Source organism: Klebsiella sp. HC6, from assembly GCF_022605325.1.
GTDB lineage: Bacteria > Pseudomonadota > Gammaproteobacteria > Enterobacterales > Enterobacteriaceae > Klebsiella > Klebsiella terrigena.
Window position 1 is genome coordinate 169098 of sequence record NZ_CP093276.1, and the last position, 57671, is coordinate 226768.

The window sequence follows — 57671 nt, forward strand, 5'->3', positions numbered from 1 at the left end:
AATACCCGCCATGCTGGTCAGAATGAGTGAAGCGCAGAGCGTGAGGCAAAGGTTCTTTATCTTCATAATAATAATACCTTTTTGTAAAGTGCAGGATAAAACGAGCGGTAAAAGCAGACGGTCTGATACGCTGAAGATTCTTAACGGGGAAAAGGGTGCTGGCAATTACCTGTGCTTATTTTGGCGTTATGAAATTTAGTTTATTTGCTGATTTATGACCGCGATCTTATTTTAATCTTTAGGGCCTCAGGGATTGTGCCGATCTTTCATTGGGATAGGACATAAATAGCGAATAAGTCGGTTATTTTTGCGATCTGGCGCACGTTTGCGGATTCTCTCAACGGCGGTGTGAAATAACGTAATTGAGGAAAGTAAAACAGCAATTCTATATTGGCTTATGAATTATTACCCGCCGCATCCCTGAATATGGAGTTCATTATGCAGACCTATTTCGATCAACTCGATCGCGTTCGTTATGAAGGCCCTAAATCCACTAACCCGCTGGCTTTCCGTCACTATAATCCGGATGAGCTGGTGCTGGGTAAACGCATGGAAGAACACCTGCGGTTTGCGGCCTGCTACTGGCACACGTTCTGCTGGAACGGGGCCGATATGTTTGGCGTCGGTTCCTTCAACCGTCCGTGGCAGCAGCCGGGCGACGCCCTCGAAATGGCAAAACGTAAAGCCGACGTCGCCTTTGAGTTTTTCCACAAGCTGAACGTCCCGTACTACTGCTTCCACGACGTTGACGTCTCCCCGGAAGGCGCGTCGTTGAAGGAGTACCTGAACAATTTCGCGCAAATGGTCGATGTGCTGGCGGCAAAACAGGAGCATAGCGGCGTGAAGCTGCTGTGGGGCACCGTGAACTGCTTCACTAATCCGCGCTACGGCGCAGGTGCGGCAACCAACCCGGACCCGGAAGTGTTCAGCTGGGCGGCGACTCAGGTCGTGACCGCGATGGATGCCACCCACAAGCTGGGCGGGGAAAACTACGTCCTGTGGGGCGGCCGAGAAGGGTATGAAACGCTGCTCAATACCGACCTGCGCCAGGAGCGTGAGCAGATTGGCCGGTTTATGCAGCTGGTGGTTGAGCACAAACATAAAATTGGCTTCCAGGGGACGCTGCTGATTGAGCCGAAGCCGCAGGAGCCGACCAAGCACCAGTACGACTACGACGCCTCCACCGTTTATGGCTTCCTCAAGCAGTTCGGTCTGGAAAAAGAGATCAAGCTGAATATCGAAGCGAACCACGCGACCCTGGCAGGCCACAGCTTCCACCACGAGATTGCCACCGCCATCGCGCTGGGCCTGTTTGGCTCCGTCGATGCCAACCGCGGCGACCCGCAGCTGGGCTGGGATACCGATCAGTTCCCGAATAGCGTGGAAGAAAACGCCCTGGTGATGTATGAAATTCTCAAGGCCGGCGGTTTCACTACCGGCGGGCTGAATTTTGATGCCAAAGTTCGTCGTCAAAGCACCGATAAGTACGATCTGTTCTATGGTCATATTGGGGCGATGGATACGATGGCTCTGTCACTGAAGGTGGCGGCGCGCATGATTGAAGATGGCGAGCTGGATAAGCGCGTAGCAAAACGCTATGCCGGGTGGAACGGCGATCTGGGCCAGCAAATCCTCAAGGGGCAGATGACGCTGACGGAAATTGCTCAGCATGCCGCGCAGCATAATCTGGCGCCGCAGCATCAGAGCGGCCACCAGGAGCAGCTGGAAAATCTGGTGAATCATTATCTTTTCGATAAGTGATGATAGTGCCCGGCGCGTCCGGGCATAGGCTATTTAGCACGCTTTTCGCGCCACGCTCAGCCGTGGCGCGCTGTTCAGGAGAGTCTGTATGTACATCGGGATTGATTTAGGTACCTCGGGCGTGAAGGCCATTTTGCTCAATGAGCAGGGTGAGGTACTGGCTTCGCACACGGAAAAGCTCAGCGTCTCGCGCCCGCACCCCTTATGGTCCGAACAAGATCCCGAGCACTGGTGGCAGGCAACGGATAGCGCGATCAAAGCGCTGGGAGAGCAGCACTCCCTGCGCGACGTGAAGGCTATCGGTATCGCCGGGCAGATGCATGGCGCCACGCTGCTGGACAAGCAGCAGCGGGTGCTGCGCCCGGCCATTTTATGGAACGACGGGCGCTGCGGCGAAGAGTGCGTCCTGCTGGAAGAGCGGGTGGAGCGGTCGCGGCAGATCACCGGCAACCTGATGATGCCCGGCTTTACGGCGCCGAAGCTGCTGTGGGTTAAGCGACACGAGCCGGACGTCTTCAGCCAGGTTGATAAGGTCCTGCTGCCGAAAGACTATTTACGCCTGCGCATGACCGGCGAGTTCGCCAGCGATATGTCTGATGCTGCCGGGACGATGTGGATGGACGTGGCAAAGCGCGACTGGAGCGACGAGATGCTCGCCGCCTGCGGCCTGAGCCGCGATAACATGCCCGCGCTATTTGAAGGCAGCGAGGTGACGGGAGCGCTGCGCCCGGCTCTCGCCGCGGCGTGGAATATGCCGCAGGCGCTGGTAGTGGCAGGCGGCGGGGATAACGCCGCCGGTGCTGTTGGCGTCGGCATGGCGGACGCGGGGCAGGCGATGCTATCGCTGGGCACCTCCGGCGTTTACTTTGCCGTCAGCGAGGGGTTTCTCAGCAAACCCGAAAGCGCGGTGCACAGCTTCTGCCACGCGCTTCCCGGGCGCTGGCATTTGATGTCGGTCATGCTCAGCGCGGCATCCTGCCTCGACTGGGCGGCTAAGCTGACCGGCCTGGGTACGGTTCCGGCGCTGATCGGCGCGGCCGAGTCCGCCGATGAGCGCGCGGGCCCGGTGTGGTTTCTACCCTATCTTTCCGGCGAACGTACGCCGCATAACAACCCGCAGGCGAAGGGCGTCTTTTTCGGCCTGACGCATCAGCATGGCCCGGCGGAGCTGGCGCGTGCGGTGCTGGAAGGGGTGGGATATGCGCTGGCGGACGGTATGGATGCGGTCCACGCCTGCGGCATCAGGCCCGAGAGCATCACCTTGATTGGCGGAGGCGCGCGCAGCCCCTGGTGGCGGCAGATGCTGGCTGACATCAGCGGACAGCAGCTGGATTACCGCACCGGCGGCGACGTTGGACCGGCGCTGGGCGCCGCGAGACTCGCGCAGCTGGCGCTGCATCAAGGGGAATCCTGGGCGGACCTTCTGCCCCAGCTGCCGCTTGAGCAGGCTCATCGTCCGAATAGCGAACGCGTCGCGCTCTATGCTCCGCGTCGCGAAACCTTCCGCCAGATTTATCAGCAGCTTCTCCCGCTGATGTCGTAGCGGCGATCCGCTCCCGCGCGGGAGCGGGTTTGACCGTGGCGCTAGCTCACCAGCCGGCGCGTGTCGATGCGCTGCACCAGCGCCGACAGCAGCAGGCTGCCCAGCAGGGCGGCGCTAAAGATCCACAGAATATCCAGCAGCGGCCAGCGGGTGAGCTCCAGGCCGCTGGCCCGCAGCGCGTGGATAATCAGCGCATGAAAGCCGTAGATCCCCAGAGAGTGGCGGGCGATGAGCGCCAGAACGGGGATCTGACGCGCGTTGAGGGTGTTTTTCGCCAGCGTCAGCAGGGCTACCGCGCACACAAACACCGCCGGACCGCAGTATAAATACCAGGTATCGCCGAAGTCGCCGCGCCACTTAAGCTCATGCAGCGTTCCGCGCGATATCACCCACACGGCGCTGGCAAACAGCGCGGCACACAGCAGAGTCAGCCATTTTTTATCCGTCTCCATCATGCCAATCGCCCGGCCAAGCACGCCGTACAGCACGTAGTAAAAGGCATCGCCGCTGATATAGAGATTGAGCGGCAGCCATTCGATACCGCCCGCTTTTACGCTGACCATGTTGGGGTTGGCGAGAATGCCGATGACCAGCATCAGCGCCAGCAGCATCTTGCCGCTGACCTGCTTAACCTGAATAAGCGGCGAGAGCAGGTAGATGACGATAATCGCGAAGAAAAACCACAGGTGATAGAACACCGGCTTTTGCAGCAGGTTTCTTAGCGAGAGCTCGACGTTGATATGGGTAAACAGGGAGATGTAGAGCAGCGACACGGCGCTGTAAAACAGCACGCACAGCACAATGCGCAGAAAGTGCCGCGGCTGGGCGCTGCGTTCGCCGAAAAACAGATATCCAGACATCATGAAGAAGAGCGGGACGCTGACGCGAGAGGCGGAGTTGAGCAGGTTGGCCATATCCCATTCCACCAGGCTGATGGAATGGGGATGGGTGATGTACCAGGTAGTGCTGTGGATCATCACCACCATCATGCATGCGATACCGCGCAAACTCGTAATCCAGTTTATTTTTTCCTGCATCAGTACCTCAGTGGTTCCTTCTTAAACAGGGTCTGACTTCCCTGATACCGCGGTGTCGCAATGGAATATTCTGAGTTTGCCGCCGCGTGCTTGTAGAGATGTGGAGAGATTCGCACAATGTCCGGGTGATTTCACGTAATCTGAACGATAACAATTTGCTAACAAGGCGGTCGAGGAAAATGGTGATGAAATGTTTTTTTTCTGGACTGCTGCTGCTTGTGCTCGCCGGCTGCAGCCAGACGCCCTCCCAGCCGCCACAAAAAGCGCAAAGAGCGCGGATTACGCCGCAAATTACCCTGAATATGGAACAGCTGTGTAAGGATCAGGCGGCAAGACGCTACAGCACCGGGGCCAGGCTGGTTGACGTCAGCCACTTTGAACAGTTCCAGGGAAGCTATGAGCTGTCGGGCCATACCGAGCAGAATGAGCGCTTTATCTGTTCTTTCGATCCAGACGGGCAGTTTTTACATCTTTCTATGCGCTAAATGCCCCGCGGCTGCCGCATGATGGCGTTAATTTCCCCAATTTTGCTTAAACAACGCCGTTTCGTACTGTATATCTCGCAGCCAGCGGGTATACTGATCCCTTCCTTTAAATCCACACGTATCCAGCACGAAATAATATGCAAAAGTTTGATACCAGGACCTTCCAGGGCCTGATCCTGACCTTACAGGATTACTGGGCTCGTCAGGGCTGCACCATTGTTCAACCACTGGACATGGAAGTTGGCGCCGGCACCTCCCACCCAATGACCTGCCTGCGCGCGCTGGGGCCAGAGCCGATGGCGACTGCCTACGTGCAGCCTTCGCGTCGTCCAACCGACGGCCGCTATGGCGAAAACCCGAACCGCTTGCAGCACTACTATCAGTTCCAGGTGGTCATTAAGCCATCGCCGGACAACATCCAGGAGCTGTACCTCGGGTCTCTGAAAGAGCTGGGTATGGATCCGACTATTCATGATATCCGCTTCGTGGAAGACAACTGGGAAAACCCAACGCTGGGTGCCTGGGGTCTGGGCTGGGAAGTGTGGCTGAACGGTATGGAAGTGACGCAGTTCACCTACTTCCAGCAGGTGGGTGGTATGGAATGTAAGCCGGTCACCGGCGAGATCACCTACGGTCTGGAGCGCCTGGCAATGTACATTCAGGGCGTAGACAGCGTTTACGACCTGGTCTGGAGCGACGGCCCGCTGGGTAAAACGACCTACGGCGACGTGTTCCATCAGAACGAAGTCGAGCAATCAACCTATAACTTTGAATACGCCGACGTGGACTTCCTGTTCTCCTGCTTTGAGCAGTATGAGAAAGAAGCGCAGCAGCTGCTGGCGCTGGAAAATCCGCTGCCGCTGCCCGCCTACGAGCGCATTCTGAAGGCCGCCCATAGCTTCAACCTGCTGGATGCGCGTAAAGCCATCTCCGTCACCGAGCGTCAGCGCTATATTCTGCGCATCCGCACCCTGACGAAAGCGGTGGCAGAAGCTTACTACGCTTCCCGTGAGGCCCTTGGCTTCCCGATGTGCAACAAAAACAAATAAGAGGCGGCCATGTCTGAGAAAACTTTCCTGGTGGAGATCGGCACCGAAGAGCTGCCACCAAAAGCCCTGCGCAGCCTGGCTGAGTCTTTTGCTGCGAACTTTACCGCGGAGCTGGACAGCGCTGGCCTTGCCCACGGCACCGTTGAGTGGTTTGCCGCCCCGCGTCGTCTGGCGCTGAAGGTGGCTAATCTGGCCGCTTCCCAGCCGGATCGCGAAATTGAAAAACGCGGCCCGGCGATTTCTGCGGCGTTTGACGCAGAAGGTAAACCGAGCAAAGCGGCCGAAGGCTGGGCGCGCGGCTGCGGTATCACCGTCGAGCAGGCCGAGCGTCTGGCGACCGATAAAGGCGAATGGCTGCTGTATCGCGCCCATGTGAAAGGCGAAAGCGCGGAAGCGCTGCTGCCGAACATGGTCTCGACCTCCCTCGGCAAGCTGCCTATCCCTAAACTGATGCGCTGGGGCGCGTCGGACGTGCAGTTCGTGCGTCCGGTTCACACCGTGACCCTGCTGCTCGGCGACAAAGTCGTGCCGGCGACCATTCTCGGCATCGACTCCGATCGCGTGATCCGCGGGCATCGCTTTATGGGCGAGCCGGAGTTCACCATCGATAGCGCCGAACAGTATCCGCAGATCCTGCTGGAGCGCGGTAAAGTCATTGCTGACTACGAAACGCGTAAAGCCACCATTAAAGCCGACGCCGAAGCCGCAGCGCGCAAAATCGGCGGCAACGCTGACCTGAGCGAAAGCCTGCTGGAAGAGGTGACCTCGCTGGTGGAGTGGCCGGTGGTGCTGACGGCGAAATTCGAAGAAAAATTCCTCGCGGTACCTTCTGAAGCGCTGGTGTACACCATGAAAGGCGATCAGAAGTACTTCCCGGTCTACGCGGAAGACGGCAAACTGCTGCCGAACTTCATCTTCGTCGCCAACATCGAATCCAAAGATCCCATCCAGATTATCTCCGGTAACGAGAAAGTGGTTCGCCCACGCCTGGCGGATGCGGAGTTCTTCTTCAACACCGACCGTAAAAAGCGCCTGGAAGACCACCTGCCGCGTCTGCAGACCGTCCTGTTCCAGCAGCAGCTGGGCACCCTGCGCGATAAAACCGACCGTATTCAGGCCCTTGCCGGCTGGATTGCCGGTCAGATTGGCGCGGACGTCAACCACGCGACCCGCGCGGGCCTGCTGTCGAAGTGCGACCTGATGACCAATATGGTCTTCGAGTTCACCGATACTCAGGGCGTCATGGGCATGCACTACGCGCGCCATGATGGCGAAGCGGAAGACGTTGCCGTGGCGCTGAACGAGCAGTATCAGCCGCGTTTTGCCGGTGACGATCTGCCGTCTAACCCGGTTGCCTGTGCGGTGGCGATTGCCGATAAGATGGATACGCTTGCCGGTATCTTCGGCATTGGTCAGCACCCGAAAGGGGACAAAGATCCGTTCGCACTGCGCCGCGCCGCGCTGGGCGTACTGCGCATCATCGTTGAGAAGAACCTGAATCTGGATCTGCAGACTCTCACCGAAGAAGCGGTGCATCTGTATGGCGACAAGCTGACCAACGCCAGGGTTGTTGATGACGTCATCGACTTTATGCTCGGTCGCTTCCGTGCCTGGTACCAGGACGAAGGCTACGGCGTTGATACCATCCAGGCGGTACTGGCTCGTCGCCCGACTCGTCCGGCTGATTTCGATGCGCGCATGAAGGCGGTTTCGCACTTCCGTACGCTGGAAGAGTCCTCGGCGCTGGCGGCCGCCAACAAGCGCGTCTCCAACATCCTCGCAAAATCTGAAGAGACGCTGAACGATGCCGTTCACGCCTCCGTGCTGAAAGAAGCCGCAGAGATCAAGCTGGCGACCCATCTGGTCGTGCTGCGCGATAAGCTGCAGCCGTTCTTCGCCGAAGGCCGCTACCAGGAAGCGCTGATCGAGCTGGCCTCCCTGCGTGAACCGGTGGATGAGTTCTTTGAGAACGTGATGGTCAACGCCGAAGATCGGGACGTGCGTATCAACCGACTGACGCTGCTGTCCAAACTGCGCGAGCTTTTCCTGCAGGTCGCGGACATTTCTCTGCTGCAGTAAGCGCCTTTTGGCAACAAAAAAACCTGCCTTCTGGCAGGTTTTTTTATGGCGCGAAGATGCTCATGGCGCCATCTGTTCGTCTACAGGCTGGCCCTTAACTACTCCAGGTTGCCTGCCGTCAGGCTCTCTTTATCGAAAGCGTGGCTGACGTTAATGCGGTTTTGATGCATCGACGTATCGATGCTGGAGCCCGCTTCTGGCGCTACGGCATGACGTTCTGCTGCCATGACGCCGGTTGATAGTGAGGCTGCCAGAAACAGGGCGGTCATCACGCTGATATTTTTCATTTTAGATTCCTTTTCATCGTGCTGTCGTTGTCGCCTGTATGCTTGATTCCGGCGGCCGGCACTCTCTAAAAGCGCCATCAATGCGATTTATTTGGTCAGTTCTGCGGTCATATGAACGCGGTTGTTGAACTGGGCGCTGGTAATTTTGTAGGACGCACCCTGCTCAGCAGCCTGGGCGGCAATTTTAGCTTCTGCACGGTCCAGGGTGGAGGCGGTGGTGCTGATGCTCTGAGCAAATGCGCCGAAGGACATCAGAGAAAGTGCGGTAACTGCAACGAAAGTTTTGATAGATTTCATGGTCGTATTCCTGAGGTTGTTTGTCTGTAATAGGGCGTTGTGCCCTGATGTGATAAATAATAGACCGATCGTCTGGTGATTAAAATCGGAACAATTTGCGCATCTTGTTCAAAAAAATAGAACAAAATTTGATCGATAAATTCCGGGGGCTCATCGTTATGACCGGCGATAAATACGTCCGTCAGTTGGCCCATCGGCGCGGCTACTTTTGCCCCGTACCGGCGCGGGCGCTGAAATAATAATCTTGAAATGTGGGGGGCGGTGTGGCTATTCTGTGTCCCGACGAATCCCTCGTCTTACTGAGAGCACACTGAAAATGGATAACCACGCCTGCTGAATTCACTCCTTGCCAACACTATGTGCGGCAGGGGAAGTATCGATTTCATTCAGGAGTGCTTATGGCCCATTGTGCCCAATCCCCCGCTTTTATTTTGCATCAGATCACCTGTCAGTTTGCGACGGGAGACATGCTGTTTGGCCCGCTAAATTTATCGTTAGAGACGTCGTTCTGCGGCCTGGTCGGCCGTAATGGCGTCGGCAAAACTCGCCTGCTTCGGCTGCTGGCGGGCGTTGACTCTCCTTCCGGCGGACATATCGAACGCTGTACCTCGCTGGCCTATGTTGCCCAACATCCGGCACTTGCTTCCAGCACGACCCTGGCCGACCTGCTGGGCTATGAGCCCATTTTCTCTGCTCTGCTGCGGCTTGAGCGCGGGGAAGGATTCGCTGACGACGTCGAGAGCCTGGAGGGTTTCTGGGATCTGCGCGAGCGTCTGAGCGCGGCGTTCGCCGATGCCGGCCTGCCGGCGTTTTCTCCCGAACGACTCGCGTCGTCGCTGAGCGGCGGCGAGCGGGTGAAAGCGCTGCTGTGCGGGGCCTTTCTCTCAGGCGCGGACTATTTGCTGCTGGACGAGCCGACAAATCACCTCGACGGGCAGGGCCGCGAATGGTTGTATCGGCAGCTGGAGCGCTGGCGTGGCGGGGGAATCATCGCCAGCCACGATCGTGAACTGCTGGCGCGAATGCCGCGTATCCTTGAGCTCACGCCGACGGCGCTGCGAAGCTATGGCGGGAACTACGCCGACTATCGGCAGCAGCGTGATGCCGAACAGCAGGCCGCACGTGCCGCGCTGGAGCATGCCGCGACCGAACGCCGCCGCACCCGGGCGCGAATGCAAAAAGAGCATGATGCCAGCCAGCGGCGATCTGCGCAGACGCTGCGGGTTGTCGATACGCTGAATATTGCCTCGTTTGAACGCGTGAAGTATAAAGGCGCGGCGAAGGAGCGCCCCGGAACGCTCCAGCGGCAGCATCGGGAGCAAAATAGCGCGCTCAATACCGCGGTCGCCCAGGCGCACGAGCGGGTAGAAGATGAGGCATCGGTGATGTTCACTCTACCGGGAAGTCAGATCGCCGCCGGTAAACAGGTCCTGGTGCTGGAGGATCTACGGCTGGCCCACTCGGCGGCAGCGCCGCTGAGCTGGCGTCTTGATGGGCCGATGCGCGTAGCGCTGCGCGGGCCTAACGGCTGTGGAAAAACCACGTTACTGAAAACGCTGGTCGGTCTCGAGCAGCCGCTTTCTGGAGAGTGCCGACTGTCGGTTCATGCGGCGTGGCTGGATCAGCACCTGACGCAGCTGGACCTGTCGCTATCGGTTTTAACGCACCTTAATCTTGACGATACGCCGCTGGAGGAGGGCGTGCTGCGCAGCCGGCTTGCCCAGCTGCAGCTGGGGGCGGATAAAATCAATCTGCCGCTGGCGGCCCTGAGCGGCGGGGAACGGCTGAAGGCGGCGCTGGCCTGCGTACTGTGGCGGCGGGATGCCACTCAGCTTCTGCTGCTCGATGAGCCGACTAACCACCTGGATTTAGCCTCTGCCCAGGCCATTGAAGCGGCGCTGGCGGGATTCCCCGGCGCGATGCTGGTGGTGTCGCATGACGAGGCGTTCCTGCAGGGGCTGAAGCTTACCCACGCTTTAGCGTGGCGAGACGGCGGCTGGCAGCTTGAGCCGTATTAAAACGAAAAAAACCGCCATGCGAGGTGGCGGTTTTCTGATATTCAGATAAAAAAAATCCCCGCCGCGAGGCAGGGATCTTGAATTCTGAGCTTATTTAAGCTTACAGGCTGGTAACGTTGCCAGCTGCCGGGCCTTTAGCGCCGCTTTCGATGGTGAAGGAAACTTTCTGACCTTCATCCAGAGATTTGTAGCCATCGTTCATGATAGCGGAGAAGTGTACGAATACATCTTTAGAACCGTCATCAGGAGTAATGAAGCCGAAACCTTTATCAGCGTTGAACCATTTTACGATACCAGTCATTTTACCGGACATAGCGAAATACCTTTAAATAATAAATGAACCTTTCGGCGATACGGTCTGGACTACAGATTTGAAGCTATAAAGGGAAAGTTCACTACCGGGGTATCTAGGATAACCGCTCAAGGACTACTCTATACTAATGCTCTGTGGTCTGTACATCAAACCTGCGAGCATTAACTCATTTTTGAGGTGCGATAGCAAACGTTTTTTTCATAGAAATTAAAACGGTCCCTAATCAGGACCGTAATCAGTGTCCAATAACATTATAGAACTTCACTCGTGAATTTGCCTTGAAAGCTTTGAGTTAGCCTGGATCAGGCGCATCAACTTGAGCTCAGTCGAAGAGGGCTTGACGCGTCTCGACTCCCACTCCTGCACCATCGCCACGCTGACGCCCATCGCATCGGCGAAATCGTCAATTTTCAGCCCGGTCCCTTTACGGAGCCGGTCGAATTCGCTGAAGGCGGTTGGCTTGCGGGTTGGGGCGGTCGCTCGGGGAATGTCTTTAAAAACAATTTGTTCCAGGCTGCTAAGCAATTCGAATATTGGATCTTTATATTCCATAGAGAGCTCCTTCCTGCTGCACAGTAAAGGGTAGGTTTGGTGGATGCTTATTAAGAATAGTCAGGAAAAAGCGTCAAGAACGGTAACGGGGGTGATTATATGCCAGCAGGCTTTCGTTTACCGCCGGATAGCCCAGCTGGAGCGGGGAGTAAGCCGATGATTAATCATCATACGCACGGCTTTGGAAAATATTTGTAAACGCCAGAGAAAAAACGAGGCCAGCGGCTTCCCGCTGGCCTTACGGTCAGGCTTTCTGCAGATTTTCAGCATCGGCCTGAGGCGGGGCAGGCTGACGCAGGCTCATTTTGTATTTAACCAGCAGGGCGAGGGCGGATAAAAACGCCGGGATCGCCAGCAGGCTGAAAATAGTCGTGAAAGAGAGCTGCGCCTGCATCAGGAATACGCCGCTGAAGGCGCCGAGAATGCCGCCAAAGCGCCCGATCCCCAGCATCCATGCGACGCCGGTGGCGCGGCCCTGAGTGGGATAAAACCCGGCCGCCAGCGCCGGCATAGAAGACTGCGCGCCGTTCATAATGCTACCGGCAATAAATACCATCACCCCCATCAGCACCAGGCTGCCGGTGGAGAAGCCCACGAGACAGACGAAAATACCGGTCAGCAGCCAGCCGACGGCGACGACCTTATTGGGGTTGATCTTATCCATCAGCGCGCCGAGGATCAGCACGCCAATACCGCCGCCCAGCGGGAACAGCGCGGTGATAATCGACGCCTGGCTCATGGTTGCGCCGGTTTCACGAATCAGCAGCGGCAGCCAGCTGGTCAGTAAATAGAAGATCAGCAGGCCCATAAAGTAGGTCAGGCACAGCATCAGGGTACCGACGATATAGCGTGGAGAGAAAATAACCGCCAGAGCCGATTTCTCTTTGACCTGGCCAGCCTCACGCAGCTCAAACTCCACCCCTTCCGGCAGCGGCGCAATGCGCCGGAGGATTGCCGCAATGCGCTGTGCGGGCTGACGCTTAACAACCATGTAGCGCGCCGATTCAGGCAGCAGGAAGATCAGCGCCACGGCGAGCAGCAGAGGCATCACGCCGCCCAGTACCAGCACGCTTTGCCAGCCGTATTGCGGGATCATCCAGGCCGAAAGAAAACCGCCCAGCGACGATCCCATCGGGAACCCAACGAACATCAGATTGACCATTAAGGCCCGGCGGCGCTCCGGCGCGTATTCGCTCATCAGCGTCGCGGCGTTCGGCATCGCGGCCCCCAGCCCCAGCCCGGTGAGAAAACGCAGCAGCGTCAGCTGATTCAGGCTGGTAGCAAAAGCGGTAAGCAGGCTAAAGCTGCCAAACACCGCGATCGACATCAACAGGACCTTCTTGCGGCCAATGCGGTCGGCCAGCGGCCCCGCGGTCAAGGCGCCCACCGCCAGGCCGACCAGCGCTGCGCTCATTACCGGGCCCAATGCCGATTTTTCTACGCCCCACTCCTGCACAAGGTCTGAGGCGATGAAACCGATTATCGCGGTATCGAAACCGTCCATAGCAACGGTGATAAAACATAAGGCCAGAATCATCCACTGGTACTTCGTGAACGGATGTTCATTGATAAAAGCCTGAATATCGATGGTTGTCTTATTCATACGGCATTCCTGGCAGGCAGAGCGGGGGACGAAAACGGCTGTTCACGTCTCCCTCGCTGTCGTTAATCGTATTTGTGCGATAATCGAACGTAATGCCGTTAATCGCTCATTAATCAAAACACTGAACCCGACAGCAGGCAACGCGCTCCGGCCAGGAAGCGTGCGATTATCGTTCTTTTCGGGGGTTTAAACGCCATGGTTGAAAATTAAGTTTATTTAAATCAATGTGTTGTGTCTTATTTTTGGGTTTGTCGTTATGGCGGTAATTGTGATGTGCTTAACAGACGGTAGCGGTTGTCGATAAAACGCCGCCAGCGGGCTATTTCCTGCGGAAGATTGTCAGGAAAGTGTATCCTGCGAGGCTGACCTGGACTATCCTTGTCAGCGTCTGGCACGTGTGTGTCTGTTTGCGCTTTTTTTGGCTGAAAGGAGTAAAAAAATGGCGACAGGAAAGTCCTGCTCTCGCTGGTTTGCGGCTGTTGCGGCCTTATTAATGGTGGTTAGCCTGAGTGGGTGTTTTGATAAAGAAGGCGATCAGCGCAAAGCGTTCATCGACTTCCTGCAAAATACGGCTATGCGGAGCGGCGAACGTCTGCCGACGCTGACCGCCGATCAGAAAAAACAGTTCGGACCTTTTGTGTCCGATTACGCGGTGATTTACGGCTATTCGCAGCAGGTAAGTCAGGCGATGGATGCGGGTCTGCGCCCGGTGGTAGACAGCGTGAACGCGATTCGCGTCCCGCAGGACTATATCACCCAGCGTGAACCGCTGCGTCAGGCAAACGGCGCGCTCGGCGTACTGAGCCAGCAGCTGGAAAATGCGAAAATGCAGGCCGATGGTGCGCATAGCGCGCTGAAGCAGGGTGACGATCTCAAGCCGGTCTTTGACCAGGTTTACAACAAAGTGGTTACCGGCCCGGCAAATGCCCTGCAGCCGCTGATCCCTGCGGCGCAGGTCTTTACTCAGCAGCTGGTGCAGGTGGGTGATTTTGTTGCCCAGCAAAATACCCAGGTGAGCTTCGTGGCAAACGGGATCCAGTTCCCGACCTCGCAGCAGGCCAGCCAGTACAACGCATTGATTGGCCCGCTGGCGGCTCAGCACCAGGCGTTCAATCAGGCGTGGACGGCAGCCGTTAACGCAACGCGCTAGCCGCTGACCGAGCCCGGGGAAGGCGCTGATCGCGCCATCATCCGGGTTTCTTCCCGGCTGACGCGACGCTCAGCCGGGCGAGAATGTCCCTTTCCTGCCTATTTTACCTGCGGGTTCACGCAGTTCTTATCGACGTTGCCCTGCAGCGCATCAATCAGATTATCCACCGCACAGGCCGCCATGTTGTAGCGCGTTTCATGGGTGGCGGACCCAATATGCGGCAGCGCGACGACGTTCGGCATGCTGAGCAGCGGGGAGTCCTGCGCCAGCGGCTCCTGCTCAAACACGTCGAGACCGGCGGCATGGATTTCGCCATTCTGCAACGCGGCAACCAGCGCTTTCTCATCGACGACCGGACCGCGTCCGGCGTTAATAAAGATGGCGGATGGCTTCATTTTGGCGAACTTCTCCGCATTGAAAAGATGATGAGTCTCAGCGGTTAGCGGCAGGATCAGGCAGACAAAATCGGCTTCCTCAAGCAGCGTATCCAGATCGCAGTAGCGGGCGTTGAAGCGCTCTTCCGCCTGCGGGTGCTGGCTGCGTGCGTTATAGAGGATCGGCATGCCGAAGCCGGCATGCGCGCGCTGGGCCAGCGCCATGCCGATGCGCCCCATCCCAACGATACCCAGCGTTTTGTGGTGCACATCGCTGCCGAACCAGTCCGGCCCTATGCTTTTGGTCCATTCACCCGCCTTCACGCGATTGGCCACTTCCACCACCCGGCGCGAGGTGCTGAGTACCAGCGCCATCACCGTATCGGCAACGGTTTCGGTCAGCACGGTGGGCGTATGCATCAGCAGGACCCTGCGCGCGTTTAGCGCTCCAACGTCGAAGTTGTCGTAGCCCACGGAGACCGTTGAGGCCGCACGAAGATTGGGCATTTTCTCCAGTAACGCGGCATCAACTTTTTCGCTGGAGCCCAGCAGGCCTTCGGCCTGGGCAAACGCCTCGGCGTGCTGCGCGATGGTTTCGGCGCTCAGGTTTTTCACCCGGGTGACGGCAAAGTGTTTTTCCAGACGTTGCTGCAGGTCGTCGGGAAGCGTTTTATAGAGAATAACGGACGGCTTCATGCGGATCTCCGTAGTATTAGGATGTCAGGCGTGACGAGCGCCAAGCGGAAGTTTTTGATTATTAGCAGGCTTAACAATTAAAGTAAGCCATACCGCGACGAAAAGCGCCACTCCCATGAAAATGTACGAGGCGGACGGGCTGCCGGTCGAACCATTCAGGTAGCCGACAAACCACGAGCCAAAGAAGGAGCCCAGCGCGCCCATGCTGTTAATCAGCGCCATCGCGCCGCCCGCTACGTTACGCGGCAGCATCTCCGGGATGATGGCGAAGAAGGGGCCATAGGGGGCGTACATCGCCGCGCCGGCAATCACCAGCAGGATATATGACGCCCAGAAGTGGTTTGCGCCGACCGCCCAGGAGCCGATAAAGGCCAGCCCGCCAATCAGCAGCAGCGGCCAGACGAACAGCTTACGGTTCTGCATTTTGTCCGAGGCCCAGGAGACGACGATCATCGCAATCGTTGCCGCCAGGTAAGGTACCGAGGAGAGCCAGCCAACCTCAACCATGCCCATGTTTTCACCGCCGCTGCGGATAATTGACGGCAGCCACAGCACGAAGCCGTACACCCCGATACTCCAGGCAAAATACTGCATGCACAGCAGCACGACGTTACGTGAGCGGAAGGCCTCGCCGTAGTTACGCACGGCTTTGATGCCCTGCTGCTCGCGTTCCAGCTGCTCCTGCAGCGCGGCTTTTTCGCTCTCGGAGAGCCAGTTCACCTGCGACGGCTTATCTTTTACCAGCACCCACCAGCAGAAGGCCCAGAGCACCGCCGGCACGCCTTCAATAATGAACATCTCGCGCCAGCCAAAGGACTGAATCAGGTAGCCGGACACCACCGACATCCACAGCACCGTGACCGGATTACCGAGAATTAAAAAGGTATTGGCGCGCGAGCGTTCGGATTTAGTAAACCAGTTGCTGATGTAAATCAGCATCGCGGGCATCACCGCGGCTTCGACGACGCCGAGAATAAAGCGGATAGCGGCCAGCGCCGGAATATTGTGCACCATGCCGGTCAGCGAAGCACAGGCGCCCCACAGGATCAGACAGATAAAGATAAGTTTTCGCACGCTGCGGCGTTCAGCATAGATTGCCCCAGGGATCTGGAAGAAGAAGTAGCCGAGGAAGAAGAGGGCGCCCAGCAGCGATGAGACCCCTTTAGTGATCCCCAAATCTTCGGTAATGCCCGCCGCGGAGGCGAAGCTGAAGTTGGCACGGTCGAGATACGCCAGGCTATACGTGATAAACACGATAGGCATGATGTACCACCAGCGTTTTGTTGCATTGGTTAAGCTGTTCATAGGCTTGCCTCTGTATGTGAGGTAACACTCACCGATAGAAGGTGTCTTATGCCGCGCTGTATGTAGGGTACAGAGTGGCGACCATCGTTGCATTAAACGTTATTCGCCCAGCGCGTCGCGCGTCGGTAATCCTTCGCTGTCGCCCTGAACCTGAATCGCCAGCGAGCCGATTTTGTTCCCGCGCCGTACCGCCCGATCCAGCGCTTTGCCTTCCAGCAGGGCGCTAATGACCCCGACGGCAAAGCCATCGCCCGCGCCGACGGTATCGACGACGTTATCGACCTTAACTGCCGCGACGGCACCCTGCTCGCCCGCGGCGGTTTTATACCAGGCGCCGTCGGAGCCGGTTTTGATGATCACGGCGCGTACGCCGCGGTTGAGATAGAAGTCCGCGATAGCCTCCGGCGTTTGCTGACCCGTCAGGATTGTCCCCTCCTTCAGGCCGGGCAAAACCCAGTCGGCCTGGAACGCGAGATGGTTGAGCTTCTCCACCATTTCGCCTTCGCTTTTCCACAGCACCGGGCGCAGGTTGGGGTCGAAAGAGATCGTTTTTCCCTGAGCCTTCATCGCGCCAGCGGCACGATCCAGCAGCGCATATGAACTCTCCGACAGCGCGGCGGCGACGCCGCTCAGGTGCAGATGGCGGGCGCTGGCGAAGTAATCGGGGTGGAAATCATCCGGCGACAGGTGGCTGGCCGCCGAGCCTTTGCGGAAATATTCCACAATGGGATCGGTTCCATTTTCGACTTTAGATTTCATCTGGAAGCCGGTTGCGTAGCGCGGGTCCTGGGTTACACCGCGGGCGTCAATTCCCTCTTTTGCCAGCGAATTAAGAACAAAGCGACCGAAGCTATCCTCGCCGACGCGGCTGACCCAGCCGACCTTCAGCCCCAGGCGAGCCAGGCCGGTGGCGACGTTCAGCTCCGCGCCGGCGACGCGCTTGATAAAGCGTTCAACCTCCGCGAGATCCCCGGTTTGGGTCGCCACAAACATAGCCATCGCTTCGCCGATGGTAATGACATCCAGGTTGTTTTCCATGGCTTAATCCTCGCGTAAAAGATTGACATAGCGGCGGGTAACGGCCGTCAGGTCATGGCCGAGCAGCGGAAATTCGATACCGCGTGGGGCATCGGCCGGCAGGTTATCCAGCAGCGCCATCCAGCGTGGAGCGGCCTCATCGGGAGGAACGGCGCGGTACTGCTCGCGATGCGGCTGGGCCGCCTTAACGTGAATATAGCTGACGGCGGGCGCAAGATGGCGGGCGGCCTCTTCCGGCGAATCGCCGACCCACAGCCAGTTGCCCATATCAAACGTCAGCGTCACCGGCAGGTTATTGACCCGGCAGGTGGCTTTAAACCGCTGCATCGGCGCCAGCTGCCCGCAATCGGTCTGGTCATTTTCCACCACCAGCGCCATGCCGCTCTCCTGCAGCGTGCGGCGCAGGGTCTCCAGCTGGTTGTTATGGATGAAGTGGCCGAGGGAGAGTTTTAACCATAAGGCGTTGAGGGTTTGCGCTTCCTGCAGCAGCGCCGCGAGGTTCGGGTTAAGCGAGCCGTCGGCGGCGAACAGGGCTTCCGGCGCGGAGTAGCAGACCAGCAGGCCGTGGCTTTCAATCTCCGCGGCGAGGGCCGGCAGCCGGCTCAGCTCGCCGGGGCTGAATAGCTCGCGGCGGATCTCCACGCCGTCGGCGCCGGAACCGGCAATGAACGGCAGTACGGCGGACTGCCCGCCAAGCTCTCTAACGCGATCGTTGCCATAAGCGGCGGTCACGACAATGATTTTTCTGGCCATCTGACAAACTCCCGGTGGTTCTGTAGCGAATCTCTCTATTACGCTAGATGGTACCGGTTCCAAAGGAAAGGGGAGGATGTCTAATTTATGATCACCATCACGAAGGAGAGCTAACGGGAGGTCGATCCGCGGACGATCAGCTCCCCGGAAAAAACCCGCTCACAGATCGGCTCATGGCTGCCTTCGATGCGGCGCACCACCTGTTCAACGGCGGCGTAGCCTATTTGCCACGTCGGCTGTTTGAGGGTGGTGATGCCGACGCCCGCGAGCTCCGCCCACTCCAGTTCGTCAAACCCGAGCAGGCCGATATCGCTTCCCCAAATCAGGTCAACTCGCTTCAGCGCGCGCGCGACCTGCAGCGTCAGGGCGCCGTTGGCGGAGATAACCGCTTTGCGCATCCCGCGATGGCCGGAGTGAAACTGGCGCAGCACGCTGTCCAGCATCACGCCATCGTTGAGCGGGACTTCGGCATTTTCCGCGACGACCCCGGCATGGCGCTGAAGGGTGGTGCGAAAGGCGCTCAGCCGCTCGCGTCGCGTGTTGACGGAGCCTAACGGTTCGCTCAGAAACAGCAGCGCCTCGAAGCCTTTTTCCACCAGGTGTTCGGTGGCGGTGGTGGCGGCCTGGGTGTTATCCAGCCCGACCACGTCGCAGGCAAAATCGGGAATTTTTCGGTCGATCAGCACCATCGGCAGCGCCGACTGCTGCAGGCGATTGAGCCCCTCTTCGCGCATGCCGACGGCGTTGACCACGATCCCCTCAACCTGATAGCTGCGCAGCAGGTCGAGATAGTGCAGCTCCTGATCCAGCTCGTTGTTGGTATTACAGACCAGCAGGGTGAAGCCTTTCTCGCGGCAGGCGGCCTCGATGCCGCTCAGCACGTTAACCGAGTAGGGGTTGGTAATATCGGCGATGATCAGGCCAATCAGGCGAGTGCGGCCGTGCTTAAGGCCGCGGGCCATCAGGCTGGGGCGATAGTTAAGTTCGGCAATCGCCTTTTCAATGCGCGCCAGCAGGTCATCGGAAAGCAGATGCTTTTCGCCGTTGAGATAGCGTGAAATGCTGGTTTTACCGGTCTTTGCGGCTTTTGCCACATCGCTAATGGTTGCTCGCGCCGCTTTCGCCATGATGGCTTCCTTTGCTGAAATCTGGAGAACACCTTAGCGCGAAAATTCGCTATATCAAGCATTTTGCCCGGTAAGCGCGTCTTACCGGGCGCAGGAGGGAGCGATGAAGCGGGATTACTGCAGCGGGCTGAGGGTAATTTCCACGCGACGGTTCTGCGCTTTGCCTTCCGCGGTGCCGTTGCTGGCAATCGGATTGGCCGGGCCCATGCCGCTGGTGCGGATACGGTTTGCCGCCACGCCCTGGGTGATAAGGGCGCTGGCAACGCCATCCGCGCGCTGCTGCGAGAGGCGCATGTTCAGATCCTGACCACCGGTGCTATCGGTATAGCCGATCACGTTAACCGCCGTCTTTTCGTACTCTTTCAGCACCATCGCGACGCCGGTGAGCGTATTGGCTCCCGCCGGTTTGAGGTTGGCGCTGCTGCTATCAAAGGTGACGTTATTGGGCATATTCAGCACGATATTATCGCCATTTCGCGTCACGCTAACCCCGGTTCCCTGCATTTTCTCGCGCAGTTTGGCTTCCTGTACGTCCATGTAGTAGCCGACGCCGCCGCCAAGCGCCGCGCCCGCCGCCGCGCCTATCAGCGCCCCTTTGCCGCGGTCGTGTTTGGAAGAGGAGAGCGCGCCAATACCCGCGCCGACCAGGGAGCCGATGCCTGCGCCGACGCCGGATTTTCCTGCTTTACGTTCGCCGGTATAGGGGTTGGTTGTACAGCCAGAAATGGCCAGCGTGCCGCTAACCATGGCCGCAATCATCAGTACGCGTTTTTTCATATTATTTCCTTAATCCATTTTATTCTTTGTCACAGCGCCCGTGACGGTTGATTATGACGCCCGGATGCGGAGAAAATTCCCCGGATAACGTCTCTATTTGTAAGTAACCTTGAACGGCCGAATAACAGGCCGCCACAACACCTGCATTCGCTGACCAGGAGCTCGCTTTGCCAACCTCATCTGCAACTGAAACCATCCTCACCGCGGCCCATTGGGGACCGATGCTGGTTGAAACCGATGGTGAAAATGTCCTCTCCTCCCGCGGCGCGCTGGAAACCCCCTTCGCCAACTCTCTGCAAACCGCCGTGCGGGACCAGGTTCATAGCAAAACCCGCGTGCGCTACCCGATGGTGCGAAAAGGCTTTCTGGCCTCGCCGGATAGCCCGCAGGGCGTACGCGGACAGGATGAGTTTGTCCGGGTGAGCTGGGAGCAGGCGCTGGATCTTATTCATGCCCAGCATCAGCGGATCCGCGAGAGCTACGGCCCGACGTCGATCTTTGCCGGCTCCTACGGCTGGCGTTCAAACGGCGTACTGCATAAAGCGGCGACGCTGCTGCAGCGCTATATGAGCCTGGCCGGCGGCTATACCGGCCACCTCGGGGATTACTCCACCGGTGCGGCGCAGGCGATCATGCCGTACGTGGTGGGCGGAAATGAGGTGTATCAGCAGCAAACCAGCTGGCCAATGGTGCTGGAACATAGCGACGTGGTGGTGCTGTGGAGTGCGAATCCGCTGAATACGCTGAAGATTGCCTGGAATGCCTCCGATGAGCAGGGAGTGACGTGGTTCGATCGGCTGCGCAAGAGCGGCAAACGGGTGATCTGCATCGATCCTATGCGATCGGAAACCGTTGATTTCTTTGGCGAGGATATCGACTGGGTGGCCCCGCATATGGGAACGGACGTGGCGATGATGCTGGGCATCGCCTGTACCCTGGTTGAAAACGGCTGGCAGGACGATGCGTTTCTGGCGCGCTATACCAGCGGCTATGAGATTTTCGCCCGCTACCTGACCGGCGAAAGCGACGGCGTGGCGAAAACCGCCGAGTGGGCTGCAGAGATTTGCGGCGTAAGTGCGGATAAAATCCGCGAACTGGCGCAACTGTTCCACGAAAATACGACTATGCTGATGTCCGGCTGGGGCATGCAGCGTCAGCAGTTCGGCGAGCAGAAGCACTGGATGCTGGTCACCCTGGCCGCGATGCTGGGACAAATTGGCACCCAGGGCGGCGGCTTTGGCCTCTCCTACCATTTTGCTAACGGCGGCAATCCGACCCGCCGGGCGGCGGTGCTGGCCTCCATGCAGGGCTGCGTGGCGGACGGAATTGAGGCGGTGGAAAAAATTCCGGTGGCGCGCATTGTCGAAGCGCTGGAAAATCCCGGCGCGCCCTACCAGCACAACGGCATGGACCGATGCTTCCCGGATATTCGCTTTATCTGGTGGGCGGGCGGCGCCAATTTTACCCATCATCAGGATACCAATCGCCTGATCCGCGCCTGGCAGAAGCCGGAGCTCATCGTTATTTCGGAGTGCTTCTGGACCGCCGCGGCCCGCCACGCGGATATCGTCCTGCCGGCGACGACCTCGTTTGAGCGCAACGATATGACCATGACCGGCGATTACAGCAACCAGCATCTGGTACCGATGAAGCGCGTGGTTGCGCCGCGCGACGAGGCCCGGGATGACTTTGAGGTGTTTGCCGATCTCAGCGAGCGCTGGGAAGAGGGCGGCCGCGCGCGCTTTACCGAGGGGAAAAGCGATATCCAGTGGCTGGAAAGCTTCTACTGCACCGCGGCCCAGCGCGGCGCGAGCCAGCAGATTACGCTGCCGCCGTTCGAGCAGTTCTGGCAGGATAATCAGCTGATTGAGATGCCGGAAAACCCCGACAACGCCCGCTTCGCCCGCTTTGGTGCCTTCCGCGCCGATCCGCAGGCTAATCCGCTGAAAACGGCGAGCGGAAAAATTGAGATCCACTCGCCGACGATTGCCGGTTTTGCCTATCCCGACTGCCCGCCGCACCCGATGTGGCTGGCGCCGGACGAATGGCACGGCAACGCGCAGTCGGGCCAGCTGCAGGTGCTCTCCGCCCATCCGGCCCATCGCCTGCACAGCCAGCTAAATCACACGGCCCTGCGCGAGCAGTACGCGGTTGCCGGCCGCGAGCCGCTAACTATTCACCCGCTGGATGCCGAGGCGCGGCAGATTGCCGACGGCGATCTGGTGCGGGTATGGAATTCGCGCGGCCAGGTTCTCGCCGGCGCGGTGGTGACGGAGGGGATCCGCCCCGGGGTTATCTGCCTGCACGAGGGCGCCTGGCCTGATATCGACCCGCAGGCGGGGATCTGTAAAAATGGCGCGGTGAACGTATTGACCAAAGATATTCCGACTTCGCGCCTCGGTAACGGCTGCGCCGGAAACACGGCGCTGGCGTGGCTGGAGAAATACGCCGGCCCGGCGCTTACGTTAACGGCGTTTGATCCACCGGCCAACGCATAATCCACGTCGGCTGCAGAGTATCGTCCTGCCATGCGCAGTCTTCTATCCGGAAGCCCTGCGCATGGTAGAAATTCACCGCCTGGACGTTTTTTTGGTACACCTCGAGGCTCAGCCAGGCATAGTGCCGCTTGACCTCGTCCACCAGCGCGCGGCCGATCCCCCGGCGCAGCGCCGTCGGGGCGACGAAAAGCGCGCCGACAAAGCGTGACTCCAGCACGCTGATAAAGCCTTTTATCTCACCGTCTTCTTCCCACACCCAGGTACTGGCGGCGGGAAGGTAAACGTCGCGCACGACCGCGACGCTTTCATGCCAGTAGGCCTCTTTGATAAACGGATGCGCGTGAATCGTGCTTTCCAGCCATAGCGCGAGCAGCGGGCCAATCTCTTTAGTTTCCCACTTGCGGATCATCCGCACCTCCGGGGTAACAGAAGCAGCCCGTGACGTGATCGTTCACCAGACCGCAGGCCTGCATAAAGGAGTAGCAGATAGTCGAACCGACAAACTTGAAGCCGAGTTTTTTCAGCGCCTTCGACAGCGCGTCGGAGGCGGGGGTTGTCGTGGGGATTTCCGCCAGCGTAGCGGCGTGCGATATCTGCGGGTGGTTATCGACAAAGGACCAGACAAAATCGCTGAAGGAGTCGCCCTTTTCTTCCAGCGCCAGAAAGGCCCGCGCGTTGCCGATAATGGCCTGAATTTTTCCGCGATGGCGAATAATACCGGCGTCCAGCAGCAGACGCTCGACGTCGGCCTCATCCATCGCGGCGACGCGAACCGGGTCGAACTGGTGAAACGCCCGGCGATAGTTCTCACGTTTTTTTAGCACCGTAATCCATGAAAGCCCGGCCTGCTGGCCCTCGAGGCAGATCATTTCGAACAGCTTCCCGGCGTCTCTTTGCTCTACGCCCCATTCGCTATCGTGATACTGAATATAGAGAGGGTCCTGGCTAACCCATCCGCAACGCTGCATGTCTTTCTCCCTTAGCAATAAAACTTACGCGTTCACCTTGACGGCTGAAAGATAAAGATAATAGTTAATACAGGGATACCACTCCCAAATACAGGGGTATCAGATCCCATAAAAAACACAGCAATACTTCCGGTTTGGCTCTTTATGGAGTCGCTTTAATGATAATAAAGAAATGCAATGGCTTGTGGGGATACTTCCTCCCGGCGTGCGTATCCGTGTGGGTATCGTGCGTCAGTGGGGTGAACGCCTGGCAACAGGAATATATCGCTATCGATACAAAAAGTAATACACCCGAACGCTATACGTGGGATAGCGATCACCAACCGCGCTATGAGGACATTCTGGCTGAGCGCATCAATTCAACCGGCGAGGCCGCCGGATTCGCCCTTAACCAGGCGGTGGCACCGCCGGATACCGGGCACGGCATGAGCGTGGGCTGGAACTTTACCTTAGCCAACGGCGTGACTTCAGGGCCGGTGGCAAGCCTGCGCAGCGATCTACAGCCGCCTCCCGTTCGCCGCACGGCGGAAAGCAGCTACGTGAATACGCTCGGCTGGCGCGTGGATTATCAGCAGCTGTGGGGCATTCACCCCTGGGCGCAGGTGAGCTACAACCAGGCGCTTTCTTCAGAGCTGCCCTGGCCAACCCGCACCCAGGACGGCGGCTGGCGGGATGTCACCTTCGGGGCGGATATGTCGCTCAATTCGCACCTTGCGGCATGGGCGGCGCTCTCGCAGGCGGACAACCTGCCAACCGGGGCAAACTATCAGTACCTGATGGGGGTCAGCGCCAATTTTTAAGCCCTCTTTCCGGACGGCTTCCGGCGACCTGCGCGCCCGCCGCTGGCATAAATTCGCCGGGCGTGCCGCTCGGCTACGCTGTGGCTATTTTGCTTCTGTAATGTGAATTATGTCGTCCATATGTAGCATGTTTGGCACCACTTTTTAACGTTGCGATCACAGAACTGGCGCGGCATGGTGAGATAGCAGGCACTAACTTATTCCCTGCCGTCGAGCGCGCGCCCGTTTCGCCATGTCATTCATTCCGGCATTTATGCATTTCATTCCCTGCTGACGGCATTTCATGCCTTTTCTCCCCTGGGCTTCTGGGGACTTCGCTATTGTGGCGGCAGTTAATCTTTCAGGACATCTGCCATGAACGCTACCACTACTCAATATACCCGCTGGCTCACGCTGTTCGGCACGATCGTGACGCAGTTCGCGCTGGGATCGGTTTATACCTGGAGTTTGTTCAATAGTTCTCTTTCCGCCAAGCTGGGCGAGCCGGTAAGCCAGGTGGCGTTCTCCTTTGGCCTGCTGAGCCTTGGCCTGGCGCTATCTTCCTCCGTCGCCGGTAAGCTGCAGGAACGCTTTGGCGTAAAACGCGTGACGATGGCGTCCGGCGTGCTGCTCGGGCTCGGCTTTTTCCTCACCGCCCACGCTAACAGCCTGATGATGCTGTGGCTGAGCGCCGGTCTGCTGGTGGGCCTGGCCGACGGCGCCGGCTACCTGCTGACGCTCTCCAACTGCGTGAAGTGGTTCCCCGAGCGTAAAGGGCTGATTTCCGCCTTCTCCATCGGCGCCTATGGCCTCGGCAGCCTCGGGTTTAAATTTATTGATAGCCATCTGCTGGCCACCGTCGGGCTGGAGAAGACCTTTATCATCTGGGGCGCGATTGTGCTGGTGATGATTGTTTTTGGCGCCACGCTGATGAAAGATGCGCCGAACCACACCGCCAGCACCCGCAATGGGGTGGTGGAGAATGATTTCACGCTGGCGCAGTCGATGCGTAAACCGCAGTACTGGATGCTCGCGGTGATGTTCCTGACCGCCTGCATGAGCGGCCTGTACGTTATCGGCGTGGCGAAGGATATTGCGCAGGGGATGGTGCACCTGGACGTGGCGACGGCGGCGAATGCGGTGACCATTATCTCTATCGCTAACCTGAGCGGACGACTGGTGCTGGGGATCCTGTCGGATAAAATTTCCCGCATCCGCGTTATCACTATCGGTCAGGTCGTTTCGCTGGTCGGTATGGCGGCGCTGCTGTTCGCCCCGCTGAATGCCGTGACCTTCTTTGCCGCGATTGCCTGCGTGGCCTTTAACTTCGGCGGTACGATCACCGTGTTCCCGTCCCTGATCAGCGAATTCTTCGGTCTGAACAACCTGGCGAAAAACTACGGGGTGATTTATCTGGGCTTCGGTATCGGCAGCATCTGCGGGTCGCTGATTGCGTCCCTGTTCGGCGGATTCTACGTCACCTTCTGCGTGATCTTCGCGCTGCTGATTCTTTCCCTGGCACTTTCCACGACGATCCGCCAGCCAAAAAACGAAGTTTATCGCGCTGCACACGCCTGACGGCGCGTCACTCGGCGACGGGGCATCAATTCACTAAGCTTATAATGCCAATCCGACCAGATATTTTGTAAATATTTGGTCGGATCACATTCCCTCCTGATACTTTTCCCTTCCTCTGTGGTCTACTTACCGCGCTTTGTAGAGGTTTCTCATAACCAACCTTAACGCACTCTATTAACCTGCTTGCTTATATCGCGTAAGTGAGGGGGTTTTATCTCATCTTTTTCCAGGTTTTCTTGCATGAAATATATTAGAACGATGACGCAGCAGACGCTCAGTATATGGCTGGCGCTGTACATCGGCTGGTTTATGAACGTTGCCGTTTTTATCCGTCGCTTCGACGGTTATGCTCAGGAATTTACCTTCTGGAAAGGACTTTCCGGGCTTGTGGAACTGGTTGCGACCGTGCTGGTGACCTTCTTCCTGCTGCGTATTCTGTCGCTGACGGGACGGCGGTTATGGCGAATATTAGCCACGCTGGTGGTGCTGTTCTCCGCCGCCGCCAGCTACTATATGACCTTCCTCAACGTGGTTATTGGCTACGGTATTATTGCCTCGGTGATGACCACGGATATCGATCTTTCCCAGGAAGTGATCGGCTGGCATTTGATTCTTTGGCTGGTGCTGGTTAGCGCGCCGCCGCTGCTGTTTATCTGGAATAATCGCTGCCGGGACACTCTGCTGCGGCAGATCCGCACGCCGGGCCAGCGGGTGAAGAATATTGCCATTGTGCTGCTGGCCGGGCTGATGGTCTGGGGGCCGATTCGCCTGCTTGAGGTCCGCCAGAAGAACGTTGAGCGAAATTCAGAAGTGGATATGCCGAGCTACGGCGGGGTGATTGCTAACTCCTATCTGCCCTCGAACTGGCTCTCCTCGCTGGGGCTGTACGCCTGGGCGCAGGTCGATGAATCCTCCGATAACGGCTCCCTGATTAACCCGGTGAAGAAATTCACCTACGTTGCGCCGCAGGGGCTGGATGATACTTACGTGGTGTTTATCATCGGTGAGACGACCCGTTGGGATCACATGGGGATTCTGGGCTATAGCCGCAACACCACGCCGAAGCTGGCCCAGGAGAAAAATCTCGTGGCCTTCCGCGGCTACTCCTGTGATACCGCGACTAAGCTCTCGTTGCGCTGCATGTTCGTTCGCGAAGGCGGGGCGGAAGATAACCCCCAGCGCACGCTGAAAGAGCAAAACGTGTTTTCCGTTCTGCACCAGCTGGGCTTCACCGGCGATCTCTACGCCATGCAGAGCGAGATGTGGTTCTACAGCAATACGATGGCGAACACCATTGCCTATCGCGAGCAGATTGGCGCCGAGCCGCGTAACCGCGGTAAGAGCGTTGATGACATGCTGCTTATCGATGAGGTGAAGCGCTCGATGGTGAAGAACACCCGCGGCAAGCACCTGATTATTCTGCATACCAAAGGTTCGCACTTTAACTATACCCAGCGCTACCCGCGCAGCTTCGCCCAGTGGAAGCCGGAGTGCGTTGGCGTGGACAGCAAATGTTCGAAAGCAGAGCTGATTAACTCCTACGATAACAGCGTGAGCTATGTCGACCACTTTATTGTTAGCGTGCTGGATCAGCTGCGCGATAAGAAAGCGATTGTCTTCTATGCCGCCGATCACGGTGAGTCGATCAACGAGCACGAGCACCTGCACGGGACGCCGCGCAAGATGGCGCCGCCGGAGCAGTTCCGCGTGCCGATGATGGTATGGATGTCGGATAAGTATCTGGAAGCGCCCGACCATGCGGCTTCTTTTGCCCGGCTCAAGCAGCAGGCGGCGATGAAGGTCCCGCGTCGTCACGTTGAGCTGTACGATACCATTATGGGCTGTCTCGGCTACACCTCGCCGGACGGCGGGATTAATGAGAATAACAACTGGTGCCGCGTGCCCGGTGCGAGCAAAGCCGTGCAGGAGCCGCAAGAGTGATGAGTTTCTCGCCGCTTGAGTGATTTTTTCATAATAAGGCATTGACGGGTGTGGGTCTCAGCAGTAAGATGCGCCCGCATTCGGTGATTGGCGCAGCCTGGTAGCGCACTTCGTTCGGGACGAAGGGGTCGGAGGTTCGAATCCTCTATCACCGACCAAATTGAAAAGCCCGCTCTTAGAGCGGGCTTTTTTACGTCTGTGGCCGATGAGGATGAGAACCTCCGGGGGCAGAGGTTCGACCCGAGCGCAGCGAGAGAACGTTGCTTTAGCAACGGCCCGCAGGGCGAGCCACGTAGTGGCGAAGTCATCCTCTATCACCGACCAAATTGAAAAGCCCGCTCTTAGAGCGGGCTTTTTTACGTCCGTGGCCCGACGAGGATGAGAACCTCCGGGGGCAGAGGTTCGACCCGAGCGCAGCGAGAGAACGTTGCTTTAGCAACGGCCCGCAGGGCGAGCCACGTAGTGGCGAAGTCATCCTCTATCACCGACCAAATTGAAAAGCCCGCTCTTAGAGCGGGCTTTTTTGCGTCTGTGGCCGATGAGGATGAGAACCTCCGGGGGCAGAGGTTCGACCCGAGCGCAGCGAGAGAACGTTGCTTTAGCAGCGGCCCGCAGGGCGAGCCACGTAGTGGCGAAGTCATCCTCTATCACCGACCAAATTGAAAAGCCCGCTCTTAGAGCGGGCTTTTTTGCGTCCGTGGCCGATGAGGATGTTTATCAGTCAGGAGGCGTTCCGTTCACCGGACGTCTGGCAGAACATGCGGCCCCGCTGCCAGGTGACCGGGTTAAGGGGAAGATAACCGTCTTCCCCTTAACAATCCCCGCGGTCCCGCACGGAAATCGGTGCTGCGCACTGCGCTCACCTCCCGGCCTGCAGCCTGCGGTCGGCTCAACTCGACCTGCTCGCCCGTTCCGGGGCTCGCTCCTGTCTCGATTCGCCTCTTGCCGCCATCCCTGGCGGCCAGCCCTTGCCTTGCGGCCTTCGGTTCGCCGATTTCAGCGGGGAGCCAGGGCCCCGCTGTACGCCTTTTCTTCACAGAACGTTCAGCATCGCGGAGGATGGGGGAGGGGATGAGATGACGGTATGAGGCGATGGGTTGCTTAACTGAATGGCATGATACGCGTTGAACGGGCTTTTTTGCGTCCGTGGCCGATGAGGATGTTTGTCAGCCAGGAGGCGTTCCGTTCACCGGACGTCTGGCAGAACATGCGGCCCCGCTGCCAGGTGACCGGGTTAAGGGGAAGATAACCGTCTTCCCCTTAACAATCCCCGCGGTCCCGCACGGAAATCGGTGCTGCGCACTGCGCTCACCTCCCGGCCTGCAGCCTGCGGTCGGCTCAACTCGACCTGCTCGCCCGTTCCGGGGCTCGCTCCTGTCTCGATTCGCCTCTTGCCGCCATCCCTGGCGGCCAGCCCTTGTCTTGCGGCCTCCGGTTCGCCGATTTCAGCGGGGAGCCAGGGCCCCGCTGGACGTCTTTTCTTCATAGAAGGTTCTGTATCGCGGAGCAATGGAGGGTCGGTACTATGCGCGTGGAGCGGAAGTAGCGGGTGCGTGACTCTATACGACCCGGCAAAAAGACGCTGATCCCCGTTTCTACCCGCCTGTTTATCGTTTTGTGACATCTTCCATTGTATTTTTTTATATATGAACCGATCTTTTTTCGCGAAGCTTATGGATAACGGCAGCATTTTCCGCTGTGCGTTTTAACGTTCGCGCTATTAATCGCTCACATATTGGTCACATAGTAAGAAATTTTGACCATTTGCCAGAATTGCTTATCACTACATGTTGAAAGGTATTAAGGCGTTTATGCTGGTTCATTGCCGGTAGCATAAATTTCTCTGCTGAAAATAGCCTCATGGAGTTTTTTTAATCTTTGCCTGCGGTTTCTCACCCCGGATGTAAAACCAGGTTGGCTGTATTGACGTTTCCCCATTCTGTTGACAGATTGTAGGGCATGAGGGGCATTTCATGGAGAATCCGCACTGCAACTCAGTCGTTTTTGTGAAAGGAATCCCCATCTCTCTCAGCGCCCTCGGGCACAACCGACCAGACCGGGTAAAAAATAAATAAAGGTCTGGCGGAAATATGCAAACAACATCACATCTGGAGCAGAATAATGAGTATTTCCTTGAAAAAGTCAGGGATGCTGAAGCTTGGCCTGAGCCTGGTCGCTCTGACCGTTGCCGCAAGCGTACAAGCTAAGACCCTGGTTTACTGTTCTGAAGGTTCGCCGGAAGGCTTTAACCCACAGCTATTCACCTCTGGTACCACCTATGACGCCAGCTCGGTGCCAATCTATAACCGCCTGGTGGAATTCAAAACCGGGACCACGGAAGTTATTCCTGGCCTGGCTGAAAAATGGGAAGTGAGCGAGGACGGTAAAACCTATACCTTCCACCTGCGTAAAGGCGTGAAGTGGCAGGACAATAAGGACTTTAAACCAACCCGCGACCTGAATGCCGATGACGTGGTGTTCTCATTCGATCGTCAGAAAAATGCGCAAAACCCGTACCATAAAGTTTCTGGCGGCAGCTATGAATACTTCGAAGGTATGGGCCTGCCGGACCTGATTAGCGAAGTGAAGAAAGTGGACGACAATACCGTCCAGTTCGTGCTGACCCGTCCTGAATCTCCGTTCCTCGCCGACCTGGCGATGGACTTCGCCTCTATCCTGTCAAAAGAGTATGCTGACAACATGCTGAAAGCCGGCTCGCCGGAAAAAGTGGACCTCAACCCGATCGGTACCGGCCCGTTCCAGCTGCTGCAGTACCAGAAAGATTCGCGCATCCTCTACAAAGCGTTCCCGGGCTACTGGGGTACCAAGCCAAAGATCGACCGCCTGGTCTTCTCTATCACGCCTGATGCCTCCGTGCGCTACGCGAAGCTGCAGAAAAATGAGTGCCAGATCATGCCGTACCCGAACCCGGCAGACATTGCGCGCATGAAAGAAGATAAAAGCATTACCCTGCTGGAGCAGCCGGGCCTGAACGTCGGCTACCTCTCGTTCAACACCGAGAAGAAACCGCTGGATAATGTCAAAGTTCGCCAGGCGCTGACCTATGCGGTCAACAAAGAAGCGATCATTAAAGCCGTTTACCAGGGCGCAGGCCAGGCGGCGAAGAACCTGATCCCACCGACCATGTGGGGCTATAACGACGACGTTAAAGACTACAGCTACGATCCGGAAAAAGCGAAAGCGCTGCTGAAAGAAGCCGGCATGGAAAAAGGTTTCTCTATCGATCTGTGGGCAATGCCGGTACAGCGTCCGTATAACCCGAACGCGCGCCGTATGGCCGAGATGATTCAGGCTGACTGGGCTAAAGTTGGCGTCCAGGCCAAGATCGTGACCTACGAGTGGGGTGAATACCTCAAGCGCGCGAAAGCGGGTGAGCATCAGACCGTGATGATGGGCTGGACCGGTGATAACGGGGATCCGGATAACTTCTTCGCCACCCTGTTCAGCTGCGCGGCGGCGAAAGACGGCTCCAACTACTCCCGCTGGTGCTACAAGCCGTTTGAAGACCTGATTCAGCCGGCTCGCGCAACCGACGACCATAATAAGCGTATTGAACTCTACAAACAGGCCCAGGTAGTGATGCACGATCAGGCTCCGGCGCTGATTATTGCCCACTCCACCGTGTTTGAGCCGGTGCGTAAAGAAGTCAAAGGCTACGTGGTCGATCCGTTAGGTAAACACCACTTCGAAAACGTTTCAATCGAATAAAAACAGTGTGGTCCCCCTCTCCCTTCACCGGGAGAGGGAATTGACAATTGTGAGCAATGCAGACGTCCTGTCACCAGGCAGAACGTCACTATAGAGAATCCGGGTTATGTTGCAGTTCATCCTCCGACGTTTGGGACTTGTCATCCCGACATTTATCGGTATTACCCTTCTCACCTTTGCCTTTGTGCATATGATCCCCGGTGACCCGGTGATGATTATGGCGGGCGAACGTGGTATTTCCCCTGAACGTCACGCTCAGCTGCTGGCCGAAATGGGCCTCGATAAGCCGATGTGGCAGCAGTATGTCCACTATATCTGGGGCGTGCTGCACGGCGATTTAGGCATCTCGCTGAAAAGCCGTATTCCGGTATGGGAAGAATTTGTGCCGCGCTTTAAGGCCACGATGGAGCTGGGCGTCTGTGCGATGATTTTCGCCGTCGTCGTCGGTATTCCGGTTGGCGTACTGGCTGCGGTAAAGCGCGGTTCTATCTTCGATCACACCTCCGTAGGCCTCGCGCTGACCGGCTACTCCATGCCTATCTTCTGGTGGGGCATGATGCTGATTATGCTGGTCTCGGTGCAGCTTAACCTGACGCCGGTCTCCGGGCGTATCAGCGATACCGTATTCCTTGACGATACCCTGCCGCTGACCGGCTTTATGCTGATCGACACCGCTATCTGGGGCGAGCCGGGCGACTTTATCGACGCCGTGATGCATATGATCCTGCCCGCCGTGGTGCTGGGCACCATTCCGCTGGCGGTGATTGTGCGTATGACCCGCTCGTCGATGCTGGAAGTGCTGGGCGAGGACTATATCCGCACCGCACGCGCCAAAGGCTTGACCCGGATGCGCGTCATTGTGGTCCACGCCCTGCGTAACGCGATGCTGCCGGTCGTCACGGTTATCGGTCTGCAGGTGGGCACGCTGCTGGCGGGCGCCATTCTGACCGAAACCATCTTCTCCTGGCCCGGCTTAGGGCGCTGGCTTATCGACGCGCTGCAGCGCCGCGATTATCCGGTAGTGCAGGGCGGCGTTCTGCTGGTCGCGACGATGATTATCCTCGTCAACCTGCTGGTCGATCTGCTCTACGGCGTGGTGAACCCGCGTATTCGGCATAGGAAGTAAGGGGACATCATGTCACAAGTTACTGAAAATAAAGTTGTCGCCGCACCGGTGCCAATGACCCCGCTGCAGGAGTTCTGGCACTATTTCAAACGCAATAAGGGCGCGGTTGTCGGCCTGGTGTACGTGGCGATCATGATTATCATCGCCGTATTTGCCAACTTCATCGCGCCGTATAACCCGGCAGACCAGTTCCGCGACGTGCTGCTGGCGCCGCCGGCCTGGCAGGAAGGCGGGAGCTTCGCGCACCTGCTGGGTACCGACGACGTGGGCCGCGATATTCTGTCGCGCCTGATGTACGGCGCGCGCCTGTCGCTGCTGGTTGGCTGCCTGGTGGTGGTGCTGTCGCTGATCCTCGGCGTGGTGCTTGGCCTGGTGGCGGGCTATTTTGGCGGGGTGGCTGATTCCGTCATCATGCGCATCGTCGACATCATGCTGGCGCTGCCCAGCCTGCTGCTGGCGCTGGTGCTGGTGGCTATCTTCGGCCCGTCGATTGTTAACGCCTCCCTGGCGCTTACCTTTGTCGCCCTGCCGCACTACGTACGCCTGACCCGCGCGGCGGTGATGGTTGAGGTAAACCGCGACTACGTCACCGCTTCGCGCGTGGCGGGGGCGGGAGCGCTGCGTCAGATGTTCGTCAATATTCTGCCTAACTGCCTGGCTCCGCTGATTGTTCAGGCCTCTCTGGGCTTCTCTAACGCCATTCTCGACATGGCCGCTCTTGGCTTCCTTGGCATGGGTGCGCAGCCGCCGACACCGGAGTGGGGCACCATGCTCTCCGATGTGCTGCAGTTCGCGCAAAGCGCCTGGTGGGTCGTCACCTTCCCGGGTGTCGCGATCCTGCTGACGGTGCTGGCATTTAACCTGATGGGCGACGGTCTGCGTGACGCGCTCGATCCCAAACTGAAGCAGTAAGAGGTTCGAGATGGCGTTATTGAATGTTGATAAATTATCGGTGCACTTCGGCGACGAAGGGACGCCGTTCCGCGCCGTAGACCGCGTGAGCTACAGCGTAAATCAGGGCGAAGTGGTGGGCATTGTCGGTGAATCCGGCTCCGGTAAATCGGTGAGCTCGCTGGCGATTATGGGGCTGATTGATTACCCCGGCCGGGTGATGGCGGACAAGCTGGAGTTTAACGGTCGCGATCTGAAGCGTATTTCAGAAAAAGAGCGCCGCCAGCTGGTGGGAGCCGAAGTGGCGATGATCTTCCAGGACCCGATGACCAGCCTCAACCCGTGCTATACCGTGGGCTACCAGATTATGGAAGCCATCAAGGTGCACCAGGGCGGCAATAAAAAAACGCGCGTTCAGCGGGCGATTGACCTGCTGACGCTGGTGGGGATTCCCGATCCGGCATCGCGCCTCGACGTCTATCCGCACCAGCTCTCCGGCGGGATGAGCCAGCGCGTGATGATTGCGATGGCCATTGCCTGTCGGCCCAAGCTGCTGATTGCCGATGAGCCAACCACCGCGCTGGATGTCACCATCCAGGCGCAGATCATCGAGCTGCTGCTGGATCTGCAGCAGAAAGAGAATATGGCGCTGGTCCTGATTACTCACGATCTGGCGCTGGTGGCCGAAGCGGCACACAAAATTATCGTGATGTACGCCGGTCAGGTTGTGGAAGCCGGCGACGCGAAGGATATCTTCCGCGCGCCGCGCCATCCGTATACCCAGGCGCTGCTGCGCGCGCTGCCGGAGTTTGCCCAGGATAAGGCGCGGCTGGCGTCGCTGCCGGGCGTGGTTCCGGGGAAATATGACCGCCCGAACGGCTGCCTGCTCAATCCGCGCTGCCCGTATGCCACGGACCGCTGCCGCAGCGAAGAGCCAGAACTGAACCTGGTGGACCACGGACGTCAGTCCAAATGCCACTTCCCACTCGATGATGCCGGGAGGCCAACCCTATGAGTACCGAACAGGCCACCGCGCAACAGCTGCTGTTGCAGGCCATCGATCTGAAAAAATACTACCCGGTGAAGAAGGGGATATTTTCCCCTGAAAGGCTGGTTAAGGCGCTGGACGGCGTCTCCTTTACCCTCGAACGCGGCAAAACGCTGGCGGTGGTAGGGGAGTCAGGCTGCGGGAAATCAACCCTCGGCCGCCTGCTGACGATGATTGAAATCCCTACCGGCGGCGAGCTGTACTACCAGGGACAGGATCTGCTGAAGCACGATCCCCAGGCGCAGAGCCTGCGTCGGCAGAAAATCCAGATTGTGTTCCAAAACCCGTACGGTTCGCTGAACCCGCGTAAAAAGGTGGGGCAGATCCTGGAAGAGCCGCTGCAGATCAACACGTCGCTGAGCAAGGCGGAGCGTCGCGAGAAAGCGCTGGCGATGATGGCGAAAGTGGGGCTGAAAACCGAGCACTACGATCGCTATCCGCATATGTTCTCCGGCGGCCAGCGTCAGCGTATTGCTATCGCCCGTGGTTTGATGCTCGACCCGGACGTGGTGATTGCCGATGAGCCGGTCTCCGCCCTGGACGTGTCGGTGCGCGCGCAGGTGCTGAACCTGATGATGGACCTGCAGCAGGATATGGGGCTGTCGTATGTGTTTATCTCCCACGACCTGTCGGTTGTTGAGCACATCGCCGATGAAGTGATGGTGATGTATCTCGGGCGCTGCGTAGAGAAAGGCTCGAAAGAGCAGATCTTCAGCAACCCGCAGCATCCGTACACCCAGGCGCTGTTGTCGGCTACTCCGCGTCTGAATCCGGACGATCGCCGGGAGCGCATTAAGCTGACCGGCGAGCTGCCAAGCCCGCTGAATCCGCCGCCGGGCTGCGCGTTTAACGCCCGCTGCCGCCGTCGCTTCGGGCCGTGCACCCAGCTGCAGCCGCAGCTGAAGGAGTACGGCGGCCAGCTGGTGGCCTGCTTTGCCGTTGACCAGGACGAAAACCAGGAAAAACGCCCCCTGTAATGACCCCGCTGCTGCCGAAGGACGAATGCTTTCGGCAGCGGCGTATTGCTCTGCTTCCCCCTTTCTTGCGCCGAAAAAGGCGCCCCCTGCTCTTAGAAGAATCAGTCATTCGACTTATATATAGAGATCTATAAAAAGTCTAAAATATATAATTCAGCGTCAATTTAATGATTATTATGCTTTTTGTATATTGAAGGTCGGAATAAAAAACTGGTTATTTTCATTGGTTAGGTGAATGTGTGCGGCGCCTTAAGATACCTCCTAAAAAATGGAGCTATCATTTCATATAAGAAGTGATAGGGTAACCGCATAACTATCAGTGCATTAAAGCCACTCTAACCCATATCCAGATAAAAGCCGTTGCATAGCCGATCGTCCTGATCAACTTAACTTTATGAAAAACAATAAAATACACTATGCTCTAGAGGTATAGGGTCCAAATAAAAACAGCTAAAATAGAATGAATTTAAAATCATGGGGTTATCTATGAACCATTATGATGATTTGCAGCGCTTCAAGGAAAAGACTCGTACACAAAGTCTTCATTTCAAGGACCTTTCATCACAATCAGCCGCTCGGGAACAGGGAGATTGGGTCATTCTCAATCAGCTTGCGCCTGGAGAAAAAGAGTCCTCGCTGGCAATGGGAGGATCGGTATCGCTTCCTCTGCCGCAGCAGGTCCCCGCGGATACGTTCCTGTGGGTTGAGCCTGAGCCAGCCCAGGTCGCTCCCGAGCCAACCCCGCCGATCCTGACGCCAGAGCCGCCTCCCGCGGCCCCTGTCGTCGTGCCGGCTGCCGTTGCTCCGTCCCCGGTTGCCCAGGCCGCTGCCCCAGCTGAGCCGGTGCCGGCGACCCCTGCTGCCGCGCCGATACCCGCCCCTGCACCGGTTACAGCGCCCGCGCCGGCAATGAGCCCGCCGCCATCCGCTGCGCCTCGTCCGCTGCCGGCACCGCGGCCAGCCTCGGAAGGCTATGCGCACTTATTTGCGACGAAAGTCGCTGAACCTGCGGCTAAAGATAAAGATCAGCCGCTTAAATCTCTTTTAGAAAGGATTGCGACATGCCGCTGATTTGCGTGTGTTCTCCAAAAGGCGGCGTAGGAAAAACGACCCTCGCAGCAAATCTGGCCTACTCGCTGGCGCGCGCGGGTAGCAAAGTCCTGGCACTGGATTTTGACGTCCAGAACGCGCTGCGCCTGCATTTTGGCGTCCCGCTTAGCGATGAGCGCGGGTACGTAGCGAAGTCGCTCGAGCTGCACGACTGGAGCCAGTGTGTGCTCAGCGCGGGCAGCAATATCTTCGTGCTGCCCTATGGCGACGTCACCGAAAAGCAGCGTCAGGCGTTTGACGAACGGCTCGCCAGCGATCCGCATTTCCTGACGCGCGGGCTGTCGGCGCTGCTCAACTACCCGGGACTGATTATTATCGCCGATCTGCCGCCGGGTCCCTCCCCGGCGCTGACGGCGTTAACGCCGCTGGCAGACCTGCACCTGGTGCCGCTGCTGGCGGACACCGCCTCGATGTCAACGCTATCCCATGTGGAAAAGCAGCGTTTAACCGGCGGTGAGCTTAATCACAAGCTCGGACACTTTTTCGTGATAAACCAGAGCGATACTCGCCGCCAGGTGAGTCGCGACGTGGTTGCGCTAATGGAGGAGAAGCTGAGCGACCGCCTGCTGGGCATTATCCACCGTGATGAAAGCGTCGTAGAGGCAAATGCTTCCCAAAAGTCGATTCTCGACTTTAGTTCATCCTCTGCAGCCGCCTTTGATATTGAAATCATTGCAAAAAAAATCTCTGCGCTGTTGGGTATCAATATTGGCGACGGCACGGTGCACAGCCAGCCTCGCATGTCAGGGCTTTAACTTATTGCAGGGCTGCTGAATGAAAAAGTCACTTTTCTGGTTGCTGGTACTGCTGCTGTCGCCGGTTGCCGTACTGGTCGTTATCACGCCGATGGACAGCCAAAAGCAGTATATTTTTGGTCTGTTGAGTATCGGCATTCTGTTCTTAATGGGGTTCAGTAAGAATCGCAGCGTTTCCGTCATTATGGTCGTGACTTCGCTGCTGATGTCGACTCGTTATATGTATTTCCGCCTGACGCAAACCCTGCATTTTAACTCCGGAATCGAAACGATTCTGGGGATGGGGCTGTTTTTGGCGGAAGTCTATATCTGGGTGATGCTGCTGCTGAACTACCTGCAAACGGTCTGGCCGCTGAAGCGCGAAATCGTCCCGCTACCGGACGATATGAGCACCTGGCCGACGGTCGATATTTATATCCCCAGCTATAACGAGCCGCTCGAGGTGGTTCGCGATACGGTGCTGGCCGCGCAGTGCATTGATTATCCAGCGGATAAGATGAAAATTTATCTGCTGGACGACGGTAAGCGCAGCGAGTTTGCGGTGTTTGCCGCCGACGTTGGGGTCGGGTATATCACCCGTAACGACAACAAACATGCCAAAGCGGGCAACCTGAACCATGCGATGACCCTGACCCAGGGCGAGCTTATCTGCGTGTTTGACTGCGACCACGTCGCCACCCGCGTCTTCCTGCAGGCCACGGTGGGCGGCTTCCTCAAGGACCCGATGCTGGCGCTGGTGCAGACGCCGCACTACTTCTACTCGCCGGATCCGTTTGAGCGTAACCTCTCCGTTGGGCGCAATATTCCCAATGAAGGGATGCTGTTTTATGGCCCAATCCAGCAGGGCAACGACAACTGGAACGCGACCTTCTTCTGCGGCTCCTGCGCCGTTATTCGCCGTAAAGCGCTGGAGCAGATTGGCGGCTTTGCGGTAGAAACCGTCACCGAAGATGCGCACACCGCGCTTAAGTTTCAGCGCCTGGGCTGGAAATCGGCGTTCCTCGATATCCCGCTGGCGGCCGGTTTAGCCACCGAACGCTTAGTGGTGCACGTCATTCAGCGAACCCGCTGGGCGCGCGGTATGACGCAAATCTTCCGCCTCGATAACCCGCTTTTTGGCCGCGGGCTGACCATCCAGCAGCGTCTGTGCTATCTCAGCGCCATGCTGTACTACCAGTTTGCGCTGCCGCGCGTGGTTTTTGTTACCGCGCCGCTGGCCTACCTGCTGTTTAACCTGAACATTATCTACTCCTCGGCGAGCCTGATCGTCTCGTATGCCCTGCCGCACCTGTTCCTCGCCATCTACGTTGGCTCGAGGATGAACGGCCGCTACCGCTACAGCTTCTGGGGCGAAATTTACGACATCGTTCTGGCATTCCACCTGGTGCTGCCGACGCTGGTGACGATGATTTTCCCCAAACGCGGCAAATTCAACGTCACCGATAAAGGCGGCCTGCTGGACGTCGGCTACTTCGACTTTACCGTGGTCAGGCCGCATCTGGTGGTGGCCTGCCTGCTGGGCGTGGGTGTCGTTGTGGGCCTGGTGCGCGCCATCGGCCATGACTATTTCGGCTCCGATCCCAACGTTATCGCGTTGAACGTCGGGTGGGGGATCTACAGCCTGATCTTCCTGCTGGCGGCGATAGCGGTGGCGCGGGAAACCCGCCAGGTGCGTAAAACGATCCGTATTGATGTCGATATCCCGGTGCTCATCCACTATGCCAGCGGCATTGTCTCCCGCAGCCATACCGCCGACCTGTCGATGGGCGGCTGTCGTATCGCCGTGCCTGACGATCGCCACCTGGAGGATAAAATCGAAGAGATTGAGCTGATTCTGCAGTCAGGGGCTATCTCTATTCCGGCCGAGCAGGTCACCGCGGATGCGCGCTTTATTCGCCTCAAGTTTGATGAAAATATCCCGCTCTCCCTGCGCCGCGAGCTGGTGCGCGTGGTGCTGGCCCGCGCCGACGCGTGGATTAATCCGCCGCGTCCGCAGGATAAGCCGTTCCGCTCTTTCGCCACTATTCTGCGCTGCGTATTTGAGCTCTTCTGGCTGACCTGGAAAACGCGGCGCGATCGCCGTCGGCAACCTTCTGCTGCGCAGAGCGCGCAGGAGGAGGGGCAGCTATGAAGCGATTAACGACCCTTGCCCTGCTGGCGGGGATGCTCTCGGCCCCCCCGCTGCATAGCGAAGAGGCCCCGGCCGAACCCTCGGCTCCGCTGAACTTCCCGCTGCCGGACGCGGCGACCGATAGCGCGCCTGATGAAGGCGCGGCGCCGACGCCGGCAGAAGCCGAATCGACGCCGGAGCCGGCTTCCCTGCCGGCGATGCCGCCGGTCAGTAACCCCGCTCCGGAAGTGGTGCCGCTAACGCCGATCGTCGGCGGCAGCCTGAATCTGGCGCAAATGGGGATGCCGGACGGCATTATGCTGAGCGGCGGCCAGCTGCAGGGCGGCGCGAGCTTTACGCTGCCCTCCGATCAGGTGGTCACCCACGCTGAGCTGATGCTGGACGTCCGGGTTTCTCCGGAGATGGCCGCCCGCAACGCCACCCTGCAGCTGATGCTCAACGGCCAGCCGCTGGGTACGGTACCGCTGGGTACGGACGGCGCGGATATCTCGCACTTCCAGCTCGATATCCCGGCCGCGCTGATGGTCTCGAGCAATAATTTAAGCTTTAAGGTGAACGACGGCGACGCCATGCAGTGTCTGCTCAACGCGCGCGACGCCTCCGGCATCACCGTTTTACCCGCCTCGCGCTTTAGCTGGGAAAGCCAGCCGCTGAATATCAGCAACGACCTGAGCTTCTTCCCGCGGCCGTTCTTCGACAGCATGCAGATGACCCCGGCGGATATCGCGGTCGCCTACCCGCAAAACGCGGGGGCGGATATCTTCAGCACGGCGGCGCTGCTGTCGTCATGGCTGGGTATTCAGGCGGACTATCGCGGGATTGCTTTCAACGCCCTGCGCGACCGTTTGCCGGAGCGAAACGGAATTATCATCGGCCATCCGGGCGACCAGGTGGGCGGTTTGACCCTGCCGCAAACCGACAGGCCGCTGCTGCAGGTCGTTGATAACCCAGGCAACCCGAGCTACAAGCTGCTGCTGATCGTCGGGCAGAACGATGCGGCGCTGCGCGCGGCGGCCTGGCGGCTGACCCGCGGCAATATTGCGCCGCAGACCGCGAGCATGACGGTGGAGCCGCAGGCTATTCCGCTGGGTAAACCGTACGACGCCCCGCGCTGGATCCCAACCGATCGGCCGGTCAAAATCAGCGAGCTGCTGCGTAAAGATCAAAGCCCGACGGTGAGCGGAGTGTGGCATGAACCGCTGCGCGTCGCTTTCCGTGCGGCGCCGGATCTCTATCTGTGGGATGGCGAAACCATTCCCCTGCAGATTAGCTACCGCTTCCCGTCCGAAAGCTGGATCAACGAAGACAAGTCGCTGCTGAGCGTCACGCTGAACAACACCTTCCTGAACAACTTGTCGATGAACAAGCAGGGGCCGCTGGAGAAGCTGTGGCGTCACCTGGGCGGCGATGCCCGCCAGGAGCGCTTTACCATCCCGCTGGCGCCTTACCTGATCTACGGGGATAACCAGCTCTCGCTCTACTTCAACGTGGTGCCGAAGGATAACGCCCCCTGCTCGGTGCTGCTGAATAACAACATCAAGAGCCGCATTACCGACGACTCATGGATTGATTTGAGCAACACCCGGCACTTCTCCCTGCTGCCGAACCTCTCCTATTTCGTCGGCGCCTCGTTCCCGTTCTCGCGGCTGGCGGACTACTCGCAAACCGTGCTGCTGCTCCCGGAGCAGCCGTCGGATACGCAGGTGGCGACCCTGTTAAACCTGGCCGCGCGTTCGGGTAACGCCACCGGCACGGCGCTGGCCAACAACCGGGTGGTGCTGGGGGTTCCTGAGGGCGGCGCGGGCCTGCAGTACCTGCGGGATCGCGACGTGCTGGCGGTCAGCGCCCTTGACCAGAAAACCTTTAACCAGCGCCTGCTGGCGAACTCTCCGTACAGTCCGGTGGATAACCAGCTCAGCGTCCGCGAGTCGGGAGGCTGGGCGAAGGTGCAGCGCTGGCTGACCGGCGACTGGACCTCCGCCAGCGTCGATGCCGACCGCTACTTCTCCTCCAGCAGCGCCTGGCGCGGCTTTATCAGCTACCGTTCGCCGTGGAATTCCCAGCGTACGGTGGTGGTGGCGATGGCCAGCAATGACGATCAGCTCGCGAGGCTGAAAAGCGACCTCGACTCGCCGCGGATCAACGCCGGCATTCGGGGCGATACGGCGGTGATCACCAGCGATAACGGCGTACGCAGCTTCCAGGTTAGCACGCCGTTCCCAAGCGGGCAGATGCCCTGGTACATGATGGCTATCTGGTACGCTAACCAGCACTCCGGCCTGCTGGCGATCCTCGGGCTTCTCGCCACATCGATAATCGGCCTGGCGTTAACCGCCATGTTTAAACGGCATGCTCGCAAGCGTTTGAGTTCGGGGGATGGCCAATGAAACGAGCGATCAAAATGAATAGCAGGGCAACCCGCAGACTATCGACCTTCTGCCTGTCAGGCGCGCTGACTCTAGGAGCATTCGGCGATGCCCTTGCCGCGAGCAACGATGCCGCGCTGCAGGCGCTTTTTGCCCAGGCCAACTACTGGCATGAAAAATCCCACGACGAGCTGGCGATGGAGTCGCTGCAAAAGGTGCTGCTGGTGGATGCCAACAACACTCAGGCGCTGTACCTGATGGCGCTCTGGACGCAGCAGGGCGGCGATCTTCAGGCGGCGGCGCAGTGGCGGGCGCGGCTGGCGAAAACCTCGCCGAACAGCGCCAGCCTGCAGGAGCTCGACAATGCCAAAAAAATGACCCAGGTGCCGCAGGGGCAGCTGAGTCTCGCCAGGCAGCAGGCGCGCAGCGGCAACGTGCCCGCCGCCCTCGCCACCTGGCGCAGCATGTTTAACGGCAACGTCCCTCCGTCGGGACTGGCGGCCGAATACTACATGACGATGGCCAGCGATAAAGCGCTCTATGCGCAGGCGATCGGCGAACTGCGCCAGTACGTGGCGCAGCATCCGCAGGAGAACGCGCCGCGGGTGGCGCTGGGTAAAGCGCTGACCTGGCGTGAGGATACCCGCCGGGAAGGGATTGCGATGCTGGAGCCGATGGCCAGCGGCAGCAAAGATGCCGACAGCGGGCTGCGCCAGGCGCTGCTGTGGCTGGGGCCACAGTCCGGAGATCAGCAGTTTTACGACACCTGGATGCAGCGTCATCCGCAGGATACCGAGGTGCAGAACTACTATCGCCAGCGGCTCAGCGGCCAGGCGCGCGGGGAGGGGTATGCCAACCTCAACAGCGGCAATACCACCGCCGCGAAGCAGCAGTTTGAACAGGTGCTGCAAACCAACCCGCAGGATGCGGATGCGCTGGCCGGCATGGGCTACATCGCGCAGCGTAACGGCGATTTCCAGGCGGCATCGCAGTATTTGACCCGGGCGGCGGATCTCGGCGGCGATGATTCCGCCGCGAGGCGCCAGCAGGCTGCCGATGCGCTGTTCTACGGCCAGCTGGCTCAGGCGCAGCAGGCCTATAAGCAGGGCAATATCAGCCAGGCGCTGGCGCTTTCCGCTCCGCTGGCCCAGCAGAGCGGGACGCGAGGCACCTCGGCAAAACTATTCCGCGCCGACGTTCTGCGACATAACAAAGACCTGCCGCAGGCCGAGCAGACGCTGCGTTCGCTGCTCAACGAGCAGCCGCAAAACGGCCCGGCGCGGGAGAGCCTCTATTACGTTCTGCGCGAGCAGAATAAAACGGCGGAGGCGCAGGCGATGCTGCGCACGCTGCCGGAGAGCCTGCAGCAAAAGCTGCAGCCGCGCGTGGTGACCGGAATGCCGGGCGACTCGCTGCGCCGGCAGGCGCAGGAGCAGGCCAGCAGCGGCAACGTGAGCGGCGCCATCGCGCTGCTGCGCCAGGGCGTATCCCGCTACCCGGATGATGCCTGGATGCGGCTTGATTTAGCCCGGCTGCTGCAAAAATCGGGCAACGAGAGCGAGGCCGCCTCGACGATGGCGGCGGCCTGGCGTCCCGGCGCCAGCAGCACCTCGCTGTACGCCGCGGCGCTTTATGCCAGTGAAAACGGCGGCTGGCAGCAGGCGCAAACGCTGCTGGGGCGTATTCCCGCCGCCAGCCAGACCAGCCAGATGCGCGATCTCCATCAGCGGGTGAACTACAACCTGCAGCTGGTGACGGCGCAAAACTACCTGGCGCAGGGCAATACGGTTGCCGCCTCCAACACCCTGCGGGCGATGGCCGCCACGCCGCCGAAATCGCCGGCGGACGTCGGCAAGCTGGCGCGGCTGCTGGCGCAGAGCGGCGATGTCACGACCGCCGTCTCGCTGGTACGCAACAACATCAGCGGCGGGATCTCGGGCAACGCCGGTGATTATGCCGATCAGGTGACGGTGCTGAATCAGGCGGGTCTGACCCGCGAAGCGCAGAACCTGCTGACCAACCCGCAGCTGCAGGCCAGCAGTACGCCGACGCAGCTGGCGAGCATTCGCAACGGCTATGTGATCAACGAAGCGGATCATCTGCGCGAGCAGGGGAACTACGCCGCGGCGTACGACAAGCTGATGGGCGCGATGCAAAGCGACCCGCAAAATACCGACCTGATGTTCGCGATGGCGCGCCTCTACCAGAGCGGCAAAATGAACAAAGAAGCCGGGGTGGTTTACGACTATCTGATGACCCGCGATACGCCGGATCAGGCGGCGCGCAGCGGGGCGATTGACGTTGCGCTCTCGTCCGGCGATAGCCGCCGTGCGGAGCAGCTCGCCGGCGGCCTGCGTCAGGATAATTCGCCGGACCGCCTGCTGCTGCTGGCGCGGGTCGAAGAGGCGCAGGGTAACCATCAGCAGGCGATGACCTATCTGCGCAGCGCGCGCGGCAAGCTGCTGGGCTTACAGAGCAGCAACAGCGCGCAAACGCCGACCGTTGGCGGCGTGCTGGCGGCGGATAACCCCTTCGTGGGCGTCTCCCGCACGCCGACGGCGACGCGCACGGCCTCCACCTACGGGCAGTATATGCCGTGGCAGGTCGCGCAGGTGTCGACGGGAGACGGAACCTCGCTGCCGGGGATCCAGCGCCCCGACCTGCCGGTAGAAACCGCGCAGACCCGCATGCTGCGTCAGGTGGATACCATGATGGAGTCGCTGCAGGAAAAAACCGGCAGCTGGCTGCAGGGCGGCATGGAGGTGCGCGGGCGCGATGGCGAATCCGGTACCAGCAAGCTGACGGAAATGAAAACGCCGCTGACCTGGTCCTCGTCGCCGTTTGGCGATTCGCGCTTTGATTTCACGGTCACGCCGATCACGCTGAATGCCGGGACTGCGACCGGTGACGCGTGGCGGCGCTACGGCGCGAACCCGCTCTCTAACGCGGTCTCCAATATGATTAGTACCGTGACCAGCGAGCAGGCGGCGATTGCGGCGATGACGCCCACCGAGCAGGAGACCTACTTTGCCAGCAATCCAGGGGCCTCGTCGCTGAGCTCGCTGGGGACGCTGAACGCCTCCGATTTTAACGCCACGACCCGCAGCGGCATGGAGAACCTGGCGAAGCTGGGAGCCTATGATTCCGGGCAGGTTGCCAGCTATCTGGCCGCCTCCAGCCGGAAACCGAACGTCGACCAGGCCAGCGGCTCAACGGACGCGCAGAAGGCCAACGGCGTCGAGCTGGCGCTGGCGCTGAGCGGGGATGATTACCGCGTGGACATCGGCAGCACCCCGCTGGGCCAGGATCTGAACACCGTCGTCGGGGGCGTGAAGTGGTCGCCGAAGCTGACCAACTATCTGTCGCTGATTTTCACCGGCGAGCGCCGCTCGCTGACCGACAGCCTGCTCTCCTACGTCGGCCTTAAAGACGCCTACTCGGGGAAAAACTGGGGCCAGGTGACCAAAAACGGCGGCACCCTGCAGCTGAGCTACGATGACGGCGACGCCGGCTTCTACGTCGGCGGCGGAGGCTATAGCTATATTGGCGACAACGTTGCCAGCAACACCAGCGTTAACGCCAACGCCGGGGTCTATCTGCGGCCTTACCACGACGAGTATCGGCAGCTGCAGACCGGCCTGAGCATGAGCTACATGGACTACTCGAAAAACCTGAGCTACTTCACCTACGGTCAGGGGGGCTATTTCAGCCCGCAAAACTACGTGAGCGTCTCGCTGCCGGTCAACCTGACGGAGAAATACGATAACTGGACGATGAAGCTGGGCGGTTCGGTGGGCTACCAGTCCTATAGCCAGGATAAGAGCGCCTACTTCCCGACCAACTCCGAGTGGCAGCGGACCCTGGAAACCGCCGTCACGAACGGGTTCGCCAAGGAAGCTTACTACTCGGCAACCTCGAAGAGCGGCATTGGCTACACCCTGCGCGCCGGCGCGGATTACAAGGTAAACAAACAGATGACGCTTGGCGGCCAGGTAGGCTATGACACCTTCGGCGATTACAACGAAAGCACCGCCGGTCTTTATATCCGCTATATGTTAGGAGATAACTGATCATGACGGAAAATAATAACGCCGAGGCGCTGGCCTGGTTTCAGCAGCAGCAGACTCCTGCCGGATGGTTCGATCTGCTGATCGTGATGGTGGATGGCATGCTCAGCAACGCGGGCGAGCTGGAGAGTCAGCCCTTTCTGCGCCAGATGGGTGAGGAGCTGGCGGACAACTATCCTCTGCCGGAATCGGAGACGGTCGGCCAGCTGGAGGCCAATATCAACCAGCTGCTGAGCCGCTTCAAGTGGGGCGTGGTCAGCGTTGACGTCGGCGACGACGGGCTGCGGCTGCGCCATCGGGCGATGCCGGTCAGCCGCGACGAAGCGCGCCGCGTGCGCTGGTGTAATGCATTCTGTGCCATACTCGAAGGGCTTTATTCCCGCTGGCTGAGGGGGCAGGGCGGCGGCGCGCACGTTGTGTTACAGCGTGAGCGGCTGTTTTCTGTGTCTGACGTTCAGTTTCTCTACTTTCATCCATAACGAGTGCACTTATGTCCTTGCGTGCTTTAGTCGCAGTCATGGTTACGACGACGATGATGGTGCTTCCCCGCGCGTGGGCAGATACCGCCTGGGAAAGCTATAAATCCCGTTTTATGATGGCCGATGGGCGAATCGTTGATACCGGCAACGGCAACGTTTCCCATACCGAAGGGCAGGGGTTCGCCATGCTGCTGGCGGTCGCCAAAAACGACCGCCCTGCCTTTGATAAGCTGTGGCAGTGGACGGATAAAACGCTGCGCAATAAAGACAACGGGCTTTTTTACTGGCGCTACAACCCCGTCGCGCCGGACCCTATTGCGGATAAAAACGATGCGACCGACGGCGATACCCTGATCGCGTGGGCGCTGCTGCGCGCCCAGCAGCAGTGGGGGGAGAAATCCTACGGTATCGCTTCAGATGCCATCACCGCGTCACTGCTGAAGTCTACAGTCATCACCTTTGCCGGTCATCAGGTGATGCTGCCCGGTGCGAAGGGCTTCAACCGCAACGATCACGTCAACCTCAATCCCTCCTATTTTATTTTCCCCGCATGGCAGGCCTTTGCCGCGCGTACGCACCTGACCGCGTGGCGTAAGCTGCAGAGCGATGGGCAGGCGCTGCTGGGTAAAATGGCGTGGGGTAAGGCGCAGCTGCCCAGCGATTGGGTGGCGCTGAGGGCGGACGGCAGAATGGAGCCGGCAAAGGAGTGGCCGCCGCGGATGAGCTACGACGCGATTCGCATTCCGCTTTATCTCTACTGGGCCGATCCGCAAAGCGCCCTGCTGACGCCGTGGAAAAGCTGGTTTCAGAGCTATCCGCGGCTGCAGACTCCGGCGTGGGTCAACGTCAATACCAACGACGTGGCCCCGTGGTTTATGACCGGCGGCCTGCTGGCCGTTCGCGACCTGTCCACCGGTGAAGCGCAGGACGATCCGCAGCTTAGCGCGCAGGATGATTATTATTCTGCCAGCCTGAAGATGCTGGTCTGGCTGGCGAATAACGACCGCCGGTAAGCAACGACCGGCGTCTGAACGGGCCGCGGGGGTGAAACCCTGCGGCCTTTTCGTTTTACTGCGGGTACGGAACCCAGCTTCCGCCGTTCAGCTGTACGTAAGGTTTGCCCTGATACTGAATGACGATGGCGTTAGCGTTCTCCGATACCGCGGCGCTCTGCGGCAGGTTGGCGGTGTACTGCGGCCAGTTCACGTTATCCTGGGTAAACATTTTGCCGTCGAGGGCGCGAACCACCAGCTCGGAGATCGCCAGATAGCTGCTCGGCCGATCGATAACCAGCGGCGCGCCCTGGCGCGGTTCCTTCATGCCAAAGAACTTCACCGCCGCCGGAACGTTAGTGATCGACGGGCTTGGGATGTCGCGCAGGCCGGAGACCTGCATTTTATCGCCCTTCAGCGCCCCGCCGTGCTCCGGCACCACCACCACCATAACTTTACGGCCCGACTTTTCCAGCTCGGTAAAGAAGTTGTCCAGTTCGTCAAAGAGCTTCTGGGCGCGCACCTTATAGTCGGCCGTTTTGCTCTGGCCCGGGAAGTGGTTGCCATCGTGGAGCGGCAGAATGTTGTAGAAGGTCGCGGTGCGCGCATCGCCCTGCTTATCTTCCGTTTCCAGCCAGCGGTTGAGGGTCGCCAGATCGTCATACACCGGCGAGCCGTCGAAGGCCTGCAGGCTGACCGGCAGACCTTTCTGGTCCATCAGCGGGCTTTGCATGCCGCCCAGGCTGCGCAGCTCCTTCAGGAAGTCGCCAAACAGGCCGTTGTGGCCCAGCATCAGCTGCTGGTTGAAGCCGAGCTTCGCCAGATTTTCAAACAGGTAGCACTCGCTGCCCGACGGCTGATACAGGTTGGAATGCGACAGCTGGCCGCAGCTGGCGCGGAGCAGACGAACCGCCGCCGGGCCGCTGTAGGAGGTTGCCGAGTTAAAGTTTTTGAACACGATATCAAAGTGCTTCCACAGCGGATGGTCCATCAGCCCGGCGGCTTCGATATCGGACCATGACAGGGAGCAGATATTAATCACCAGCAGATCAAAGGGCTGGGCGTCCGCCGGCAGCTGCTGCGGGAACGGCGTTTTACGCTTCTGCTCCGAGGCATAGAACGCATTCAGCCAGCTGGTGAGGTTGGCGGACGTGGGCGGTTCGGTCTGCGGCGGAATATCGCCGTTAGCGGAAGCGGTACCCGCCGCCGTTCCCCCGGCGTTGGTGGCGGCGATGACCGCGGTGGTTGCCGCCGCCGTCGTCGGCTGGCCGGCCGGCCACAGGGTAAAGGAGGGGAGCAGCGGGCTGACGGCGAGCCATATCATCATCGCCGAGACCAGCACCGTGACGCGCAGCCACTGGCTGATAAACAGCCACAGAACCAGCAGCACAAAGAAGGCGCCGACCATATTCCAGTTAATAAAGCGGGTCACCAGGTCCCAGATATAATCCGCGCTAAAGCCGGCAAGCTGGGAGCCCTGGCTGAAAATACTCTCCGGGCCGGGCAGCCAGGTGTCGTGCCAGAACAGCGCGATACCGAAGGGAATCGCGACCAGGTGGCGCAGGCGGTGCAGCTTATACTTCGGCAGCGGCACCAGCAAAAAGGCGAGAAACACCAGGTTAAGCATCGGGTGGAAATTAAGATATCCCGCCCACAGCAGAGCAAACTTCACCAGAAAGTAGAAATTCCACCCGGCAAGGCCGCGCCAGTATTGCCAGAGCGGAAGCGGCGTTGCGGTAGTTTTGGGATTGGTCATTTATTCACTTTGCCTTGCTTAGCCGTCGCATCCCGGCGCAGTACGCCAGCCGGTTTAACATAACGGGGTTTAAAGAACATCAATCGTAAGGTGGTGCGGATACGGCGCTGGTAGTGGCGCGTAAGGTAACCTAACGGGAAAAACAGCAGCGCGCAGAGCACCACCAGCTGAATAATATCGCTAAGAGACATCATGATTTTTGCTCCACGTCGGTGGACAGCCGGTGCGGCTCAGGTATCCGGCGCCAGCTGCGCCCGTCGTGGGCGGCGTTGATCGCCTCGTTTTTGCCTACCGTAATAGGCAGCGGCGTGTTCCATTTATCCGCCGTGAGGCCGCGCATCAGCAAAATCTCCGCCGTAATTTGTTTATCTTCAAACCAAATCATGCGGTTAGAGAATATGTCGCCGGTAGGAAGCGGGAAAATATGGTTCAGCGCCGTATCCAGATCGTTGACGCGACAAAATGAGAGAAACAGCACCAGCCGGTTGTTGCCGATGGTCATGATATCGCCCATGCGGTTGGGCTTGCAAAGCGTCAGCGCCTGCTCAACGCGCAGGCCCGGCGCCGGACGTAGCGCGACCATCACGCCTTTGCTGTCCGCAGGCAGCATGGTATTGGCCATGATGTTATAGACCGCGGAGCAAAAGTCGTCCCACTTCTGATAGCCGCGCAGCTTGAGCGGCTGGCTCCAGGCTATAAGGGTGGCGAAGTCTTCCGGAATATGGCGGCTAAATTTCTGTTTCTGAACGCTCTCAATGAGCGTCAGGCAGCGCGACAGCGGCGCGCCGCTGGGGATCACCATATTCGCGCCGCTGCTGAGCAGCAGTCGTTCATCGGTGGCGCGCAGGCAGGGAGTCTGTTCGCGGACAATGATTTTTAATGCACTTCCGCGCTGGCGGCGCAGGGTGTGAATATGGCGCCCCAGCTGCTCGATCTGTACATTTTGCGTTACGCTGAACAGCAGGGTTGCCGCCTGCGCCGTTCTGGCGGCGTTAAACACGGCGTCGTTGGTATCAAACAGCGTCCAGTATTCCGACAGCGCCGGGGCACCCTCAAGGACGCGTAAATTGCTTAATACGACCTTTTCATCGCTGCGCGGCTGGACGATTGTTTCTTCATCCTGCGCCAGCCGCCATCCGGCTTCGTCTTGTAAAACAATCAGCTGTTGCTGCGCGCTCATTCCTTTTTCACTGCCCCACCAGGCAATATCAAACAGGAAGTTATCGCCCTGATAGCGGATGCTGGCGAGACCAGAAAGAGAACGATACTGATATAATAGCGGGGACAGCTGCTTATCATTATCATTACCCGAATTAAGTACTAGTAAGGAGCAATTGTGGTATTTGGCCCACCGCGCTGATTTTTCTACCCACTTGCATAATTGTTCACTTTTAATATTTTGCCAGGCATTTTCAGCGCATAGCAGAATAAATAGATAATTGCCAGGTTCCAGCGAACAAAGTAAATCGCGGTGCATTTCTTCTAACCCTTCCGTGAGGTTCGGCAGGGTAAATAAAACAATTTTTTCCGGGCCGCTGTTATTATCTAATGAAATGATTTTACTTGGTTTCTCACCCATTACGATCGCTGCAACCTTGCCGTCTTTAGCCTGTGCGGCCAGCGTATGGTTGAGCAGACTTACCGCATCAACATAGCGGTCAACGTTGAGCCACCATACCCCGCCAACGGGCATATGGCTGACCTCGTCCCATAATGACGAAATACCCAAAGTATATACGATATCCACGACGGCCCTCACCAGCCCTGATTTACACTGGATTAGTTTACTAGCGAAAGCGGCAGAGTAAACCTAACATTGAAATTAAAGAGCATCGGTCTTAGCATATAGGGCCATTTAAGAATGGCCTTGTACACTTCGGTTATTATTTATGTGTTGTTTGAATGGACAGTGAAATGCCAGGAAAAGAGCCTGTAGTGCCCTCAGATGCAACGCTGGGTTATACCTTTCAAAATGATTTCCTGGCGCTAAGCCGGGCATTTTCCCTGCCTGAAATTGATTACCACGATATTTCCCGACGCGAGCAGCTGGCTGCGGCGCTGAAACGCTGGCCACTACTGGCAGAATTAGCAGAGAAAAAGTAAAAAGTAAGGACGCCGTCGATGGCTATTCTTGGATTACAGGGCATCCGTGGCGGCGTGGGCACAACGTCGATTGCCGCGTCGCTCGCCTGGGCGCTACAGCTGCTGGGGGAAACGGTGCTGGTGGTTGATGCCAGCCCGGATAACATGCTGCGCTTTTTTTTCAACGTCGATGCTGGCCATCGTGAAGGTTGGGCGCGCGCCTTAATTGACGGCGGCGACTGGCGCGATGCCGGCATGCGCTACACCTCCCATATTGATATTTTGCCCTTCGGTCAGCTGACGCCGGGTGAAAGGGTGCACCTCGACAGGCTCTACCCGACGCTGGATCCCCTGGCCGCTATCGTGCAGCGGCTCGACCAGCAGGGCGATCGTCGCTGGGTGCTGCTCGATTTACCCGCCGATTTTTCCCCGCTGACCCGCTCGCTGCTCGACGTCTGCGACCGTACGCTGGTGGTGGTGCATCCGGACGGCAACAGCCATATTCGCCTGCATCAGCAGGCGCTGGCGGCGAATCGCGATATTCTGATCAACGATCTGCGGGTGGGCAGCCAGCTGCAGGAAGATTTATATCAGCTCTGGCTGGAGAGCCAGCGGCGCATTCTGCCGATCGCCATCCATCGCGATGAGGCGATGGCGGAGTGCCTGGCGGCAAAGCAGCCGCTGGGTGAATATCGGCAGGACTCTCTGGCGGCAGAAGAGATCCTGACCCTTGCCAACTGGTGCCTGCTGCACTACTCCTCCGCCCGGGAGGCGCAATGATGCGCCTGAGCACGCTGCTGCTGGCTCCTCCGGTTGCCGAACGCCTGAGCGAACGCTACGCCGACTATCGCCAGCATGGCGCCTCGTGGCTATCGGCGACGCTGGGCTGCCTGTGGGCGGCGCTGGCGTGGGCGCTGATGCCGCTGGAAACGCCGCGCTGGCAGGCGATCCTCGCCAGGCACGGCGACTATTTCCCGCATATTCATCCCCATCGGCCGCGGCCGCTCGATCCGCTGCGCTACCTGCTGCAGTCGGTATGGCTGCTGGCGACCCGGGTGCCCGAGCCTGAGAAAAAGGTCAACTGGCGCTCGCTGGTGGCCCTTGAAGGCGTGCACGGCCGCTATGCCCAGTGGATGGACCGGCTCCCGGAGAGGGTAAGCACCCGCACCGGTCATCTGGATAAATACAAAGAGCTGGCGCATCTCAATCCAAAGCTGCGCAAGGCGATCCTCAGCGTGGTGGTGGTTTTCTCGCTGATCCTGGCGCTGCTCTGCATCACCCAGCCGTTTAACCCGATTTCGCAGTTTATCTTCCTGCTGCTGCTGTGGGGCGTGGCGCTGCTGGTGCGGCGCATTCCGGGGCGCTTCTCGGCGCTGATGCTCATCGTGCTCTCGCTCACCGTCTCCTGTCGCTATATCTGGTGGCGCTATACCTCGACGCTGAACTGGGACGATCCCGTCAGCCTGGTGTGCGGGCTGGTGCTGCTGTTCGCTGAAACCTACGCCTGGCTGGTGCTGGTGCTGGGGTATTTCCAGGTGATCTGGCCGCTCAACCGTCAGCCGGTGCCGCTGCCCAAAGATATGGCCGAGTGGCCGACGGTCGATATTTTCGTGCCGACCTATAACGAAGACCTCAGCGTGGTGAAAAACACCATTTACGCCTCTCAGGGCATCGACTGGCCGAAAGATAAGCTGAATATCTGGATCCTCGATGACGGCGGGCGGGAAGAGTTTCGCCAGTTTGCCAAAGACGTGGGGGTGCACTACATCGCCCGTGAGACGCACGAGCACGCGAAGGCCGGCAACATCAACAACGCGCTGAAGTATGCCAACGGCGAGTTCGTCTCCATTTTCGACTGCGACCACGTGCCGACGCGCTCTTTCCTGCAGATGACCATGGGCTGGTTCCTGAAGGAGAAAAAGCTGGCGATGATGCAGACGCCGCACCACTTTTTCTCTCCGGACCCGTTTGAACGCAACCTCGGGCGTTTTCGTAAAACCCCGAACGAGGGCACCCTGTTTTATGGCCTCGTGCAGGACGGCAACGATATGTGGGACGCCACCTTCTTCTGCGGCTCCTGCGCGGTGATCCGCCGCGGCCCGCTGGATGAGATCGGCGGTATTGCCGTCGAAACGGTGACCGAAGATGCGCATACCTCCCTGCGCCTGCACCGCCGGGGCCATACCTCCGCCTATATGCGTATTCCGCAGGCCGCCGGGCTGGCGACCGAAAGCCTGTCGGCGCATATCGGCCAGCGTATCCGCTGGGCGCGCGGGATGGTGCAGATTTTCCGTCTCGACAACCCGCTGTTCGGTAAAGGGCTCAAGCTGGCGCAGCGGCTGTGCTACGTCAATGCGATGATGCACTTCCTGTCCGGTATTCCGCGGCTGATCTTCCTGACCGCGCCGCTGGCCTTTTTACTGCTGCACGCCTATATCATCTATGCGCCCGCGCTGATGATCGCGCTCTTCGTGCTGCCGCATATGATTCACGCCAGCCTGACCAACTCGAAGATTCAGGGGAAATATCGCCACTCCTTCTGGAGTGAAATCTACGAAACGGTGCTGGCCTGGTATATTGCGCCGCCGACCTTCGTCGCGCTGATTAATCCGCATAAGGGCAAGTTCAACGTTACCGCGAAGGGCGGTCTGGTAGAGGACGAGTACGTCGACTGGGTTATCTCTCGTCCCTACATCTATCTCGTGCTGCTTAACCTGGTTGGCGTCGGGGTCGGTATCTGGCGCCACTTCTACGGCCCGGAAAACGAAATATTGACCGTGTGGGTCAGCATTGTGTGGGTGTTTTATAACCTGATTATTCTCGGCGGCGCGGTGGCGGTGTCGGTGGAAAGCAAGCAGGTCCGCCGCTCGCACCGCGTGGAAATGAACATGCCGGCGGCGATTGCCCGCGAAGATGGCCACCTCTTCTCCTGCACCGTCCACGACTATTCTGACGGTGGGATAGGGATCAAAATTCACGGTAAAGCGCAGGTCCTGGAAGGGCAGAAGGTCAGCCTGCTGCTCAAACGCGGGCAGCAGGAGTACGTCTTCCCGACGCGGGTAGCCCGCGTGAACGACAGTGAAGTCGGCCTGCAGCTGCTGCCGTTGACCAATAAACAGCATATCGATTTTGTGCAGTGTACGTTTGCCCGCGCCGATACGTGGGCGCTTTGGCAGGATAGCTTCCCGGAAGATAAACCGATGGAAAGCCTGCTGGATATCCTGAAACTGGGGTTCCGTGGATATCGTCACCTGGCGGAGTTCTCTCCGCCGTCGGTGAAGGTTATTTTCCGCTCGCTTACCCTGCTGGTTGCCTGGATAGTCTCGTTTATTCCCCGTCGTCCCGAACGCGCCGCGGCGATACTAACTTCGGAACCAGAAATGGCTCAACAATGATGATAATGCGATGAAAAGAAAACTCTCCTTGATTTGTGCAGTGGCGGTGGGAATGGCTGGCTGGTACCCCTTCGCGTCTTACCCGGAACCAACGGCGGCCATTACTGCGGCGCCGACCGCTGCCGCGCCGCTAACCGCGCCTGAACCCACTCTTGCGCAAGACCAGCCGACGGCGACCGTCGTTGACCCGGCCGCGCCGGTGGTGGTGGCGGAAAATATCCCGACCCGCGACGTCAAGCTGAGCTTTGCCAAAATCGCCCCGGCGCCGGGCAGCATGGTGCTGCGCGGCGCGCGTCCCGATGGCTCGGTGGAATTCGGCATGCGCAGCGACGAGGTGGTGGCTAAGGCGCTGCTGAATCTCGACTATACGCCGTCGCCGTCGCTGCTGCCGGTGCAGTCGCAGCTGAAGGTCTACCTCAACGATGAGCTGATGGGCGTTCTGCCGGTCACCAAAGAGCAGCTGGGTAAAAAGATCAGGGCGCAGATCCCTATCGATCCGCTGTACATCACCGACTTTAACCGCGTGCGCCTCGAGTTTGTCGGCCACTATCGCGACGTTTGTGAGAACCCGGCCAGCAGCACGCTGTGGCTGGACATCGGGCGCGACAGCAACCTGGATCTGACCTACCAGGCGCTGAAGGTGCGCAACGATCTCTCCCATTTCCCGGTGCCGTTCTACGACTCACGGGATAACCGCCCGCTGAACCTGCCGATGGTTTTCGCTTCCGCCCCGGACGCGCGGCAGCAGCAGGCGGCGGCGATTGTCGCCTCCTGGTTTGGCAGCAAGGCCGGCTGGCGCGGCCAGCAGTTCCCGGTCTATTTCAACGCGCTGCCGGATCGCAACGCCATCGTTTTTGCCACCAACGACAGGCGCCCAGATTTCCTGCGCGAGCATCCGCCGGTGAACGCGCCGACCATCGAAATGGTTGACCATCCGGACAACCCGTACGTCAAGCTGCTGGTGGTGCTGGGCCGTGACGATAAGGATCTGCTGCTGGCGGCGAAGGGCATTGCGCAGGGCAATATTCTGTTCCGCGGTAACAGCGTGGTGGTGGACGACGTTAAGCAGCTGCAGGCGCGTAAACCTTACGATGCGCCAAACTGGGTGCGGACCGATCGCGCGGTGACCTTTGCGGAGCTGAAAACCTACGAACAGCAGCTGCAGTCCAGCGGGCTGGTGCCGGACTCGATTAACGTGGCGCTCAACCTGCCGCCGGATCTCTATCTGCTGCGCGCCAACGGCATTGATATGAATCTGAAATATCGCTACACCATGCCGCCGGTCAAAGATAGCTCGCGCATGGACATCAGCCTGAATGACCAGTTCCTGCAGTCCTTCAGCCTCAACAGCTCTCAGGACGTCAACAAGCTGATACTCCGTCTGCCGGTGCTGCAGGGGCTGCTGGACGGTAACTCCGCGGTGACCATTCCGGCGCTGCGCCTGGGCGCCATGAACCAGCTGCGCTTTGATTTCCAGTACATGAATCCGATGCCGGGCGGCTCAATTGATAACTGTATTACCTTCCAGCCGGTACAGAACCACGCGGTGATCGGCGACGACTCGACGATTGATTTCTCGAAGTATTACCACTTTATCACCATGCCGGACCTGCGGGTCTTTGCCAACTCGGGCTTCCCGTATAGCCGGATGGCCGACCTCGCCGAAACCCTGGTGGTGGTGCCGAAAACGCCAACTCAGGGCCAGGTTGCCACCCTGCTGGAGTCCGTTGGCGGCATCAGCGCCCAGACCGGCCTGGCGGCGATCAATATCCAGGTCACCGATGACGGTAGTCAGGTTAAGGGCAAAGACGCCGACCTGCTGCTGATCGGCTCGATTCCACCGGCGCTGAAGGACGATACGCGAATTAACCTGCTGGTTGAGGCGACGAAAAGCTGGGTGAAAATGCCGATGCGCCACTACGAGCTGCCGAGCATTTATCCTGACGATGAAGCCCGGACGCCGAATACGCGCGCGGACATCACCTCTTCCGGCCCGATGGCGGCCATTATTGGCTTCCAGTCGCCGTATCACGACCAGCGTAGCGTCGTGGCGCTGCTGGCGGACAGCGCGCGCGGCAACGAACTGCTCAATGACGCGCTGAACGACAGCGGGAAACGAGCGGCGATGTTTGGTTCGGCGGTGGTCGTTCGTGAATCCGGCGTCAACAGCCTGCGGGTGGGCGACGTCTATTATGTCGGGCATCTGCCGTGGTTTGAGCGCATCTGGTTTGCGCTCTCCAACCATCCGGTGCTGCTGGCTATTCTGGCGGCGGTCAGCATCGTGCTGCTGGCGTGGGTACTGTGGCGCATGCTGCGTATCGTCAGCCGTCGTCGCCTGCACCTGGATGATGAGTAGACCATGATGAATGCGCTACGCGGAGCGGTGATATCGCTGTTGATGCTGGCGGCGGCGCAGGCCAGCGCCGCCTGCCGGTGGCCGGCCTGGGATCAGTTCAGGAAAGAGTACGTCAGTGCCGAAGGTCGCGTGGTTGATCCCAGCGATCCGCGGAAAATCACCACTTCTGAAGGGCAAAGCTATGGCCTGTTCTTCGCCCTGGCGGCCAACGATCGCGATGCGTTCGGCAAGCTGCTGCAGTGGACGCAGAACAACCTCGCTGAGGGCGATCTGCGCGCGCATCTGCCCGGCTGGCTGTGGGGCAAAAAGAGCTATAGCGAGTGGACGATGCTGGACAGCAACTCGGCCTCCGATTCGGATCTGTGGATAGCCTGGTCGCTGCTGGAGGCCGGGCGCCTGTGGC

General features: G+C 58.9%; 45 protein-coding genes, 1 tRNA gene, 3 other RNA genes and 1 pseudogene (2 of these 50 cut by a window edge). 32 read left to right on the plus strand and 18 right to left on the minus strand.

Annotation, left to right across the window (positions count from 1 at the left end):
* Positions 1-66: the 5' end (the start) of a D-xylose ABC transporter substrate-binding protein gene (gene xylF, locus MMW58_RS00810; RefSeq protein WP_241722603.1), read on the minus strand. The gene continues 927 nt to the left of window position 1, outside the view; 66 of the gene's 993 nt are visible here — the first part of the coding sequence; the start codon lies at positions 64-66; its stop codon lies beyond the left edge, outside the window.
* Positions 67-438: 372 nt separating this feature from the next.
* Between xylF and xylA the strand changes: the two genes are divergently transcribed.
* Positions 439-1761: a xylose isomerase gene (gene xylA / locus MMW58_RS00815; protein WP_241722604.1), complete on the plus strand. Its 1323-nt coding sequence runs from the start codon at positions 439-441 to the stop codon at positions 1759-1761.
* Positions 1762-1849: 88 nt separating this feature from the next.
* Positions 1850-3304: a xylulokinase gene (gene xylB, locus MMW58_RS00820; RefSeq protein WP_133600159.1), complete on the plus strand. Its 1455-nt coding sequence runs from the start codon at positions 1850-1852 to the stop codon at positions 3302-3304.
* A gap of 41 nt (positions 3305-3345) precedes the next feature.
* On the opposite strand, the gene MMW58_RS00825 is transcribed toward xylB, so the two are convergent.
* Entirely contained in the window at positions 3346-4341 is a 996-nt protein-coding gene (locus tag MMW58_RS00825) for an acyltransferase (protein WP_241722605.1), read from the minus strand.
* Between the two features lie 179 nt (positions 4342-4520).
* On the opposite strand from MMW58_RS00825, the gene MMW58_RS00830 reads away from it, so the two are divergent.
* The 3 genes from MMW58_RS00830 to glyS all read left to right on the plus strand — a co-directional run bounded on the left by MMW58_RS00830 (position 4521) and on the right by glyS (position 7954).
* On the plus strand, positions 4521-4826 hold the full coding sequence (locus tag MMW58_RS00830) for a YsaB family lipoprotein (protein ID WP_045853898.1): 306 nt from the start codon (positions 4521-4523) through the stop codon (positions 4824-4826).
* Between the two features lie 137 nt (positions 4827-4963).
* Positions 4964-5875, plus strand: a complete 912-nt coding sequence (gene glyQ, locus MMW58_RS00835; protein WP_041143161.1) for a glycine--tRNA ligase subunit alpha — start codon at positions 4964-4966, stop codon at positions 5873-5875.
* A 9-nt stretch (positions 5876-5884) separates the two neighbouring features.
* Complete coding sequence (glyS, locus tag MMW58_RS00840) at positions 5885-7954, plus strand: glycine--tRNA ligase subunit beta (RefSeq protein ID WP_159236596.1); 2070 nt, start codon at positions 5885-5887, stop codon at positions 7952-7954.
* A 98-nt stretch (positions 7955-8052) separates the two neighbouring features.
* Here glyS and MMW58_RS00845 read toward each other — a convergent pair whose 3' ends face one another.
* Positions 8053-8241, minus strand: coding sequence for a hypothetical protein (locus MMW58_RS00845; RefSeq protein WP_045853900.1), 189 nt, complete (start codon positions 8239-8241; stop codon positions 8053-8055).
* An 87-nt stretch (positions 8242-8328) separates the two neighbouring features.
* Positions 8329-8538 carry a YdgH/BhsA/McbA-like domain containing protein gene (locus tag MMW58_RS00850; RefSeq protein ID WP_041143158.1) on the minus strand — a complete coding sequence of 70 codons (210 nt, stop codon included), beginning with the start codon at positions 8536-8538 and terminating at the stop codon, positions 8329-8331.
* Positions 8539-8936: 398 nt separating this feature from the next.
* Here MMW58_RS00850 and MMW58_RS00855 point away from each other — a divergent pair, with 398 nt between their 5' ends.
* Entirely contained in the window at positions 8937-10556 is a 1620-nt protein-coding gene (locus MMW58_RS00855; RefSeq protein ID WP_241722606.1) for an ABC-F family ATP-binding cassette domain-containing protein, read from the plus strand.
* Positions 10557-10656: 100 nt separating this feature from the next.
* Here MMW58_RS00855 and cspE read toward each other — a convergent pair whose 3' ends face one another.
* The 3 genes from cspE to MMW58_RS00870 form a co-directional block, all read right to left on the minus strand.
* A complete protein-coding gene (cspE, locus tag MMW58_RS00860) occupies positions 10657-10869 on the minus strand; it encodes a transcription antiterminator/RNA stability regulator CspE (RefSeq protein WP_004868803.1) in 213 nt (70 codons plus the stop codon).
* 261 nt (positions 10870-11130) lie between these two features.
* Positions 11131-11421: an HTH-type transcriptional regulator gene (locus MMW58_RS00865; RefSeq protein WP_095102762.1), complete on the minus strand. Its 291-nt coding sequence runs from the start codon at positions 11419-11421 to the stop codon at positions 11131-11133.
* Positions 11422-11665: 244 nt separating this feature from the next.
* On the minus strand, positions 11666-13024 hold the full coding sequence (locus MMW58_RS00870) for an MFS transporter (RefSeq protein ID WP_241722607.1): 1359 nt from the start codon (positions 13022-13024) through the stop codon (positions 11666-11668).
* A gap of 439 nt (positions 13025-13463) precedes the next feature.
* Here MMW58_RS00870 and MMW58_RS00875 point away from each other — a divergent pair, with 439 nt between their 5' ends.
* Positions 13464-14174, plus strand: a complete 711-nt coding sequence (locus MMW58_RS00875) for a DUF3053 domain-containing protein (protein WP_041143154.1) — start codon at positions 13464-13466, stop codon at positions 14172-14174.
* 98 nt (positions 14175-14272) lie between these two features.
* Here MMW58_RS00875 and ghrB read toward each other — a convergent pair whose 3' ends face one another.
* The 6 genes from ghrB to MMW58_RS00905 all read right to left on the minus strand — a co-directional run bounded on the left by ghrB (position 14273) and on the right by MMW58_RS00905 (position 20244).
* Positions 14273-15244, minus strand: a complete 972-nt coding sequence (ghrB, locus tag MMW58_RS00880; protein ID WP_241722608.1) for a glyoxylate/hydroxypyruvate reductase GhrB — start codon at positions 15242-15244, stop codon at positions 14273-14275.
* Positions 15245-15268: 24 nt separating this feature from the next.
* The gene (locus MMW58_RS00885; RefSeq protein WP_133600152.1) at positions 15269-16549 is read right to left on the minus strand and encodes an MFS transporter; all 1281 of its coding nucleotides are present in this window, start codon (positions 16547-16549) and stop codon (positions 15269-15271) included.
* Between the two features lie 99 nt (positions 16550-16648).
* Entirely contained in the window at positions 16649-17587 is a 939-nt protein-coding gene (locus tag MMW58_RS00890) for a sugar kinase (RefSeq protein ID WP_159236593.1), read from the minus strand.
* Between the two features lie 3 nt (positions 17588-17590).
* Positions 17591-18340, minus strand: a complete 750-nt coding sequence (locus tag MMW58_RS00895) for a sugar phosphate isomerase/epimerase family protein (RefSeq protein WP_133600151.1) — start codon at positions 18338-18340, stop codon at positions 17591-17593.
* 110 nt (positions 18341-18450) lie between these two features.
* Positions 18451-19467, minus strand: a complete 1017-nt coding sequence (locus tag MMW58_RS00900; protein ID WP_241722609.1) for a LacI family DNA-binding transcriptional regulator — start codon at positions 19465-19467, stop codon at positions 18451-18453.
* 114 nt (positions 19468-19581) lie between these two features.
* Positions 19582-20244, minus strand: coding sequence for an OmpA family lipoprotein (locus MMW58_RS00905; protein WP_241722610.1), 663 nt, complete (start codon positions 20242-20244; stop codon positions 19582-19584).
* Positions 20245-20411: 167 nt separating this feature from the next.
* Here MMW58_RS00905 and MMW58_RS00910 point away from each other — a divergent pair, with 167 nt between their 5' ends.
* Positions 20412-22742 (plus strand): molybdopterin guanine dinucleotide-containing S/N-oxide reductase, encoded by a 2331-nt coding sequence (locus tag MMW58_RS00910; RefSeq protein WP_241722611.1) that lies wholly within the window; start codon positions 20412-20414, stop codon positions 22740-22742.
* Here MMW58_RS00910 and MMW58_RS00915 read toward each other — a convergent pair.
* Positions 22705-23151 (minus strand): N-acetyltransferase, encoded by a 447-nt coding sequence (locus MMW58_RS00915; RefSeq protein ID WP_133600147.1) that lies wholly within the window; start codon positions 23149-23151, stop codon positions 22705-22707. The genes MMW58_RS00910 and MMW58_RS00915 overlap by 38 nt on opposite strands.
* Positions 23129-23710 carry a DNA-3-methyladenine glycosylase I gene (gene tag / locus MMW58_RS00920; protein ID WP_045853911.1) on the minus strand — a complete coding sequence of 194 codons (582 nt, stop codon included), beginning with the start codon at positions 23708-23710 and terminating at the stop codon, positions 23129-23131. Before tag ends, MMW58_RS00915 begins: the two co-directional genes overlap by 23 nt.
* A gap of 158 nt (positions 23711-23868) precedes the next feature.
* On the opposite strand from tag, the gene MMW58_RS00925 reads away from it, so the two are divergent.
* The 19 genes and pseudogenes from MMW58_RS00925 to MMW58_RS01015 all read left to right on the plus strand — a co-directional run bounded on the left by MMW58_RS00925 (position 23869) and on the right by MMW58_RS01015 (position 47700).
* Positions 23869-24510, plus strand: a complete 642-nt coding sequence (locus MMW58_RS00925) for an autotransporter outer membrane beta-barrel domain-containing protein (protein ID WP_133600146.1) — start codon at positions 23869-23871, stop codon at positions 24508-24510.
* A gap of 354 nt (positions 24511-24864) precedes the next feature.
* Entirely contained in the window at positions 24865-26067 is a 1203-nt protein-coding gene (locus MMW58_RS00930; RefSeq protein ID WP_241722612.1) for an L-lactate MFS transporter, read from the plus strand.
* Positions 26068-26307: 240 nt separating this feature from the next.
* A complete protein-coding gene (gene eptB / locus MMW58_RS00935) occupies positions 26308-28008 on the plus strand; it encodes a kdo(2)-lipid A phosphoethanolamine 7''-transferase (protein ID WP_241722613.1) in 1701 nt (566 codons plus the stop codon).
* An 81-nt stretch (positions 28009-28089) separates the two neighbouring features.
* Positions 28090-28166: transfer RNA gene (locus MMW58_RS00940), tRNA-Pro, on the plus strand.
* A 33-nt stretch (positions 28167-28199) separates the two neighbouring features.
* A non-coding RNA gene (locus MMW58_RS00945) (RtT sRNA) lies at positions 28200-28332 on the plus strand.
* Positions 28333-28365: 33 nt separating this feature from the next.
* A non-coding RNA gene (locus tag MMW58_RS00950) (RtT sRNA) lies at positions 28366-28499 on the plus strand.
* A 33-nt stretch (positions 28500-28532) separates the two neighbouring features.
* Positions 28533-28665: non-coding RNA, RtT sRNA (locus tag MMW58_RS00955), on the plus strand.
* Between the two features lie 1464 nt (positions 28666-30129).
* On the plus strand, positions 30130-31737 hold the full coding sequence (gene dppA / locus MMW58_RS00960; RefSeq protein WP_241722614.1) for a dipeptide ABC transporter periplasmic-binding protein DppA: 1608 nt from the start codon (positions 30130-30132) through the stop codon (positions 31735-31737).
* Between the two features lie 106 nt (positions 31738-31843).
* The gene (dppB, locus tag MMW58_RS00965) at positions 31844-32863 is read left to right on the plus strand and encodes a dipeptide ABC transporter permease DppB (RefSeq protein ID WP_041143140.1); all 1020 of its coding nucleotides are present in this window, start codon (positions 31844-31846) and stop codon (positions 32861-32863) included.
* 9 nt (positions 32864-32872) lie between these two features.
* Positions 32873-33775: a dipeptide ABC transporter permease DppC gene (dppC, locus tag MMW58_RS00970; protein ID WP_045853916.1), complete on the plus strand. Its 903-nt coding sequence runs from the start codon at positions 32873-32875 to the stop codon at positions 33773-33775.
* 10 nt (positions 33776-33785) lie between these two features.
* On the plus strand, positions 33786-34769 hold the full coding sequence (gene dppD, locus MMW58_RS00975) for a dipeptide ABC transporter ATP-binding protein (RefSeq protein ID WP_041143138.1): 984 nt from the start codon (positions 33786-33788) through the stop codon (positions 34767-34769).
* Positions 34766-35779, plus strand: coding sequence for a dipeptide ABC transporter ATP-binding subunit DppF (gene dppF, locus MMW58_RS00980; protein WP_133600142.1), 1014 nt, complete (start codon positions 34766-34768; stop codon positions 35777-35779). The genes dppD and dppF overlap by 4 nt, the downstream gene beginning before the upstream one ends.
* A gap of 486 nt (positions 35780-36265) precedes the next feature.
* Complete coding sequence (locus MMW58_RS00985; RefSeq protein WP_241722615.1) at positions 36266-36850, plus strand: cellulose biosynthesis protein BcsO; 585 nt, start codon at positions 36266-36268, stop codon at positions 36848-36850.
* A gap of 1 nt (position 36851) precedes the next feature.
* Positions 36852-37644, plus strand: a pseudogene (gene bcsQ / locus MMW58_RS00990) (cellulose biosynthesis protein BcsQ).
* Between the two features lie 19 nt (positions 37645-37663).
* Positions 37664-39775 carry a UDP-forming cellulose synthase catalytic subunit gene (gene bcsA / locus MMW58_RS00995; RefSeq protein WP_133600140.1) on the plus strand — a complete coding sequence of 704 codons (2112 nt, stop codon included), beginning with the start codon at positions 37664-37666 and terminating at the stop codon, positions 39773-39775.
* Positions 39772-42162 carry a cellulose biosynthesis cyclic di-GMP-binding regulatory protein BcsB gene (gene bcsB, locus MMW58_RS01000; RefSeq protein ID WP_241722616.1) on the plus strand — a complete coding sequence of 797 codons (2391 nt, stop codon included), beginning with the start codon at positions 39772-39774 and terminating at the stop codon, positions 42160-42162. The genes bcsA (MMW58_RS00995) and bcsB (MMW58_RS01000) overlap by 4 nt, the downstream gene beginning before the upstream one ends.
* The gene (locus MMW58_RS01005) at positions 42159-46211 is read left to right on the plus strand and encodes a cellulose biosynthesis protein BcsC (RefSeq protein ID WP_241722617.1); all 4053 of its coding nucleotides are present in this window, start codon (positions 42159-42161) and stop codon (positions 46209-46211) included. The genes bcsB (MMW58_RS01000) and MMW58_RS01005 overlap by 4 nt, the downstream gene beginning before the upstream one ends.
* Positions 46211-46687, plus strand: coding sequence for a cellulose biosynthesis protein BcsD (gene bcsD, locus MMW58_RS01010; protein ID WP_161795662.1), 477 nt, complete (start codon positions 46211-46213; stop codon positions 46685-46687). Before MMW58_RS01005 ends, bcsD begins: the two co-directional genes overlap by 1 nt.
* A gap of 11 nt (positions 46688-46698) precedes the next feature.
* On the plus strand, positions 46699-47700 hold the full coding sequence (locus MMW58_RS01015; RefSeq protein WP_241722618.1) for a glycosyl hydrolase family 8: 1002 nt from the start codon (positions 46699-46701) through the stop codon (positions 47698-47700).
* 55 nt (positions 47701-47755) lie between these two features.
* On the opposite strand, the gene bcsG is transcribed toward MMW58_RS01015, so the two are convergent.
* The 3 genes from bcsG to bcsE are packed head-to-tail and all read right to left on the minus strand — an operon-like array spanning position 47756 to position 51182.
* Positions 47756-49435 carry a cellulose biosynthesis protein BcsG gene (bcsG, locus tag MMW58_RS01020; RefSeq protein WP_241722619.1) on the minus strand — a complete coding sequence of 560 codons (1680 nt, stop codon included), beginning with the start codon at positions 49433-49435 and terminating at the stop codon, positions 47756-47758.
* The gene (gene bcsF / locus MMW58_RS01025) at positions 49432-49629 is read right to left on the minus strand and encodes a cellulose biosynthesis protein BcsF (protein WP_041143129.1); all 198 of its coding nucleotides are present in this window, start codon (positions 49627-49629) and stop codon (positions 49432-49434) included. The genes bcsG and bcsF overlap by 4 nt, the downstream gene beginning before the upstream one ends.
* Entirely contained in the window at positions 49626-51182 is a 1557-nt protein-coding gene (bcsE, locus tag MMW58_RS01030) for a cellulose biosynthesis protein BcsE (RefSeq protein ID WP_133600135.1), read from the minus strand. The genes bcsF and bcsE overlap by 4 nt, the downstream gene beginning before the upstream one ends.
* Positions 51183-51349: 167 nt before the next feature.
* Here bcsE and bcsR point away from each other — a divergent pair, with 167 nt between their 5' ends.
* The 5 genes in view from bcsR to bcsZ are tightly spaced (at most 18 nt apart) and all read left to right on the plus strand, a layout consistent with a single transcriptional unit that may run on beyond the window.
* A complete protein-coding gene (gene bcsR, locus MMW58_RS01035; RefSeq protein ID WP_071844861.1) occupies positions 51350-51538 on the plus strand; it encodes a cellulose biosynthesis protein BcsR in 189 nt (62 codons plus the stop codon).
* Between the two features lie 18 nt (positions 51539-51556).
* Positions 51557-52297, plus strand: a complete 741-nt coding sequence (bcsQ, locus tag MMW58_RS01040; RefSeq protein WP_241722620.1) for a cellulose biosynthesis protein BcsQ — start codon at positions 51557-51559, stop codon at positions 52295-52297.
* Positions 52294-54912 carry a UDP-forming cellulose synthase catalytic subunit gene (gene bcsA / locus MMW58_RS01045; RefSeq protein WP_241722621.1) on the plus strand — a complete coding sequence of 873 codons (2619 nt, stop codon included), beginning with the start codon at positions 52294-52296 and terminating at the stop codon, positions 54910-54912. Before bcsQ (MMW58_RS01040) ends, bcsA (MMW58_RS01045) begins: the two co-directional genes overlap by 4 nt.
* 10 nt (positions 54913-54922) lie before the next feature.
* Positions 54923-57268 carry a cellulose biosynthesis cyclic di-GMP-binding regulatory protein BcsB gene (bcsB, locus tag MMW58_RS01050; RefSeq protein WP_241722622.1) on the plus strand — a complete coding sequence of 782 codons (2346 nt, stop codon included), beginning with the start codon at positions 54923-54925 and terminating at the stop codon, positions 57266-57268.
* A gap of 3 nt (positions 57269-57271) precedes the next feature.
* A protein-coding gene (bcsZ, locus tag MMW58_RS01055) for a cellulose synthase complex periplasmic endoglucanase BcsZ (RefSeq protein WP_241722623.1) crosses the window boundary here: on the plus strand, positions 57272-57671 show its 5' end (the start). The gene runs 710 nt beyond the window's last position; 400 of the gene's 1110 nt are visible here — the first part of the coding sequence; it begins with the start codon at positions 57272-57274; its stop codon lies beyond the right edge, outside the window.

Coding starts and splice junctions, on each gene's coding strand:
- xylA (WP_241722604.1), top strand. CDS start 439: ATGCAGACCTATTTCGATCAACTCGATCGCGTTCGTTATGAAGGCCCT.
- xylB (WP_133600159.1), top strand. CDS start 1,850: ATGTACATCGGGATTGATTTAGGTACCTCGGGCGTGAAGGCCATTTTG.
- MMW58_RS00825 (WP_241722605.1), bottom strand. CDS start 4,341: ATGCAGGAAAAAATAAACTGGATTACGAGTTTGCGCGGTATCGCATGC.
- MMW58_RS00830 (WP_045853898.1), top strand. CDS start 4,521: ATGGTGATGAAATGTTTTTTTTCTGGACTGCTGCTGCTTGTGCTCGCC.
- glyQ (WP_041143161.1), top strand. CDS start 4,964: ATGCAAAAGTTTGATACCAGGACCTTCCAGGGCCTGATCCTGACCTTA.
- glyS (WP_159236596.1), top strand. CDS start 5,885: ATGTCTGAGAAAACTTTCCTGGTGGAGATCGGCACCGAAGAGCTGCCA.
- MMW58_RS00845 (WP_045853900.1), bottom strand. CDS start 8,241: ATGAAAAATATCAGCGTGATGACCGCCCTGTTTCTGGCAGCCTCACTA.
- MMW58_RS00850 (WP_041143158.1), bottom strand. CDS start 8,538: ATGAAATCTATCAAAACTTTCGTTGCAGTTACCGCACTTTCTCTGATG.
- MMW58_RS00855 (WP_241722606.1), top strand. CDS start 8,937: ATGGCCCATTGTGCCCAATCCCCCGCTTTTATTTTGCATCAGATCACC.
- cspE (WP_004868803.1), bottom strand. CDS start 10,869: ATGTCCGGTAAAATGACTGGTATCGTAAAATGGTTCAACGCTGATAAA.
- MMW58_RS00865 (WP_095102762.1), bottom strand. CDS start 11,421: ATGGAATATAAAGATCCAATATTCGAATTGCTTAGCAGCCTGGAACAA.
- MMW58_RS00870 (WP_241722607.1), bottom strand. CDS start 13,024: ATGAATAAGACAACCATCGATATTCAGGCTTTTATCAATGAACATCCG.
- MMW58_RS00875 (WP_041143154.1), top strand. CDS start 13,464: ATGGCGACAGGAAAGTCCTGCTCTCGCTGGTTTGCGGCTGTTGCGGCC.
- ghrB (WP_241722608.1), bottom strand. CDS start 15,244: ATGAAGCCGTCCGTTATTCTCTATAAAACGCTTCCCGACGACCTGCAG.
- MMW58_RS00885 (WP_133600152.1), bottom strand. CDS start 16,549: ATGAACAGCTTAACCAATGCAACAAAACGCTGGTGGTACATCATGCCT.
- MMW58_RS00890 (WP_159236593.1), bottom strand. CDS start 17,587: ATGGAAAACAACCTGGATGTCATTACCATCGGCGAAGCGATGGCTATG.
- MMW58_RS00895 (WP_133600151.1), bottom strand. CDS start 18,340: ATGGCCAGAAAAATCATTGTCGTGACCGCCGCTTATGGCAACGATCGC.
- MMW58_RS00900 (WP_241722609.1), bottom strand. CDS start 19,467: ATGGCGAAAGCGGCGCGAGCAACCATTAGCGATGTGGCAAAAGCCGCA.
- MMW58_RS00905 (WP_241722610.1), bottom strand. CDS start 20,244: ATGAAAAAACGCGTACTGATGATTGCGGCCATGGTTAGCGGCACGCTG.
- MMW58_RS00915 (WP_133600147.1), bottom strand. CDS start 23,151: ATGATCCGCAAGTGGGAAACTAAAGAGATTGGCCCGCTGCTCGCGCTA.
- tag (WP_045853911.1), bottom strand. CDS start 23,710: ATGCAGCGTTGCGGATGGGTTAGCCAGGACCCTCTCTATATTCAGTAT.
- MMW58_RS00925 (WP_133600146.1), top strand. CDS start 23,869: ATGATAATAAAGAAATGCAATGGCTTGTGGGGATACTTCCTCCCGGCG.
- MMW58_RS00930 (WP_241722612.1), top strand. CDS start 24,865: ATGAACGCTACCACTACTCAATATACCCGCTGGCTCACGCTGTTCGGC.
- eptB (WP_241722613.1), top strand. CDS start 26,308: ATGAAATATATTAGAACGATGACGCAGCAGACGCTCAGTATATGGCTG.
- dppA (WP_241722614.1), top strand. CDS start 30,130: ATGAGTATTTCCTTGAAAAAGTCAGGGATGCTGAAGCTTGGCCTGAGC.
- dppB (WP_041143140.1), top strand. CDS start 31,844: ATGTTGCAGTTCATCCTCCGACGTTTGGGACTTGTCATCCCGACATTT.
- dppC (WP_045853916.1), top strand. CDS start 32,873: ATGTCACAAGTTACTGAAAATAAAGTTGTCGCCGCACCGGTGCCAATG.
- dppD (WP_041143138.1), top strand. CDS start 33,786: ATGGCGTTATTGAATGTTGATAAATTATCGGTGCACTTCGGCGACGAA.
- dppF (WP_133600142.1), top strand. CDS start 34,766: ATGAGTACCGAACAGGCCACCGCGCAACAGCTGCTGTTGCAGGCCATC.
- MMW58_RS00985 (WP_241722615.1), top strand. CDS start 36,266: ATGAACCATTATGATGATTTGCAGCGCTTCAAGGAAAAGACTCGTACA.
- bcsA (WP_133600140.1), top strand. CDS start 37,664: ATGAAAAAGTCACTTTTCTGGTTGCTGGTACTGCTGCTGTCGCCGGTT.
- bcsB (WP_241722616.1), top strand. CDS start 39,772: ATGAAGCGATTAACGACCCTTGCCCTGCTGGCGGGGATGCTCTCGGCC.
- MMW58_RS01005 (WP_241722617.1), top strand. CDS start 42,159: ATGAAACGAGCGATCAAAATGAATAGCAGGGCAACCCGCAGACTATCG.
- MMW58_RS01015 (WP_241722618.1), top strand. CDS start 46,699: ATGTCCTTGCGTGCTTTAGTCGCAGTCATGGTTACGACGACGATGATG.
- bcsG (WP_241722619.1), bottom strand. CDS start 49,435: ATGACCAATCCCAAAACTACCGCAACGCCGCTTCCGCTCTGGCAATAC.
- bcsF (WP_041143129.1), bottom strand. CDS start 49,629: ATGATGTCTCTTAGCGATATTATTCAGCTGGTGGTGCTCTGCGCGCTG.
- bcsR (WP_071844861.1), top strand. CDS start 51,350: ATGCCAGGAAAAGAGCCTGTAGTGCCCTCAGATGCAACGCTGGGTTAT.
- bcsQ (WP_241722620.1), top strand. CDS start 51,557: ATGGCTATTCTTGGATTACAGGGCATCCGTGGCGGCGTGGGCACAACG.
- bcsA (WP_241722621.1), top strand. CDS start 52,294: ATGATGCGCCTGAGCACGCTGCTGCTGGCTCCTCCGGTTGCCGAACGC.
- bcsB (WP_241722622.1), top strand. CDS start 54,923: ATGAAAAGAAAACTCTCCTTGATTTGTGCAGTGGCGGTGGGAATGGCT.